This is a genomic window from Deinococcus metalli (assembly GCF_014201805.1).
In the GTDB taxonomy this organism is placed as follows: domain Bacteria; phylum Deinococcota; class Deinococci; order Deinococcales; family Deinococcaceae; genus Deinococcus; species Deinococcus metalli.
Window position 1 is genome coordinate 114,471 of sequence record NZ_JACHFK010000002.1, and the last position, 55,821, is coordinate 170,291.

Annotated in this window: 53 protein-coding genes (2 of these 53 running past the window's edge); 26 read left to right on the forward strand and 27 right to left on the reverse strand. The window is 70.5% G+C overall.

What is annotated here, in order from left to right; all coding sequences use genetic code 11:
• The 5 genes from HNQ07_RS05675 to HNQ07_RS05695 all read left to right on the forward strand — a co-directional run.
• Positions 1-483, forward strand: partial view of a LacI family DNA-binding transcriptional regulator gene (locus tag HNQ07_RS05675; protein WP_184109970.1) — the 3' portion only. It extends 525 nt beyond the left edge of the window; only the last 483 of its 1,008 coding nucleotides appear in the window; its start codon lies beyond the left edge, outside the window; it ends in the stop codon at positions 481-483.
• A gap of 18 nt (positions 484-501) precedes the next feature.
• A complete protein-coding gene (locus HNQ07_RS05680) occupies positions 502-1,434 on the forward strand; it encodes a carbohydrate ABC transporter permease (protein ID WP_184109971.1) in 933 nt (310 codons plus the stop codon).
• Between the two features lie 57 nt (positions 1,435-1,491).
• Positions 1,492-2,400 (forward strand): carbohydrate ABC transporter permease, encoded by a 909-nt coding sequence (locus HNQ07_RS05685; protein WP_184109972.1) that lies wholly within the window; start codon positions 1,492-1,494, stop codon positions 2,398-2,400.
• Positions 2,401-2,561: 161 nt separating this feature from the next.
• Positions 2,562-3,881 carry an ABC transporter substrate-binding protein gene (locus HNQ07_RS05690; RefSeq protein ID WP_184109973.1) on the forward strand — a complete coding sequence of 440 codons (1,320 nt, stop codon included), beginning with the start codon at positions 2,562-2,564 and terminating at the stop codon, positions 3,879-3,881.
• An 83-nt stretch (positions 3,882-3,964) separates the two neighbouring features.
• The gene (locus tag HNQ07_RS05695; RefSeq protein ID WP_184109974.1) at positions 3,965-5,317 is read left to right on the forward strand and encodes an alpha-glucosidase/alpha-galactosidase; all 1,353 of its coding nucleotides are present in this window, start codon (positions 3,965-3,967) and stop codon (positions 5,315-5,317) included.
• A gap of 179 nt (positions 5,318-5,496) precedes the next feature.
• On the opposite strand, the gene HNQ07_RS05700 is transcribed toward HNQ07_RS05695, so the two are convergent.
• Positions 5,497-5,667: a hypothetical protein gene (locus HNQ07_RS05700; RefSeq protein WP_184109975.1), complete on the reverse strand. Its 171-nt coding sequence runs from the start codon at positions 5,665-5,667 to the stop codon at positions 5,497-5,499.
• A 341-nt stretch (positions 5,668-6,008) separates the two neighbouring features.
• On the opposite strand from HNQ07_RS05700, the gene HNQ07_RS05705 reads away from it, so the two are divergent.
• Positions 6,009-7,547, forward strand: coding sequence for a gamma-glutamyltransferase family protein (locus HNQ07_RS05705; protein ID WP_184110227.1), 1,539 nt, complete (start codon positions 6,009-6,011; stop codon positions 7,545-7,547).
• A 161-nt stretch (positions 7,548-7,708) separates the two neighbouring features.
• Here the strand turns inward: HNQ07_RS05705 and HNQ07_RS05710 are convergent, their stop codons facing one another.
• The 9 genes from HNQ07_RS05710 to HNQ07_RS05750 form a co-directional block, all read right to left on the reverse strand.
• A complete protein-coding gene (locus tag HNQ07_RS05710; RefSeq protein WP_512745596.1) occupies positions 7,709-8,512 on the reverse strand; it encodes an urease accessory protein UreD in 804 nt (267 codons plus the stop codon).
• Complete coding sequence (ureG, locus tag HNQ07_RS05715; RefSeq protein WP_184109976.1) at positions 8,509-9,177, reverse strand: urease accessory protein UreG; 669 nt, start codon at positions 9,175-9,177, stop codon at positions 8,509-8,511. The genes HNQ07_RS05710 and ureG overlap by 4 nt, the downstream gene beginning before the upstream one ends.
• An 80-nt stretch (positions 9,178-9,257) precedes the next feature.
• Positions 9,258-9,902, reverse strand: coding sequence for an urease accessory protein UreF (locus HNQ07_RS05720; RefSeq protein WP_184109977.1), 645 nt, complete (start codon positions 9,900-9,902; stop codon positions 9,258-9,260).
• Positions 9,899-10,360, reverse strand: coding sequence for an urease accessory protein UreE (locus HNQ07_RS05725; RefSeq protein WP_184109978.1), 462 nt, complete (start codon positions 10,358-10,360; stop codon positions 9,899-9,901). Before HNQ07_RS05725 ends, HNQ07_RS05720 begins: the two co-directional genes overlap by 4 nt.
• The gene (hypB, locus tag HNQ07_RS05730; RefSeq protein WP_184109979.1) at positions 10,357-11,019 is read right to left on the reverse strand and encodes a hydrogenase nickel incorporation protein HypB; all 663 of its coding nucleotides are present in this window, start codon (positions 11,017-11,019) and stop codon (positions 10,357-10,359) included. The genes HNQ07_RS05725 and hypB overlap by 4 nt, the downstream gene beginning before the upstream one ends.
• Positions 11,016-11,378 (reverse strand): hydrogenase maturation nickel metallochaperone HypA/HybF, encoded by a 363-nt coding sequence (locus HNQ07_RS05735; protein ID WP_184109980.1) that lies wholly within the window; start codon positions 11,376-11,378, stop codon positions 11,016-11,018. Before HNQ07_RS05735 ends, hypB begins: the two co-directional genes overlap by 4 nt.
• 30 nt (positions 11,379-11,408) lie before the next feature.
• Positions 11,409-11,972 (reverse strand): HupE/UreJ family protein, encoded by a 564-nt coding sequence (locus HNQ07_RS05740; protein WP_184109981.1) that lies wholly within the window; start codon positions 11,970-11,972, stop codon positions 11,409-11,411.
• Positions 11,973-11,985: 13 nt separating this feature from the next.
• Entirely contained in the window at positions 11,986-13,707 is a 1,722-nt protein-coding gene (gene ureC, locus HNQ07_RS05745) for an urease subunit alpha (RefSeq protein WP_184109982.1), read from the reverse strand.
• A complete protein-coding gene (locus HNQ07_RS05750; RefSeq protein WP_184109983.1) occupies positions 13,704-14,390 on the reverse strand; it encodes an urease subunit beta in 687 nt (228 codons plus the stop codon). The genes ureC and HNQ07_RS05750 overlap by 4 nt, the downstream gene beginning before the upstream one ends.
• Positions 14,391-14,551: 161 nt before the next feature.
• Between HNQ07_RS05750 and HNQ07_RS05755 the strand changes: the two genes are divergently transcribed.
• The 9 genes from HNQ07_RS05755 to HNQ07_RS05795 all read left to right on the forward strand — a co-directional run bounded on the left by HNQ07_RS05755 (position 14,552) and on the right by HNQ07_RS05795 (position 23,176).
• Entirely contained in the window at positions 14,552-15,259 is a 708-nt protein-coding gene (locus HNQ07_RS05755) for a PPC domain-containing protein (RefSeq protein WP_184109984.1), read from the forward strand.
• Between the two features lie 388 nt (positions 15,260-15,647).
• Positions 15,648-16,832, forward strand: coding sequence for an urea ABC transporter substrate-binding protein (gene urtA / locus HNQ07_RS05760; RefSeq protein ID WP_184109985.1), 1,185 nt, complete (start codon positions 15,648-15,650; stop codon positions 16,830-16,832).
• A 96-nt stretch (positions 16,833-16,928) separates the two neighbouring features.
• A complete protein-coding gene (gene urtB, locus HNQ07_RS05765) occupies positions 16,929-17,819 on the forward strand; it encodes an urea ABC transporter permease subunit UrtB (protein ID WP_184109986.1) in 891 nt (296 codons plus the stop codon).
• Complete coding sequence (gene urtC, locus HNQ07_RS05770; protein WP_184109987.1) at positions 17,816-18,931, forward strand: urea ABC transporter permease subunit UrtC; 1,116 nt, start codon at positions 17,816-17,818, stop codon at positions 18,929-18,931. Before urtB ends, urtC begins: the two co-directional genes overlap by 4 nt.
• On the forward strand, positions 18,921-19,685 hold the full coding sequence (gene urtD, locus HNQ07_RS05775) for an urea ABC transporter ATP-binding protein UrtD (RefSeq protein ID WP_184109988.1): 765 nt from the start codon (positions 18,921-18,923) through the stop codon (positions 19,683-19,685). The genes urtC and urtD overlap by 11 nt, the downstream gene beginning before the upstream one ends.
• Positions 19,686-19,788: 103 nt before the next feature.
• Positions 19,789-20,493 (forward strand): urea ABC transporter ATP-binding subunit UrtE, encoded by a 705-nt coding sequence (gene urtE / locus HNQ07_RS05780; RefSeq protein WP_184109989.1) that lies wholly within the window; start codon positions 19,789-19,791, stop codon positions 20,491-20,493.
• A gap of 16 nt (positions 20,494-20,509) precedes the next feature.
• Positions 20,510-21,517, forward strand: a complete 1,008-nt coding sequence (locus HNQ07_RS05785; protein WP_184109990.1) for an ABC transporter substrate-binding protein — start codon at positions 20,510-20,512, stop codon at positions 21,515-21,517.
• Positions 21,514-22,341 carry an ABC transporter ATP-binding protein gene (locus HNQ07_RS05790; protein ID WP_229831856.1) on the forward strand — a complete coding sequence of 276 codons (828 nt, stop codon included), beginning with the start codon at positions 21,514-21,516 and terminating at the stop codon, positions 22,339-22,341. Before HNQ07_RS05785 ends, HNQ07_RS05790 begins: the two co-directional genes overlap by 4 nt.
• A 10-nt stretch (positions 22,342-22,351) precedes the next feature.
• Positions 22,352-23,176, forward strand: a complete 825-nt coding sequence (locus tag HNQ07_RS05795) for an ABC transporter permease (protein ID WP_184109991.1) — start codon at positions 22,352-22,354, stop codon at positions 23,174-23,176.
• Positions 23,177-23,186: 10 nt separating this feature from the next.
• Here HNQ07_RS05795 and HNQ07_RS05800 read toward each other — a convergent pair whose 3' ends face one another.
• The 6 genes from HNQ07_RS05800 to HNQ07_RS05825 all read right to left on the reverse strand — a co-directional run bounded on the left by HNQ07_RS05800 (position 23,187) and on the right by HNQ07_RS05825 (position 29,755).
• Positions 23,187-23,678, reverse strand: a complete 492-nt coding sequence (locus HNQ07_RS05800; RefSeq protein WP_184109992.1) for a dihydrofolate reductase — start codon at positions 23,676-23,678, stop codon at positions 23,187-23,189.
• On the reverse strand, positions 23,675-24,469 hold the full coding sequence (locus HNQ07_RS05805; RefSeq protein WP_184109993.1) for a thymidylate synthase: 795 nt from the start codon (positions 24,467-24,469) through the stop codon (positions 23,675-23,677). The genes HNQ07_RS05800 and HNQ07_RS05805 overlap by 4 nt, the downstream gene beginning before the upstream one ends.
• A 113-nt stretch (positions 24,470-24,582) precedes the next feature.
• Positions 24,583-26,634 carry a beta-galactosidase gene (locus HNQ07_RS05810; RefSeq protein ID WP_184109994.1) on the reverse strand — a complete coding sequence of 684 codons (2,052 nt, stop codon included), beginning with the start codon at positions 26,632-26,634 and terminating at the stop codon, positions 24,583-24,585.
• Positions 26,634-27,494 carry a carbohydrate ABC transporter permease gene (locus HNQ07_RS05815; protein WP_229831855.1) on the reverse strand — a complete coding sequence of 287 codons (861 nt, stop codon included), beginning with the start codon at positions 27,492-27,494 and terminating at the stop codon, positions 26,634-26,636. Before HNQ07_RS05815 ends, HNQ07_RS05810 begins: the two co-directional genes overlap by 1 nt.
• Positions 27,491-28,393 (reverse strand): carbohydrate ABC transporter permease, encoded by a 903-nt coding sequence (locus tag HNQ07_RS05820; protein ID WP_184109995.1) that lies wholly within the window; start codon positions 28,391-28,393, stop codon positions 27,491-27,493. Before HNQ07_RS05820 ends, HNQ07_RS05815 begins: the two co-directional genes overlap by 4 nt.
• 72 nt (positions 28,394-28,465) lie before the next feature.
• On the reverse strand, positions 28,466-29,755 hold the full coding sequence (locus HNQ07_RS05825) for an ABC transporter substrate-binding protein (protein ID WP_184109996.1): 1,290 nt from the start codon (positions 29,753-29,755) through the stop codon (positions 28,466-28,468).
• A gap of 26 nt (positions 29,756-29,781) precedes the next feature.
• On the opposite strand from HNQ07_RS05825, the gene HNQ07_RS05830 reads away from it, so the two are divergent.
• A complete protein-coding gene (locus HNQ07_RS05830; protein WP_268245895.1) occupies positions 29,782-30,978 on the forward strand; it encodes a LacI family DNA-binding transcriptional regulator in 1,197 nt (398 codons plus the stop codon).
• Positions 30,979-30,988: 10 nt separating this feature from the next.
• Here HNQ07_RS05830 and HNQ07_RS05835 read toward each other — a convergent pair whose 3' ends face one another.
• Positions 30,989-32,140 carry a hypothetical protein gene (locus HNQ07_RS05835; RefSeq protein ID WP_184109998.1) on the reverse strand — a complete coding sequence of 384 codons (1,152 nt, stop codon included), beginning with the start codon at positions 32,138-32,140 and terminating at the stop codon, positions 30,989-30,991.
• Positions 32,141-32,317: 177 nt separating this feature from the next.
• Here HNQ07_RS05835 and HNQ07_RS05840 point away from each other — a divergent pair, with 177 nt between their 5' ends.
• The gene (locus HNQ07_RS05840; protein ID WP_184109999.1) at positions 32,318-33,409 is read left to right on the forward strand and encodes a Kelch repeat-containing protein; all 1,092 of its coding nucleotides are present in this window, start codon (positions 32,318-32,320) and stop codon (positions 33,407-33,409) included.
• Between the two features lie 218 nt (positions 33,410-33,627).
• On the opposite strand, the gene HNQ07_RS05845 is transcribed toward HNQ07_RS05840, so the two are convergent.
• Positions 33,628-34,752 (reverse strand): PQQ-dependent sugar dehydrogenase, encoded by a 1,125-nt coding sequence (locus HNQ07_RS05845; protein ID WP_229831854.1) that lies wholly within the window; start codon positions 34,750-34,752, stop codon positions 33,628-33,630.
• Between the two features lie 140 nt (positions 34,753-34,892).
• Positions 34,893-35,156 carry a hypothetical protein gene (locus HNQ07_RS05850; RefSeq protein WP_184110000.1) on the reverse strand — a complete coding sequence of 88 codons (264 nt, stop codon included), beginning with the start codon at positions 35,154-35,156 and terminating at the stop codon, positions 34,893-34,895.
• A gap of 182 nt (positions 35,157-35,338) precedes the next feature.
• Between HNQ07_RS05850 and HNQ07_RS05855 the strand changes: the two genes are divergently transcribed.
• Positions 35,339-38,533, forward strand: coding sequence for an alpha-mannosidase (locus HNQ07_RS05855; protein WP_184110001.1), 3,195 nt, complete (start codon positions 35,339-35,341; stop codon positions 38,531-38,533).
• Between the two features lie 36 nt (positions 38,534-38,569).
• On the opposite strand, the gene HNQ07_RS05860 is transcribed toward HNQ07_RS05855, so the two are convergent.
• From HNQ07_RS05860 to HNQ07_RS05870, 3 genes are all read right to left on the reverse strand, one after another.
• Positions 38,570-39,304 carry a hypothetical protein gene (locus HNQ07_RS05860; RefSeq protein ID WP_184110002.1) on the reverse strand — a complete coding sequence of 245 codons (735 nt, stop codon included), beginning with the start codon at positions 39,302-39,304 and terminating at the stop codon, positions 38,570-38,572.
• Positions 39,305-39,390: 86 nt separating this feature from the next.
• On the reverse strand, positions 39,391-40,818 hold the full coding sequence (locus tag HNQ07_RS05865) for an arabinose isomerase (RefSeq protein ID WP_184110003.1): 1,428 nt from the start codon (positions 40,816-40,818) through the stop codon (positions 39,391-39,393).
• 60 nt (positions 40,819-40,878) lie between these two features.
• Positions 40,879-41,445, reverse strand: coding sequence for a TetR/AcrR family transcriptional regulator (locus HNQ07_RS05870; protein WP_184110004.1), 567 nt, complete (start codon positions 41,443-41,445; stop codon positions 40,879-40,881).
• 126 nt (positions 41,446-41,571) lie between these two features.
• On the opposite strand from HNQ07_RS05870, the gene HNQ07_RS05875 reads away from it, so the two are divergent.
• Positions 41,572-42,468, forward strand: coding sequence for an SDR family oxidoreductase (locus HNQ07_RS05875; RefSeq protein ID WP_184110005.1), 897 nt, complete (start codon positions 41,572-41,574; stop codon positions 42,466-42,468).
• Positions 42,469-42,601: 133 nt separating this feature from the next.
• Here the strand turns inward: HNQ07_RS05875 and rhaS are convergent, their stop codons facing one another.
• The 5 genes from rhaS to HNQ07_RS05900 form a co-directional block, all read right to left on the reverse strand.
• On the reverse strand, positions 42,602-43,603 hold the full coding sequence (gene rhaS, locus HNQ07_RS05880) for a rhamnose ABC transporter substrate-binding protein (RefSeq protein WP_184110006.1): 1,002 nt from the start codon (positions 43,601-43,603) through the stop codon (positions 42,602-42,604).
• A 73-nt stretch (positions 43,604-43,676) separates the two neighbouring features.
• Complete coding sequence (locus tag HNQ07_RS05885; RefSeq protein WP_184110007.1) at positions 43,677-44,666, reverse strand: ABC transporter permease; 990 nt, start codon at positions 44,664-44,666, stop codon at positions 43,677-43,679.
• Positions 44,663-45,700, reverse strand: coding sequence for an ABC transporter permease (locus HNQ07_RS05890; RefSeq protein WP_184110008.1), 1,038 nt, complete (start codon positions 45,698-45,700; stop codon positions 44,663-44,665). The genes HNQ07_RS05885 and HNQ07_RS05890 overlap by 4 nt, the downstream gene beginning before the upstream one ends.
• Positions 45,700-47,280 (reverse strand): sugar ABC transporter ATP-binding protein, encoded by a 1,581-nt coding sequence (locus tag HNQ07_RS05895; RefSeq protein WP_184110009.1) that lies wholly within the window; start codon positions 47,278-47,280, stop codon positions 45,700-45,702. The genes HNQ07_RS05890 and HNQ07_RS05895 overlap by 1 nt, the downstream gene beginning before the upstream one ends.
• A gap of 46 nt (positions 47,281-47,326) precedes the next feature.
• Positions 47,327-47,656: an L-rhamnose mutarotase gene (locus HNQ07_RS05900; RefSeq protein ID WP_184110010.1), complete on the reverse strand. Its 330-nt coding sequence runs from the start codon at positions 47,654-47,656 to the stop codon at positions 47,327-47,329.
• A 138-nt stretch (positions 47,657-47,794) separates the two neighbouring features.
• Between HNQ07_RS05900 and HNQ07_RS05905 the strand changes: the two genes are divergently transcribed.
• The 7 genes in view from HNQ07_RS05905 to HNQ07_RS05935 are tightly spaced (at most 32 nt apart) and all read left to right on the forward strand, a layout consistent with a single transcriptional unit that may run on beyond the window.
• Positions 47,795-48,571 carry a DeoR/GlpR family DNA-binding transcription regulator gene (locus HNQ07_RS05905; protein ID WP_184110011.1) on the forward strand — a complete coding sequence of 259 codons (777 nt, stop codon included), beginning with the start codon at positions 47,795-47,797 and terminating at the stop codon, positions 48,569-48,571.
• A gap of 10 nt (positions 48,572-48,581) precedes the next feature.
• Positions 48,582-49,796, forward strand: coding sequence for an L-rhamnose isomerase (gene rhaI / locus HNQ07_RS05910; RefSeq protein ID WP_184110012.1), 1,215 nt, complete (start codon positions 48,582-48,584; stop codon positions 49,794-49,796).
• 32 nt (positions 49,797-49,828) lie between these two features.
• Positions 49,829-51,913: a bifunctional aldolase/short-chain dehydrogenase gene (locus tag HNQ07_RS05915; protein WP_184110013.1), complete on the forward strand. Its 2,085-nt coding sequence runs from the start codon at positions 49,829-49,831 to the stop codon at positions 51,911-51,913.
• Positions 51,903-53,354 carry a rhamnulokinase gene (locus tag HNQ07_RS05920; protein WP_184110014.1) on the forward strand — a complete coding sequence of 484 codons (1,452 nt, stop codon included), beginning with the start codon at positions 51,903-51,905 and terminating at the stop codon, positions 53,352-53,354. The genes HNQ07_RS05915 and HNQ07_RS05920 overlap by 11 nt, the downstream gene beginning before the upstream one ends.
• Positions 53,351-54,094: a (Fe-S)-binding protein gene (locus HNQ07_RS05925; protein ID WP_184110015.1), complete on the forward strand. Its 744-nt coding sequence runs from the start codon at positions 53,351-53,353 to the stop codon at positions 54,092-54,094. Before HNQ07_RS05920 ends, HNQ07_RS05925 begins: the two co-directional genes overlap by 4 nt.
• Positions 54,085-55,530 (forward strand): lactate utilization protein B, encoded by a 1,446-nt coding sequence (locus HNQ07_RS05930; protein ID WP_184110016.1) that lies wholly within the window; start codon positions 54,085-54,087, stop codon positions 55,528-55,530. The genes HNQ07_RS05925 and HNQ07_RS05930 overlap by 10 nt, the downstream gene beginning before the upstream one ends.
• Positions 55,527-55,821: the beginning of a LutC/YkgG family protein gene (locus HNQ07_RS05935; protein WP_184110017.1), read on the forward strand. The gene runs 344 nt beyond the window's last position; the window shows 295 of its 639 coding nt (coding positions 1-295); the start codon lies at positions 55,527-55,529; its stop codon lies beyond the right edge, outside the window. The genes HNQ07_RS05930 and HNQ07_RS05935 overlap by 4 nt, the downstream gene beginning before the upstream one ends.

Genomic DNA, 55,821 nt, shown 5'->3' on the forward strand with positions numbered 1-55,821 from the left:
CGCCTCGTCGATCACCATGTCCAGCAGGGCCGGCGGCGGCTGGCGCTGATCCTGCCGCCAGACGACCAGGGCAGCACATCCGTCGGCCGCCGTGAGGGCTTCGAGCAGGCCTGTGCCCGGGCCAGCGTGCACGGCCGGTCGGTGTACGGCGACTGGTCGTACGAATCCGGCTACGCCGCCATGCAGGCCCTGTGGGCCGACAGTGACCGGCCTGACGCGGTCCTCGGCGGCAACGACCGCATGGGCACCGGCGCGCTGCGGGCAGCCCACGACCTCGGGATCAGCGTGCCGAATGACGTCAGCGTCAGCGGCTTCGACGACTTCGAGTTCGCCCAGTTCACCACCCCAAGCCTCACCACCGTTCACATTCCCCACGGCGACATGGCCCGCCATGCCGTCCGCAGCCTGATCCAGCTCTTGGAAGGCGAACCGACCCAGTCCCGCGTGTTTCCGCTGTCTCTCGTCGTGCGCGAATCGGCCTGAAGGCCAGGAGGTACCGCTATGACCGTTCAGTCCGACGCCATCCCCGCTCCAGCCGTCACGGCCGGCCAGCGAAACACCCGGCGGGGCAGCCAGGAAGCCATGATCGGCTACCTGTTTATTCTCCCCGCCATCATCGGCTTCGTCCTGTTCTACCTGTACCCCGCCATCCGCGGCTTCACCATCAGCTTCACGGACTGGAACCTCCTGAGCGCTCCCAAGAACGTCGGCCTGGACAACTACGCCACCGCCATCCACGATCCCAAGTTCTGGTCCGCCCTCGCCATCACCGTCAAGTACGTGCTGTGGAACATCCCGCTCCAGACCATCCTGGCGATCCTGCTGGCCGTCGCCATGGACCGGCTGGTCAAGAGCATGTTCATCAAGGGCCTGCTGATCGTGCCGTACCTGCTCTCCAGCGTCCTGGTCGCCCTGATCTTCCTGTGGCTGCTCGACCCTCTGCTCGGCATCGTGAACATCTGGCTGTCGCATACCCCGATCGGCAAGCAGGCGTTCTTCGCCTCGGAGACCCAGGCCATTCCCACCATCGCCATGGTGAACATCTGGAAGTACACCGGCTTCAACGCCCTGCTGTTCTACGCCGGCCTGCAGTCCATCCCGCGCACCGTGTACGAGGCGGCCGCCATCGACGGCGCGCAGGAATGGTCCACCTTCTGGAAGATCACTATGCCGCTGCTGCGTCCCGTCACCGTGTTCGTGCTGGTCACGTCGGTCATCGGCTCGTTCCAGATCTTCGACACCATCGCCGTCGCCACCCAGGGCGGTCCGGCGGACGCCACCAAGGTGCTGGTGTTCTACATCTACCAGAACGCGTTTTCCTTCTTCAAGATGGGCTACGCCACCGCCATGAGCATGCTGCTGTTCGCCCTGCTGGTCGTCTTCACCCTGGTGCAGATGCGCCTCCTGCGGGCCAACGAATCGGACCTCGACTGACCCCACCGTGCCGAGCCGGCCATTTCGACGCAGAGACATCAGGACCCAGGAGCTGACATGACGACTGCCGCCCCAGCTGACCGCCCCAAAAAGCCCATTTCGATCGGCCGCATCATCGCCTGGATCCTGCTCGCATTGATGGTCGTGATCTCCGTGTTCCCGGTTTTGATCGTTCTAAAAACGGCACTGACCAGCAACAAGGACATCTTCACGGAATCCGCCCGCCTGTGGCCCACCCGCCCCACGCTGATCAACTTCGAGCGCGTCCTCGGCCTGGTCTCTCCGGAAGTCGCGCAGGCCGCCGGCGGCTCCGGCAGCACCATCAGCTTCGCCTCAGCCACCTGGAACTCCGTCGTCTTCACCGTGCTGATCGTCGTCGGCCAGACCTTCTTCTGCGCCATGGCCGCGTACTCGTTCGCCCGCCTGAAGTTCCCCGGCCGTGACTTCATCTTCACGCTGTTCCTGATCGCGCTGATGATCCCCGGCATCGTGCTGTTCATCCCCAACTTCATCACCATCAAGAACCTCGGGTGGCTCAACACCATGCAGGGCATGGTCGCGCCCTTCATCCTGATGTCCCCGTTCGGCGTGTTTTTCCTGCGGCAGTTCTTCCTGTCGCTGCCCCGTGAAACCGAGGAAGCCGCGCTGATCGACGGCGCCAACCCCTTCACGATCTTCTTCCGGATCACGCTGCCCATGGCGCAGGGCCCGCTCGTCACGCTGGCCATCCTGACCACCATCGGCATGTGGAACGAGTTCTTCTGGCCCTTCCTGATCGCCAAGGACGATCACCTCTTCACGCTGCCGGTGGCCCTCCAGACCTTCCGCACCCAGACGCCGCAGGGCTCGCCGGACTGGTCCGGACTGATGGCCGGCACCTTCATCGCCACCGTGCCCGTGTTCATCCTGCTGATCGCGCTGGGCCGCCGGGTCGTGGAATCGCTCGCCTTCAGCGGCTCGAAGTAACGCCCCGCGTCCCCGGCACCGTCCGCTGCACGTCCCCTCGCCACTCCACAGCCCGCCGCCTCACCAAGGACATCCATGACCGACGCGATTCCCCCACCTGTTCCCCTGCGTCCCGCCCACCGTCCACCGGCCCTCCGTCCCCACTCACCCAGGAGTCACCCATGAAGAAGATCGCCACCCTGACCGCTGCCCTGACCGTTCTCGCCGGCCCCATCGCCAGCGCCGCGCAGGCCGCCACCACGCTGCAATACTGGCTGTGGGACAGCAACCAGCAACCCGCGTACCAGTCCTGCGCCACCGCCTTTACCAAGGCCAACCCCGACATCACCATCAAGATCACCCAGAAGGGCTGGAACGACTACTGGACGGGCATCACCACCGGCTTCGTGTCCGGCACCGCGCCCGACGTGTTCACCGACCACCTGGCGTACTTCCCCCAGTTTGCCGCGAACAACCAGCTCGTCGATCTCGCGCCCCTGATCGCCAAGGACAAGGTCGCCACCAACATCTACTACCCGGGCCTGAAGGACCTGTGGGGCCGTGACGGCAAGCAGTACGGCCTTCCCAAGGACTGGGACACCGTCGGCATCTTCTACAACAAGGACCTGCTCGCCAAGGCCGGCCTGAAGGAAAGCGACCTGGCCAATCTGACCTGGAACTCCAAAGACGGCGGAACCTTCCAGAGCACGATTGCCAAGCTGACCAAGGACAAGAGCGGTAACAACGGCCTGTCGGCCAAGTTCGACAAGAAGAACGTGGCCCAGTACGGCTATGAAACCGGCTTCGGCGCGGGCTTCAACGGCCAGACCGAGTGGGCCTTCCTGGCGGCGACCACCGGCTGGAAGTACAACGACGGCCTCTACGCCACGAAGTACTACTACAACGACAAGCGGTTCACGGACACCATTCAGTGGCTCGCGGACCTGAACCTCAAGCACGGCCTGATCCCCAGCTTCCAGGAGGTGCAGAGCGGCTCGGACTCGCTGTTCCGCGCGGGCAAGGTCGCCATGGTCACCAACGGCTCGTGGATGATCGGCGACTACACCGGCAAGCTGCCCTTCAAGGTCGGCGTGGCCCCGCTGCCCAAGGGCCCCAACGGCAAGCGCATGAGCATGTTCAACGGTCTGGCCGACTCGATCTGGGTGGGCAGCAAGAACCAGGACGCCGCGTGGCAATGGGTGAAGTTCCTGGCCAGCCCCACCTGCCAGAACATCGTCGGCAACACCGGCGTGGTCTTCCCGGCCATTCCCGCCGCCGCCGCCGCGTCGCAGGCGAAGTCCAAGTCCAGGGGCGTGGACGTCGCGCCGTTCATCAACCAGGCCAAGCTGCCCGGCGGCACGTTCTACTTCCCGATCACGGACCACATCTCCGAAGTCAACGACATCATGTCGAGCGCCATGCAGCAGGTGTACCTCGGCAAGGCCACGGCCGCCGCCGCCCTGCCCGCGGCCAACGACAAGGTCAACGCGCTGTTCAAGTAAGGTCCGGACAGAGGGGCAGCGTCACGGCTGCCCCTTTGACCATTCACGCGGTAGAACGTTCTAAAATCGTCGCAGGAGACCCCATGACTGCACCCAAAATTGCCATGATCGGCGCCGGCAGCACCGTGTTCGCCAAGAACCTGCTCGGCGACATCCTCAGCTTCCCCGAACTCGGCGGCGCAGACATCCGCCTGTTCGACATCAACCAGGAGCGCCTGGACGTCACCGAGCAGGTCGCGCACCGCGTCGCGACGGCCGTGGGCGCGCGCCCCACGGTGAGCGCCACCACCAGCCGTGAGCAGGCCCTGGACGGCGCGGACTTCGTGATCAACATGATCCAGGTCGGCGGCTACCAGCCCGCCACGGTCACGGACTTCGAGGTGCCCAAGCAGTACGGCCTGCGCCAGACCATCGCCGACACCCTGGGCATCGGCGGGATCATGCGCGCGCTGCGCACCGTGCCCGTGCTGGCGGACATGAGCCGCGACATGGAGCGGCTGTGCCCGGACGCGCTGCACATGAACTACGTCAATCCCATGGCCATGAACGTGTGGGGCCTGGCACGCCTGTCGCCCCGCATCAAGACCGTGGGCCTGTGCCACAGCGTGCAGCACACCGCCGAGGAGCTCGCCAAGGACCTGGGCATCCCGGTCGAGGAGATTGACTACCTGTGCGCGGGCATCAACCACATGGCCTTCTACCTCAAGTTCGAGCACCAGGGCCAGAGCCTGTACCCGCGCCTGATGGAACTCGCCGAGTCCGGCAAGGTGCCCGAGTGGAACCGCGTGCGCTACGAGATGCTGCGCCGCCTGGGGTACTTCGTCACCGAGAGCAGCGAGCACTTCTCAGAGTACGTGCCGTACTTCATCAAGCGCGGCCGTGACGACCTGATCGAGAAGTTCAACGTGCCGCTCGACGAGTACCCGCGCCGCTGCGTGTCGCAGATCGGCGGCTGGGAAGACCTGCGCGTCAAGCTCCAGAACCCCAACGAGCCGCTGGAGGTCAAGCGGTCCGTCGAGTACGGCTCGCTGATCATCCACTCAATGGTGACTGGCCAGCCGCGCGTGGTGTACGGCAACGTGATGAACAGCCCCGTGCAGCACGACGGTACGGCCGGTCACGGCAAGCTGATCAGCAACCTGCCCGACGAGTGCTCCGTCGAGGTGCCCTGCCTGGTCGACAGGCAGGGCATCCAGCCCACCCGTATCGGCCGCATTCCCCCGCAGCTCGCCGGCCTGATGCAGACGAACGTCAACGTGCAGGCCCTGACCGTCGAGGCCCTGGTCACGGGCAACCGCGAGCACATCTACCACGCAGCGATGCTCGACCCGCACACCAGCGCCGAACTGGACCTCGACCAGATCTGGGCGCTCACCACCGACCTGCTCGCCCAGCACGGCGACTTCATTCCGCAGGAACTCCAGGCCGCCGACTGAATCCGGCACCGCCGGGCGCCCTCCGGCTCCGCGCGTCCGTGGCAGCGGACCCGGGGCCGGAGGGCGGTTCCACTCAGGAGCACTCCCCAGTACCGGGTAAAGCACGCAACAACGCACCGGGCGTGGTCAGGCCAGTGAAGCCAGGACACGCCCGGTGCGGCTTGCGGTGGTGGGGATCTTCAGGCGGTGCCGGCCGGACGGGGCAGGGTGCGGGCCGCCATGTCCTGCAGGTAGCGCTCGGGCGTGGGATCGTCCCACTCGGTTTCCAGCCCCGTGCGGTGGCGGATGGGCACGATCAGCAGCACGACGGTGGCGACCAGCACGAGCAGGATGGCAAACAGCAGGATCATGGGGGGACTCCTCGGGCGGGAACGGCAGGATATCGGCGGAGACAGCGTTGGATCCCGACAGCAGGTTGTGTGACTGACTCATGAATAGCACGGCCGGATGAGAGCCGTCTATAGGCTGCTTCAAGCAACAGGTAACACACGGACGCGGTCATCTAGGGGATTGTGGGTCGGGCAGCGTGGCCGCTCAGGCCCGCCCGCCGACCCGGAGCCCTTTACACCGCCGCAGCCAGTGCCTACACTCCGCGTCACTGACGTGATCCGGCCGGCGCCGGTCGGCACGCCCGGAGGTGTCCTTGACCGCTCACTCCCTTTCCAGGCAGCCCGTCCTCTCCCGCCGCGGCATGGTGGCCACCAGCCAGCCGCTGGCCGCGCAGGCCGGGCTGTCGATCCTGCAGGCGGGCGGGAACGCCGTGGACGCCGCGATCGCCACCGCCGCCGCCCTGACGGTGGTGGAACCGACCAGCAACGGCATCGGCTCGGACCTGTTCGCGCTGGTGTGGCACGGCGGCGAGCTGCACGGCCTGAACGCGTCCGGCCGCGCTCCGGCGCGGCTGACACTGGACGCGCTGCCCGGCGGCACGCTGCCCACGCACGGGTGGCTGCCTGTCACGGTGCCCGGCACGGTGCGCGGCTGGGCCGACCTGCACACGCGGTTCGGCCGGCTGGCCTTCGCGGAGGTGCTGACCCCGGCCATCTCCTACGCGCGGTCCGGGTATCCCCTGTCGCCGGTGCTGGCCGCGAACTGGCAGCGCGGCATCCAGCTGCACCGCACGCGCACTGGCCCGGAGTTCGGACCGTGGCTGGAGACGTTCGCGCCGGACGGCTTCATGGCCCAGGTCGGCGAGCTGTGGGCCTCGGAGGCGCACGCGCGCACGCTGGAGGAGATCGCCGCGACGGGCGGCGAGAGCGTCTACAGCGGCCGGCTGGCCGAGCGGATCGACGCCTTTGCCCGCGACACCGGCGGCCTGCTGACGGGCGAGGACCTCAGCGCGCACCGCTCCGAGTGGGTCACGCCGATCCAGACCGCCTACCGGGGCCATCTGGTCCACGAGATCCCGCCGAACGGGCAGGGCCTCGCGGCGCTGATCGCGCTGGGCCTGCTCGACGGCCTGGACCTCCCGGACCACCGGGACGACCCGCGCGGCCTGCACATGCAGATCGAGGCGACCAAACTGGCCTTCGCAGACGCGCTGCGCCACGTGGCCGACCCCCAGCACGTGGACGTGCCGGTGGATGCCCTGCTGGACCGCTCGTACCTCGCGTCCCGCCGCGCCCTGATCGGCGAACACGCCCTGGACCCGGCGCCGGGTGACCCGAACGCCCACGGCACCGTGTACCTCGCGGCGGCTGACGGAGAGGGCGGCCTGGTCAGCCTGATCCAGAGCAACTACATGGGCTTCGGCAGCGGCGTGGTGGTGCCCGGCACCGGGATCGCGCTGCACAACCGGGGGCACAACTTCAGCGTGGAGCCCGGGCACCCCAATGTGCTGGCGCCGGGCAAACGGCCGTACCACACCATCATTCCCGGCTTCATGACGCGGGACGACGGCACGCCGCTGGGACCGTTCGGGGTGATGGGCGGCTTCATGCAGCCGCAGGGCCACGTGCAGGTCGTGCTGAACACCGTCCGGTACGGCATGAATCCCCAGCAGGCGCTCGACGCGCCGCGCTGGCAGTGGCTCCAGGGCCGGGTGGTCGAGGTGGAACACGAACTCGGCGGCGCAGTTTCCCGGGCGCTCCAGGCGCGTGGGCACGACATCCGGGTACAGCTCAACCCCAATGCCTTCGGACGCGGACAGATCATCTGGCGCGATCCCAGGACCGGCGTGCTGACCGGAGGCAGCGAGTCCCGCGCGGACGGCCAGGTGGCCGCGTACTGAGCCACGGTGCGAGAGGCGCAGATTCAGCACCCAGCGAGGTGATCTCATGTCAGGCCAACGGCAGATGCTGCCGAACGGGCTTCTGTGCCGAGGCGATGGGGAGCAAGGTCCAGCCGCTCCTCCCCGCAGCCCGACTGGTGGACCCTCGACGCCTGCGCCCGTCAGCGGCGGACGTGCAGGGGGTCCGCGCCCCACAGCTGCCGCCGCAGCGACTCGCGCGCCGCGAGCACGGCCCGGTCGAGGTCCGGGCCGCGCGCCGCAGCGGCCCGAAGCCACGCCGCGCCCCCCGCCGTGCGGCCGGTGGCCAGGCGCCCCGGCACGGCGGGAAACGCCGCCGGCTCCCCTGCCCCGACAAAGACGCCGGCCGCGTGGTAGTCGAGGTCGCCCCACACGCCCGGCGCGCGGGTGTGTGCGCCCGGCACGACGCGCTGCCGGTCGAGGTACACCCGCCGCCCCGCCACGTCCACCTGAACGCGGCTGTCGTAGGACGCGAAGGCCAGACGCTCGCCCGCGTGCACCCGGCCGGTCGCCAGCGTCTCGGTCAGCGCGAACTCCGCGCCCTGCTCCAGGTCGGCGTGCAGGGTCTGCGCGAAGGCGCTGCCGGCGTACGGAATGGTGCGTTCCGGGTGGTACTCCAGCCGCCCGCTCGCCGAGACCTCGAAGCGGACGTCCTGCGTGGCCGCCCGACCGTCCGGCGAGGGCTGCACGCGCGTGGCCGACTGGGTGACCACCAGCACCCGCGCGCCGCCCTCCACGGTCACGCGGATCTCGCTGTGGTCGCCGCCCAGCACGCCGCCGGTGGGGTTCACGATGAACACCATCAGCGTGCCGCAGGGCAGCGTGAACGGCCGGACCACCATCAGCGGGGCCTTCTGGATGTCGCGCAGCAGCACGGTGCGTCCAGCCCGCTCCCCGAAGTGCAGGTGCAGGACGCCGGTGCGTGTGCGCGCCAGGAGGGTGTTCAGACCGTCTCCGGGTGCAGGCCGACACGGGGCGGGGGCACGTCCCGGAACAGCAGGTCGTGTTCGATCCACGCGATCACGTCCGCCAAGCCGGCGCCGCTCTTGAGGTTCGTGAACACGTAGGGCCGCACCTCGCTGCCCGCCGTGCGCCCGGCCCGCGCGTCGGCGTCCATGATGCGCAGGTCCGCGCCCACCAGCGGGGCGAGGTCCGTCTTGTTGATCACCAGCAGGTCCGACGCGCGGACGCCGGGACCGCCCTTGCGCGGCACCTTCTCGCCGCCGGAGACGTCCAGCACGAACATCCACGCGTCCACCAGTTCCGGCGAGAACGAGGACGCCAGGTTGTCGCCGCCCGACTCGATGAACAGCAGCTCCAGGCCCGGGTACTCGGCCGTGAGCGCCTCGGCCGCCTCCTGGTTCAGGGAGCTGTCCTCGCGGATCGCGGTGTGGGGGCAGCCGCCCGTCTGCACGCCCCGGATGCGCCCTTCGGGCAGGGCGGCCGCCTGCGTCAGGATGCGCTGGTCCTCGAAGGTGTAGATGTCGTTCGTGATGACCGCCAGCTCGTAGCGGTCACGCAGCGCCCGGCACAGCGCCTCGAGCAGCGCCGTCTTGCCGCTGCCGACGGGACCGCCGACGCCGATGCGGACGGGGGTGGAGGACTGGGTCATGGGGTCTCCTTGAGGGTCGGAGGGCTCTGAGCGGTGACGCGGGGGCCGGTTGAGCGTCGGCCCTCGTCCCGATCACCGCGTCACGTCTGGAACAGCCGCGCGTCCAGCATGGGCTGCTCGCTCGCGGCGAGGTCGAGGAGGGGGGTGAAGGTGGCCAGATCGTCCGGCGTGGCGTGCAGGGCTGCGTGGATGCACGCCCGCGCGGCGTCCTCGCACGCGGCGGCGCAGCCCTGCGCGTCCAGGCCGCCCACGCGCATCAGGCGGGTGGCGGAGGTCGCGCGGCCCAGCAGCCACCCGCTCACGAAGGCCGTGACGGTCTCGGCACGCGGCACGTCCAGCGCGGCGGCGAGCGCGCCGAAGGTGGTCGCGTGGTGCCGCGTGACGGGCACCGCGGCGACCACCTCGGGCCACAGGTGCGCGGCGGCCCGGCGCAGGTTGGCGCCCACCCGCACGCTCGCCCCGCGCGGCCCCGGCACGAGTTTGAGGTCGTCGAGCAGCGCGTCGAGGTCGGCCAGGGCCGCGGCGTCGGCGCGCCACGCCAGGGCGCAGGCGGGAACGTCCTGGGCGCCCCAGCCGTGCGTGAGCTGCCCGGCCAGAAATGCCCTCAGGTCGGCGGGCGACCGCACCGCGCCGTGCGCCGTGAGGGTCTCCAGGCCGTCGCTGAAGGCGTACGCGCCCGTCGGGAACGCCGAGTCCGACAGCTGGAGCAGCCGCAGGAGGTTCACTGGGCATGCTCCCACGCCGGGCGGCCGTGAAAGGGCCTTTGCTCCCGCGCATACGGCACGCCCAGCCGGGTCAGCAGCAGCTCCATCGGCGCGTCCCACAGGACCAGGAACACGCCGGGGTCGTCCGCAGCAATGATGTCGCGGTGCAGGTTCCCGACCGCGTGCGCCACGGCGGCCGCTTCCGGCATCGAGCGCGGACGGATCACCGCGACGTCCTCCGGCACGGCGCCCACCACGTAGGTCACGCCGTCCCGCACCTCCAGCCGCGTGCCCGGTGTGAGCACCGTGCCGGTCGGGAGGGCCAGCCGCAGCTCCGCGCCGTCCGGGGCGCGCACGCGGCGGCGCACCCGGCGGCGGTCCACGGCCGTCATCGGCACGACCACCACCTCGCCCTCGGGCGCGGCCGGAACGGTCGGCGTGTCCAGCAGCGGCCGCCGCAGACCGCTCAGCTTCGTCAAGGCGCGTCGCCCCGCACGAAGGCGTACCACGCGTCCAGGCCGGTCCCGGCGCGGCTGCTCAGTTCGATGACCGGCACGCCGGGCCGCGCGCGTTCGATGTTCTCGCGGCACAGGTCGCGGTCGAAGCCCACCGCGTCCGCGAGGTCCATCTTCGTGATCACCACGACGTCCGCCGTGTTGAACATCGTCGGGTACTTCAGCGGCTTGTCCTCGCCCTCGGTGGTGCTGATCAGCACGGCGCGCGCCGCCTCGCCCAGGTCGTAGGAACTGGGGCACACCAGGTTGCCCACGTTCTCCAGAAACAGCACGTCCAGGGCGTCCAGGTCGAAGCGCGGCAGCACGGCCTGCACCATGCCCGCGTCCAGGTGACAGATGGTGCCGGTGACGATCTGCTCGGCCGGCGCGCCACACTGCCGCAGGCGCGCCGCGTCGTTCTCGGTGGCGAGGTCCCCCACCGCCACACCCATCGAGACCTGCCCGGCGAGCCCTTGCAGCGTGCGTTCCAGCAGCGCCGTCTTGCCCGCGCCGGGGCTGCTCGCAAGGTTGATGGCGCGCACGCCCGCCGCCTGGAACGAGCGCCGGTTCTCGGCGGCGGTGTGGTCGTTGGCCTTCAGGATGTTCTGCCGCACCGTCACGATGCGCGGGGTCGTGGTCGTCATGGGTCCTCCCGATTGGGTTCGAGCAGTTCGATCTCGTCCAGTTCCAGTTCGTCGCCCTGGAGGAGCGTCGGCGTGGGCGCGCCGCAGTGGGGGCAGCGCAGGCCACGCGTCACGTCCAGCGTGACCGGCCCGTGGTTGGGGCACTCGCCCACGCCCGGCACCAGGATGACACTCAGGTGGGCTCCGTCCAGCGGCGTGCCCTGCGCGCAGGCAGGAAACGCGGCCAGCAGCGCCTCCGGCACCACGCTCGACCACGCCCCCACCCGCACCGTCAGTGCCCTGGCCCGCGCCACGCCATGCTCGGCCAGCACCTCCGAGGCCACGTCGATCAGCGATAAGGCGATGGACGCCTCATGCATCGGCGCGGGGCACCGTGACGGGCGTCGTGATCATGACCCCAGCAGCAGGCGACCGCCCACCACGGCGAGGCCCAGCCCGATCCAGCGCAGCGCCGGCGCACCGACCCGCGGGCCCATGCGGCCGATCCCGAAGCCGGCGGCGTGCAGGGCCGCCGTGCTGAGCGTGAAGCCCGCGAAGAACTCTGCGGCGCTGAGACCGGCAGGCAATTCGGTGCCGTGGGCGTGGCCGTGGACGGCGCCCAGCATGCCCACAAGCACGCCCAGGAGGGCCAGCGGCAGGCGCACCGCGAACGCAAGGAGCAGCCCCAACAGCACGACGCTCAGGGCGATGCCCTGTTCCGCGAAGGGCAGGGCCGCGCCGCCGACGCCGGCCAGCGCGCCCAGCAGCATCGCCCCGACGAACGCGGCGGGCAGCCACAGGCCGCGGCGCCCCAGCGGAGCGGCCAGCACACCCACGGCGACCATCGCCAGCAGGTGGTCGGGGCCGGTCAGAGGGTGGGCCAGGCCGGCAAGCCAGCCGGAGGCGTGCGCGCCGCTGTGGGCCGACGCGGTCGAGACGAGCAGCAGGGCGGTCAGGGCGTGGGATCTGCGCATGGTGCCTCCAGGGTCAGAACAGGAAGTAGCGCTGCGCGAGCGGCAACTCGTCCAGCGGCTCGCAGGTGACGACCTCGCCGTTCACGCGCACCTCGTAGGTCTCGGGGTTCACGTGGATGTCGGGCGTCTCGGCGTTCAGGAGCATGTCCTTCTTGCCGATGTCGCGGGTGTGTGCCACGGCGCTGTAGCGGCGGCCGAGTTCGGGAAGGTTCCCCTCGTCCACGCTGACCTGCGACACGAAATGCACGCACGTCGCGTCCGGGCCGCCGCCGTGCGCGGCGAACATCGGGCGCGGGTACACGGGTTGCGGGGTGGGGATACTGGCGTTCGCGTCGCCCATCTGCGCGGCCACCACGAACCCGCCCTTGATGACCAGCGCGGTCTTCGCGCCGAAGAAGGCCGGTTTCCACAGCACGAGGTCCGCGAGTTTGCCGACCTCGACGCTGCCGACCTCGTGCGCGATGCCGTGGGCGATGGCGGGGTTGATGGTGTACTTGGCGACGTAGCGCCGCGCCCGCAGGTTGTCGGCCCGGGTGTCGGTGCCCAGACCGGGAATCTCCAGCGGGCCGCGCTGGAGTTTCATCTTGTGCGCGGCCTGCCACGTGCGGGTGATCACCTCGCCCACCCGGCCCATCGCCTGCGAGTCGCTGCTCATCATGGAGAACACGCCCAGGTCGTGCAGGACGTCCTCGGCGGCGATGGTCTCGGGGCGGATGCGGCTCTCGGCGAACGACACGTCCTCGGGAATGCGCGGCGACAGGTGGTGACAGACCATCAGCATGTCCAGATGCTCGTGGATGGTGTTCACCGTGAACGGCATGGTCGGATTGGTGGAGCTGGGCAGCACGTTCGGCAGGCCGGCGACCTTGATGATGTCCGGCGCGTGGCCGCCGCCGGCGCCCTCGGTATGGAAGGTATGGATGGTGCGGCCCGCGAAGGCGCGGATCGAGTCCTCGACGAAGCCGGACTCGTTCAGGGTGTCGGTGTGGATGGCGACCTGGATGTCGAAGTCGTCCGCCACGCTCAGGGCGGCGTGGATGGCGGCGGGCGTGGTGCCCCAGTCCTCGTGGAGTTTCAGGCCCAGCGCCCCGGCGCGGATCTGCTCGGCCAGCGGCGGCTGGGTGCTGGCGTTGCCCTTGCCGAGCAGCCCGAAGTTCAGCGGCAACCCGGCGAGGGATTCGAGCATCCGGTGAATGTGCCACTCGCCGGGCGTGCAGGTGGTGGCGCTGGTGCCCGCGGTGGGGCCGGTGCCGCCGCCGATCATGGTGGTCACGCCGGATTCCAGCGCCGTCCAGCACTGCTGCGGCGCGATGAAGTGGATGTGCGTGTCCACACCGCCGGCGGTCAGGATGTGCCCCTCGCCCGCCACGATCTCGGTGCTCGCGCCGATGGTCAGGCCCGGACTCACGCCGCCTTGCGTGCCGGGGTTGCCCGCCTTCCCAATGGCCGAGATGCGGCCGTCCTTGACCCCCACGTCGGCCTTCACCACGCCCCAGTGGTCGAGGATCAGGGCGTTCGTGATGACCAGGTCCGGCACGTCGGCGTCCCCGCGCACGGCGGTGCTGCTCTGGCCCAGGCCGTCGCGGATCACCTTGCCGCCGCCGAATTTCACCTCCTCGCCGTAGGTGGTGTAGTCCTGCTCCACCTCGATCAGCAGGTTCGTGTCGCCCAGGCGCACGCGGTCGCCCACCGTCGGGCCGTACAGGTCGGCGTACTGGCGGCGGCTGACCTTCACTCTGCCCCCCCGTAGCCCTGGGTCCGGGCACGCTGGAGCGCCACGTCGCGCATGCCGGTGCCGTCGAGTTCGCCGCTCACCAGGGCGTTCATGCCGTAGACCTCGCGCGTGCCGCCCAGGGGCACGAGTTCGACGTCACGTTCCTCGCCGGGCTCGAAGCGCACGGCGGTGCCGGCGGGGATGTTCAGGCGCTGGCCGTACGCGGCGGCGCGGTCGAAGTGCAGGCCGCGGTTGACCTCGAAGAAGTGGAAGTGGCTGCCGACCTGGATGGGCCGGTCCGCGCGGTTGGCCACCGTGACGGCGGTCACGGGCCGCCCGGCGTTCAATTCGATGTCACCGTCCTCCAGCACGTACTCGCCGGGCACCACGCGGCTGCTCCCCCCGCGGATGGGGTCGTGGATGGTCACGAGTTTGGTGCCGTCGGGGAAGGTGCCCTCGACCTGGATGTCGTGGATGAGTTCCGGCACGCCGTCCATCACGTCCTCGGCACCCAGGATGGTCGCGCCCCAGCCCATCAGGTCTTCCACGCGGCGGCCCTCGCGGATGCCCTCCAGCACGGCGGCGGTGATCAGCGCGACGGCTTCGGGGTGGTTGAGCTTCAGGCCGCGCGCGCGCCGGTCGCGGGCGAGGGTGGCGGCGGCGTGGATCAGGAGTTTGTCGCGTTCGCGTTCGGTGAGCTGCACGTGGGCCTCCTGGGGAGCGTTCGGGACTGCGGAAACGGAGTGGTCGCGGACTCAGGTCCCACCATGTCAAACCGTGAGGCGCGCGTAAGCGGGCGGGTCATACCTTTGATGGTGCGAGCACGCCGGGCCACCTGTGGCCGCGCGCGTATCCGGGAGGCCGTATGCAGCAGTGGTGGCGTCACATCCTTATTCTCTTCGTGCTGGCGGGACAGTGGGCGGCGGCCGTCAGCGCGCAGGTGCCGAAAACCGTGGCGGCGGGACAGGCGTTCACGGTGCGGGTCGACGGCCTGCCCGGCAACGCCCAGGACTGGGTCACGGTGGTGCCGGCGGGCAGCTCCGATTCCGGATGGGGCGAGTACTACTACTCGGGCGGCAAGCGCAGCGCCGACTTCACGTTCCGCGGACTGGCGGCCGGCGCGTACGAACTGCGGGTGTACTTCGACTATCCGGCGGGCGGCATGACCGTGCGCTCGCGCTTTCCGTTCCGCGTGGGCGCGGCCGCTGCCTCCCGGCCTGCTCCAGCGGCGGCCGCTCCTGCACGCCCGGCCGCCGGAACGCGCGGGCCTGCGCGGCTGCAGGCGGGCAAGTACACGTGCAGCATGTTCACGGGCTCCGGCCTCATGATCCTGGGCGACCTGGCCATCACGGCGGACGGCCGCTACCAGGGCGTCCAGCTGGACGGCGGCGGCGAGCGCGGCAAGTACACCTACGACCCGGCGTCGCGCGTGATCCTGTTCAGCGGCCCGCTGGGGGGCAGTTTTGGAAAGATCCTGTACACCATGTACAAGACGGACACCCGGGGCGAGAACTTCATCGAGATCGGCTTCATGACCCAGTACACGCACACCATGTCCTGCTCGATCGACTGACGACCGGGCGGAGCGGCCGGCGCCCGGCTCGCCGCACACCGACAGCGTCACCTCCCAGACGCGGCCACACCCGGCCGCGTCCGTCAGCATGTCGGGCCTGAACGCGGGTGGCCCCTGTGGGGTGGGCGGTGAGCGGGCATGGCCGGGTGGCCTCCTGGGGGACGGGTGGACGGCGGGCGAGACGGATCGTCAGTCCGCAGCGTATCGGCTGCGCTGTCCACTGGTATCCGTTTTTCTAAACAACTTGCAAAGGATTTCACGCTGGCCTGCCTATGCTGCGCTCATCCGTGCTGGATGTTCGAGAAATTTTGAACACTTTGCACGGAGAGCGTACACTTCACCCCAGAGCAGCGCCGGTGCGTGCCCCACGCGCCCAAAGGAGACCCGCATGAGCAAGCTCCGTTCCGTCTGCACCACCGTCCTGAGCGTCACACTGGTGGCCACGAGCACGGCCAGCGCGCAGAGCACCGTCAAGGTCGGCGTGCTCCACTCCCTGACCGGCACCATGGCCATCTCGGAAATCACGGTGGCCAACGCCGCGCAGCTCGCCATCGACGAGATCAATGCCAAGGGCGGCGTGATGGGCAAGAAGATCGAGGTCGTCAAGGAAGACGGCGCCTCGGACTGGCCCACCTTCGCCACCAAGGCCGAGAAGCTGCTCACGCAGGACAAGGTCGCCACCGTCTTCGGCGGGTGGACCAGCGCCAGCCGCAAGTCCATGCTGCCGGTGTTCGAGAAGAACGGCGGCCTGCTGTTCTACCCAGTGCAGTTCGAGGGCAACGAGTGCAGCCCGAACATCATCTACACCGGCGCGCAGCCCAACCAGCAGGCGCTGCCCGCGCTGGAGTGGGCGCTCGGCAAGGGCTACAAGAAGATCTTCCTGCTGGGCAGTGACTACGTGTACCCGCGCACCGCCAACCTGATCCTGAAAAAGCACATCACCGACATGAAGGCCACGCTGTCCGGCGAGGAATACGTCGCGCTGGGCGGCACCGAGTTCTCCAGCGTGATCAACAAGATCAAGGCCGCCAAGCCCGACGTGATCATCAACACGCTCAACGGCGACTCCAACGTGTCGTTCTTCAAGCAGTACCAGGCCGCCGGCTACAGCGCCAAGACGCTGCCGGTGATCTCGTTCTCGATCGCGGAGCAGGAAGCGCAGGCCATCGGCACGCAGCTCCTCGACGGGCAGTACGCCACCTGGAACTACTTCCAGAGCCTGCCGAACGCCGCGAACAAGAAGTTCGTCGCCGCGTACCAGGCCAAGTACGGCAAGAACGCCGCCATCACCGACCCCATGGCGCACGCCTACATGGACGTGTACCTGTGGAAGGCCGCCGTGGAGAAGGCGAAGTCCTTCGATCCGATGGCCGTGCGCAAGGCCATCGTGGGCGTCAGCATGGACAGCCCGCTGGGCAAGATCACGGTGGACGCCAACGGCAGCCTGACCCAGGCCGTGTACACCGGCGTGTCTGGCGCGGGCGGCCAGTTCAAGGTCGTTGCGCAGAGCAAGGGCGTGGTGGCGCCGCAGCCGTACGACAAGCTCGCGTTCCCCGGCAAGACCTGCCCGTAAACGCCATGACCTGTGGGCGATGAGCTGTGGGCTGTGTGCCTGGGATGTTCCCAGAGCCCACGGCTCAGAGCTCAAAGCCATTCGAGGAGGGATGCGATGGACCTCACGTTTCTATCCGGTCAGCTGTTCACGGGCCTGTCGGTCGCGTCGATCCTGCTGCTCGCCGCCCTGGGCCTGGCGCTGAGCTTCGGGCTGATGCGCGTGATCAACATGGCGCACGGCGAGTTCCTGATGGCCGGCGGCTACCTGACGTACCTGGCGGCGCAGTGGGCCGGGCCGAACTTCCTGTGGCTCGCGTTTCCGCTGGCGTTCGTGGGCGCGGGCCTGCTGGGCGCGGTCATGGAATTCACGGTGATCCGCCGCCTGTACGGCCGCCCGCTGGACACTCTGCTGGCGACCTTCGGGATCAGCCTGATCCTTCAGCAGGCGGCCCGGCAGCTGTTCGGGAGCACCGGCGTGCCCGTCACGGCCCCGGCGTGGCTCTCGGGCGCGCTGAACGTGGGGGACGTGACCCTGCCGTACGTGCGCCTGTTCGTGATCGCGCTCGCGCTGATCGTGCTGGGCGCGATGTGGTGGCTGCTGAACCGCAGCCGGTTTGGCATGCACGTGCGCGCCGTGAACCAGAACCGCGAGATGGCCGCCGCGCTGGGCGTGAACACCCGCGCGCTCGACCTGCTGGTGTTCGCGCTGGGCGCGGGCATCGCGGGCGTGGCCGGGGTGGGCCTGGCGCTGATCGCGCCGGTGAATCCCACGGTGGGCGCGGCGTACATCGTGAACGCCTTCCTGGTCGTGGTGGTGGGCGGCGTGGGCAGCGTGCTGGGCGGCGCGGTGGCCGCCGTGCTGCTGGGCTTCATCACCGCCCTCGCCGAGGGCCTGACCAGCGTGAGCCTCGCTCAGGCCATCTTGCTGGTGGTCGTCGTGGCGTTCTTGCAGTGGAAACCGCGCGGTCTGTTCCCGACACAGTCGCGGGCCCTGGAGGACGCATGACCCCCGGCGTGCAGAGCGGCCCAGTGCCGGGTGCTGGCCGCGCGCGGGTGCCGGCCGTGGTGCTCGCCACCGGCGCCGTGCTGGTGGCGCTGGCGTTCGCGCCGCTGTACCTGGGCGCGTACCCGCTGGCGCTGCTGGGGCGCGTGCTGGCGCTGTCCATCGCGGCCATCGGCGTGAGCGTCGTGTGGGGCCGCACCGGCATCCTGAGCCTGGGGCAGGGCCTGTTCTTCGGGCTGGGCGGCTACGCGCTGGCGATGCACCTGAAGCTCACGGCCACCCCGAAGGGCGAGCTGCCGGATTTCATGGTGTACAACGGTGTGGAAAAGCTGCCGTGGTTCTGGGCGCCGTTCGCCAGCGCGCCCTTCGCGCTCGCGATGGTGCTGGTGCTGCCGGCGGCGGCGGCCGGGCTGGTCGCGTGGCTGATGTTTCGCCGCCGGATCACCGGCGTGTACGTGAGCATCATCACCCAGGCGCTGCTGCTGGCGTTCGTGACGTGGCTCAACGGCTCGCAGGGACTGACCTCCGGCACGAACGGCATCACGGACTACCAGCGTTTCCTGGGCATCGACCTGCGCGGCCCGAACGTGGCGCACGGCCTGTACTGGCTCACGCTGCTGGTCGTGGCCGCCGCGCTGGGCGGCACGGCGTGGCTGCTGCGTACGCCCTTCGGGCAGGTGCTGACGGCCATCCGCGACAACGAGAACCGCACGCGCTTCCTGGGCTTCAACCCGGCGGCGTTCAAGATCGCGGCGTTCATGCTGGGCGGCCTGCTGGCGGGCGTGTCCGGCGCGCTGTACACGGTGCACCTGGGCACCATCTCACCGGCGATGATCGGCGTGGCCTTCAGCATCGAACTGGTGGTGTGGGTGGCGCTGGGCGGCCGGGCCAGCCTGGTCGGCGCGGCGGGCGGCCTGGTGCTGGGCCAGCTTGCCAAGGACCGCATCTCCAGCGCCGCGCCGGACGCGTGGCTGTACGTCATGGGCGCGCTGTTCGTGCTGGTGGTGCTGGTGATGCCGCAGGGTGTGGCCGGAGTGATCGCGCGCCGCCGGGCGCCCGCGCCGTCCGTCCCGGCCTCCAGTCCCGTGACCCGTGAGGTGAGCGATGCCGTCTGAGCCGACTGCCGAGACCCTGCTGGACGTGCGCGACATCACCGTGTCCTTCGACGGCTTCAAGGCCATCACCAACCTCAGTCTGCAGGTGCCGCGCGGCAGCCTGCGCGTGCTGATCGGCCCCAACGGCGCGGGCAAGAGCACGCTGCTCGACACCATCATCGGCAAGGTCCGCCCTGAGCGAGGTGAGGTCCGCTTCGGCGGGCAGGTCATCTCGCGGCTGCCGGAGCACCGTATCGCGGGCCTGGGCATCTGCCGCAAGTTCCAGGCGCCGGGCGTGCTGGAGGGCCTGACCGTGCGCGAGAACCTGCTGCTGACGGCCAGACGGAACAAGGGCGTGCTGGGCATCCTGAAGGCCCCCAGCGCCGCCGAGCACGCCCGCGCCGACGAACTGCTGCGCCTGACCGGCCTGACTGCCCGCGCCGACATCCCGGCCGGGTCGCTCGCGCACGGGGAAAAGCAGTGGCTGGAGATCGGCATGGTGGTCGCCGCCGATCCCGAACTGCTGCTGCTGGACGAACCCACCGCCGGCATGACCGCGCAGGAGACCGCACAGACCGCCGCGCTGATCCACACCCTCGCCGGCCGGCACACCGTGCTGGTGATCGACCACGACATGCACTTCGTGGAACTGCTCAAGGCGCCGATCACGGTGCTGCACCAGGGCCAGGTCTTCCGCGAGGGCAATCTGGAAACCCTGCGCGCCGACCCGGAGGTCATGGAGATCTACCTGGGCCGTCCGAAGGAGGCGGTGTGAGGGGCGCGGTGTTGAGGTTTGGGCGACGGAATCTGAGCCAGACACAGCATCTCCCGCTTCTCACCGCTCGAAGCTCTGCACCCAGCGCTCGTCCGGAGTCCCCATGCTGAAACTGGAGAATGTCACCGCCGCGTACGGGCAGAGCCCGGTGCTGTTCGGCATCGACCTGGAGGTGCGCGACGCCGAGGCGGTCACGCTGATCGGGCGCAACGGGGTGGGCAAGACCACGCTGCTGCGCGCCATCACCGGCCTGCACCCGCTGACCGGCGGGGCCGTGCGGCTGAACGGCGCCCAGGTCGAGCGCGAGGCGGCCTTCACGCGCGCGCGCCAGGGCCTGGCGTACGTGCCGCAGGGCCGCGGCCTGTTCGGTCACCTGACGGTCGAGGAGAACCTGCGGATGGGCTTGCCCGCCCTGTCGGGCCGCGCCGCCGCCACGCGGGCGGTGCCGGACCTCGTGTACGACCTCTTCCCTATCTGCCGCGACATGGGCAGCCGCAAGGCCGGGAACCTGTCCGGCGGGCAGCAGCAGCAGGTCGCCATCGGCCGGGCTCTGGTCACGCAGCCGCGCTACCTGCTGCTGGATGAACCCACCGAGGGCATCCAGCCCAGCATCGTGCAGGAGATCGAGGCGGCCCTGACGCGCATCCGCACGGAACTGCGCGTGGCAGTGCTGCTGGTCGAGCAGTACTTGGACTTCGCGTGGTCGTTCGCCGACCGCTACTACGTCATGCAGAAGGGCCGCGTCGTCGAGACCGGCCAGACCGCCGACACCCCCACCCACGCCGTCCAGCGCTACCTGGGCGTGTGACCCCACGAGGCCACCCATGACCGTCAAGACCCTGAGCGCCACCCTCGCCCTGACCCTCTGCTCCCTCGCCGCCGCGCAGGGCACCCCCGTGCGCTTCACGCTCGACTGGGCCTTCGAGGGGCCCGGCTCGCCGTACCTGCTCGCGCTCGACCGGGGGTACTTCGCCAAGCAGGGCCTGAACGTGAGTATCGACCGCGGCTTCGGCTCCGGGGACGCGGTGACGAAGATTGCCAGCGGCACCTACGACATGGGCTTCGGCGACATCAACGCCATGATGGAGTTCAACGCCCGCAACCCCGCGCAGAAGCTGGTGGCGGTGTATATGGTGTACAACGCGCCGCCCCACTCGATCCTGGTCCTGAAGAGCAGCGGCATCAAGACGCCCAAGGACCTGGAGGGCAAGACGCTGGCCGCGCCGGTCGGGGACGCGTCGCGCCGGCTGTTCCCGGCCTTCGCGGAGGCCAACGGCATCGACGCCAGCAAGGTGAAGTGGGTCAGCGTGGACGGCGGCCTGCGCGAGCCGATGCTGGCACGCAAACAGGCCGACGGCATCGCCGGGTTCACGTTCACGTCCCTGCTGAGCCTGGGACAGCTGGGCGTGAAGCCCGAGGACGTGACGGTGTTCCCGTACGCGCAGAGCATCAGCGGCCTGTACGGCAACGCGATCCTGGTGCGCGCCGACTGGGCGAAGAAGAACCCGGAGGTGGTCCGGGGCATGCTGCTCGCCATCAACCAGGGCCTCAAGGACGCGATCAAGGACCCGGCGGCGGCCATCGCGTCGCTCCAGAAGAAGAACGCGCTCATCAACCCCGCGCTGGAGACCGAGCGGCTGAAGATGGCCCTGAGCGGCAGCGTGCTCACCAAGGACACGCGGGCGCTGGGCCTGGGGCTGGTGCGCCCGGACCGCCTGAAGTCGAGCATCACGGTGGTGCAGACGGCCTTCGACCTGCCCAGGATCCTCACGCCCACGAACGTCTTCGACACGTCGTACCTGCCCCCGGCGGCGGAACGGAAGGTGAAGTGACGGCGGCCGAGCCGCTGGCCATCGACCTGCGCGGCGTGGCCATGCGCTACGGCGGTTCCGGCGGCACGCTGGCCGCGCGGGACGTGACCCTGAGCGTGCGCCGGGGCGAGTTCGTGGCGATCGTGGGGCCGTCCGGCTGTGGCAAGAGCACGCTGCTGCGGCTGGTGGCGGGCCTGATGCCGCCGGCGGCCGGCACGGCGCTGATCTCCGGCGCGGCCCCGAGGGCGACCGGAAACACCGGCATCGCGTTCCAGAATCCCAGCCTGCTGCTGTGGCGCACGGTCCTCCAGAACGTGCTGCTGCCGCTGGAGGTCTCGCCGCAGCACAAGGCCGCGTACCGCCGCGACCCCGCGCCCTTTGTGGCCCGCGCTAAGCGGCTGCTGGCCGCGGTGGGCCTGGGAGACTTTCTGGACAAGCACCCGTGGGAGCTGTCGGGCGGCATGCAGCAGCGCGTGAACCTGGTGCGCTCGCTGATCCACGCGCCCGCGTTCCTGCTGCTGGACGAACCCTTCAGCGCGCTGGACGCCTTCACGCGCGAGGAGCTGTGGCTGGCCCTCCAGGCGCTGTGGATGGGCGCGCGGCCCACCGTGATCCTGGTGACGCACGACCTGCGCGAGGCGACCCTGCTGGCCGACACGGTGTACGTGATGAGCCCGCGCCCCGGCACCTTCACCGCGCAGCACGACGTGACCTTTGCCCGGCCGCGCACGCTGGAGGACACCTTCACGCCCGCGTTCATCGACGTGGTGCATGAACTCCGCGCGAAGGTCGGCGGCCTGCGCTCGCCCATCCGCGCGGAGGAACTCATGGAGGCCGTGTCATGAGGGAGCGGTCATGAGCTTAGAGACCGGAACGCCCGGCGTGGCTCCGGTGCCCCTGGCCGCATCTGGGGCCGTGCTCGGACGGCTGCGCCCGCTGGTGCCGCCCACCGTGGCGATCCTGGCGTTCTTCGCGGTGTGGGAACTGGCGTGCCGGCTGCTGAAGATTCCGCCCTTCATCCTGCCCACCCCCAGCGCGTCCGTCGCGGCGGTCGTGCAGTTCGCGCCGGCCGTGGCCGGGCACGCCGTACAGACCCTGGTGACCACCCTGATCGGCTTCGCGCTGAGCGTGGTGCTGGGGGTCGCGCTGGGCGCGCTGGTGGGCCTGAACCGCACCGCGTACCAGGCGCTGTATCCGCTGCTGATCGGCTTCAACGCCGTGCCGAAGGCGGCGCTGGTGCCGGTGCTGGTCATCTGGTTCGGGGTGGGCGCGCTGCCTGCCGTGCTCACCGCCTTCCTGATCTCGTTTTTCCCGGTGGTCGTGAACGTCGCCACGGGCCTGGCGACCGTGGAACCCGAGCCGCGCGAGCTGCTGCGGGCGCTGGGCGCCACGCCGTGGGAGGTCTTCTCGAAGGTGAGCCTGCCGCGCGCCCTGCCGTACTTCTTCGCGTCGCTGAAGGTCGCGGTCACGCTGGCCTTCGTGGGCAGCATCATCAGCGAGCTGGCCGCCAGCAACAAGGGCATCGGCGTGATGATGAACCAGGCCGCCAGTTCCTTCCAGGTGCCGCTGGTGTTCGGCGGCGTGCTGCTGGTGAGCGCCATGGGCGTGCTGCTGTACGCCGTGTTCGCGCTGGTCGAGGCGCGGCTGACCGGCTGGGCGTACCGGGGCACCCCGGGCTGAGCGCGCTGCCCTAGACCCGTTCCAGTCGGAGGAAGGAGAGGTCGTACGGATTGCGGTCGTCGGCCGGACGCTCGCGCCGCGCGGCCTCGTGCCACGCCCCGGGCAGCTCGGGGAAAGAGGTGTCGCCCGGGATGTCCGCGTGCACCAGCGTCAACTCGACCACAGACACGTCGGGCAGGTACACGCGGTAGATCTCCTCTCCGCCGATTACCATGACCTCCGGCACATCACCGGCCGCGTCTAGCGCCGCCCGCGGGTCGTGGACGACCTCGCAGCCGGGAGCGCTGAACGCCGGATTTCTCGTCAGGACGATGTTCGTGCGCTCCGGCAGCGGCCGGCCGATGGAGTCGTACACCTTGCGGCCCATGATCACGGGTTTCCCCAGCGTGAGCCGCTTGAAGTGCGCCAGATCGGCCGGAAGGCGCCACGGCAGACCGCCGTCCCGGCCGATCACGCGCCCTGGATGCGTCATGGCGACGACGAAAATAACGCGTGGGCTCACACCGCGACCGGCGCGCGGATGGCCGGGTGCGGGTGGTAGCCCTCCAGGTTGAAGTCACCGTAGCGGAACGCGAACAGGTCCGTGACCTCGGGATTCAGGTGCAGACGCGGGAGCGCTCTGGGCTCGCGCGACAGCTGCTCGCGCGCCTGCTCGAGGTGGTTCTCGTACAGGTGGACGTCCCCGCCGGTCCAGATGAACTCACCGGGTTCCAGGCCCACCACCTGCGCGATCATCATGGTCAACAGGGCGTAGGACGCGATGTTGAAGGGCACGCCCAGGAACAGGTCTGCGGAGCGCTGGTACAGCTGGCACGACAGCCGGCCGTCCGCCACGTAGAACTGGAAGAGGGCGTGGCACGCGGGCAACGCCATCTGATCCAGCTCGCCCACGTTCCACGCCGACACGATCATGCGCCGCGAGTCCGGCGTGGTCCTGAGCTGCTGGAGCACCTGCGCGATCTGGTCGATGTGCCGGCCGTCAGCGGTCGGCCATGAGCGCCACTGCACGCCGTACACCGGCCCGAGGTCCCCCCGCTCGTCGGCCCACTCGTCCCAGATGGTCACGCCGTTCTCGCGCAGGTAGCCGACGTTACCGCTGCCCTGCAAGAACCACAGCAGCTCATGGATCACGCTTTTGAGGTGCACCTTCTTGGTGGTCACGAGCGGGAAGCCGGCCCGGAGGTCGAAGCGCAACTGCGCGCCGAACACCGAGCGGGTGCCGGTGCCGGTGCGGTCGGTCTTGACAGCGCCGTTGTCCAGCACGTGGCGCATCAGGTCGAGGTAGGCCTGCATATGTGCCCAGTGTAGGCGAGGTCACCCGGCCAACCGGCCTGCGGGTTCCGCTGACCGGGAAAAACGCGGTGGCCGCGAGGCAACACCACCTCGCGGCCACCGGCAGACCGTGGTCAGGTGCCGTCAGGCGTCCGAATGTCCAGATCAGCCACCGTGAAGCCGGCCGGCACCCGCACCAGCCGCACGCCGTACGGTTCCAGCACGACCGGAGTCCCCACGGGCGAGCCGTCCAGCATGACCGTCGCGCCGGGCACCGTCACGTGCAGCGACTGTGTAGGATCGGCGTTCAGCAGGTGCAGGACCGCGCCGTCCGGCGTCTCGGACAGCGTCACGTCCAAGAAAGCGGGCAGCGTGGCGTGCGGAATCCCGGCGTCCGTCAGTGTGCCGCGCAGCACGTGCAGGAGAGCGTCCTCGGGCAGGTGCGTGGCGACGTAGGTGGTCTGCCCGGACCCGGCGGCGTGGCGGGTGATGGCCGGGCCACCCCCGTAGTAGCCGTCCTCGAAGGTGGCGAGCACCTCCGCGCCGTCGAGGTGAACGACCTCGGCCCACGTGGTCGCCGGCACGGGCGCGTCCTGCCCGGCGAAGCGCACGGGCGTGGTCTCGGCGGGCCGCAGGGGGACCCATTCCTCGACCCACACGCCCAGCACGTCGCGCAGCGCCGCGGGATACCCGCCCAGCCCGACGTGCTCGTGCTCGTCCACGATCCCGCTGAAGAAGCCGGTCACCACATGCCCGCCGCCCTGGACGTACGACCGGACGTTCGCGGCGGCGGCCCCGGACAGCAGGTACGAGTTCGGCATGACGAGCAGGTCGTAGCCGCTCAGGTCTGACGCCGGGTGCACGAAGTCCACGGTCTGCCCGAGCCGGCGCAGCGCGGCGTACCACGCCTGCACCAGCGGCATCAGGGGCAGGCGGGCGGGCTTGCTGTCCAGCTCCAGCGCCCACCAGCTGTTCCAGTCGAACACGAGGCCCACACGGGTCGGCACGCTGGCCTGGAGCAGCGGCGTCAGCGTGCGGAGTTCCTCACCGAAGGCCACGACCTCGCGCCACACCCGCGACCGCTGCGGGCCGGGGTGCTGCACCAGGGCGCTGTGGTACTTCTCGGCCCCGGCGCGCGACGCCCGCCACTGGAAGTACATGATCCCGTTAGCCCCGTGCGCCAGGGCCTGGTGGTTGAGCAGCCGCGCCAGTCCCGGCGGCTTGGGGCCGTTCACGGCGCGCCAGTTCACGGCGCTGGTCGCCTCCTCCATCAGGATCCAGCGCTGACCACGCCGCAGCGAGCGGGTGAGGTCGAACTGCATGCCGGCTTCCAGGTGCGGGAACGCGCCGTGCGGATCGGGGTACGCGTCGAGCGACGCGACGTCCTCGTGCTTGGCCCACGTGAAATAGTCCAGGCCCGGCAGGAAGCCGAGGAAGTTGGTGGTGACGGGAATGTCCGGCGTGAGGTCGCGCAGGATGCCGGTTTCCAGGGCATACAGCTCCAGGATGTTGTCGCTGGAGAAGCGCCGCCAGTCGAGCTGCTGGGTGGGGTTGGCGTAGGTGGGGGCGCGGCGCGGCGGCTGGATCTGCGTCCACTCGCCGTAGTGCTGGCTCCAGAACGCCGTGCCCCACGCGGCGTTCAGGGCGTCCAGCGTGCTGTACTTCGCGCGCAGCCACTCGCGGAACTTGCCAGCGCACAGTTCGCAGTAACACTGATCGACGTGGCAGCCGTACTCGTTGTTCACGTGCCACAGCTGCACGGCCGGGTGGGTGCCGTAGCGCTGCGCCACCGCGCGCACCAGCGCGGCCACGTGATCACGGAAGCCCTGGTGGCTGGGGCAGTAGGCCTGACGCCCGCCGATCTCCAGGCGCACGCCGTCCACCGTGACGGGGCGCGAGTCCGGATACCGGGTGGCCAGCCACGGCGGGGGCGACGCGGTCGCGGTGGCCAGGTTCACGCCGATGCCGCCCGCGTGCAGCAGGTCCATCACCTCGTCGAGCCATGCGAAGTCGAACTCGCCGGGCGCGCACTCCAGCAGCGCCCACGAGAAGATCCCCAGCGACACGAGGTTCACGCCGGCTTCCTGCATCAGCGCGACGTCCTCGCGCCACACCTCGGGCGGCCACTGCTCGGGGTTGTAGTCCGCACCGTAGATCACGTGCGGCACGTTCGGAACCGGCGCCATCAGTCCTTCACCGCCCCGCCGGCGATCCCGGCCACGAAGTGGCGTTGCAGCGCCAGGAACAGCGCCAGGAACGGCACGGTGGCGATCGCGGTACCGACCATGATGCCGCCCCACGACACGCGCGTCAGGCCCACCAGCGTGCCCAGCGCGACCGGCATGGTGTAGGAGTCCTTCTGCGTCAGGACGATCAGCGGCCACAGGTAGTCGTTCCACGACGCCAGGAACAGCAGGATCGCCAGCGCCGCCAGGGCCGGGCGCACGACCGGCAGCGCGACCTGCCAGAAGATGCGGAACTCGCCCGCGCCGTCGATGCGCGCCGCGTGCAGCAGGTCGGTCGGCACGGTCAGGAAGGCCTGACGCATGTAGAAGATGCCGATGGTGTTCGCCAGCGAGGGCAGAATCACCGCCTGGATGGTGTTGCTCATCTTCAGGTCACGGGCGACCAGGATGAACTGCGGGATGATCGTCACGAAGGCCGGAATGGTCAGCGTGGCGACGATGATGCCGAACAGCACGTTCTTGCCCCGGAAATCGTACTTGGCGAACGCGAAGCCGCCCATGCTGGTCAGCAGCATGCTCAGCACGGTGTACACGCTGGCGATCACGACCGAGTTCAGCAGCGCGCGCAGGAAGTTCGTGTCGGCCTGCAGGCCCCGGAAGTTCTCGCCGAAGCTGCCGCCGAACCACAGCGGCGGCGCCGGGCTGAAGATCGCGGTCTCCGGGTGGGTGCTGAACACCAGCATCATCCACAGCGGGGCCAGAAACACCAGCGCCAGCGGAATCAGGATGACGTGCAGCAGGGCGGTGTTGCGGCGGTCACGCGCCGACTGCCCGCGCGGATCACGCGGCAGGGCGGTCACTGTTCCCGCCCGAACAGGCGCAGCTGCACCGCGCTGAAGATCGCCGCCAGGGCTGCCACGGTGTAGGCGATCGCGCTGGCATAGCCGAAGTTGAACGACCGGAAGCCCTGCTGGTACAGGTACGTGCCGAGCGTCATGGTGGCGTTGCCGGGGCCGCTGTTGGTGATCAGGGCGGGCTCGGTGAACAGTTGCAGCGTGCCGATCACGCTCAGCACCAGGCAGAACAGCAGGCTGGGGCGCAGCAGCGGCAGCGTGATCCGCCAGAACTGCTGCCACGGCGTCGCGCCGTCGAGCGAGGCGGCCTCGTACACGTCCTCGGGAATGCCCTGCAACCCCGCGAGCAGGATGATGGCGTTGTAGCCGGTCCAGCGCCACGTCATGGCCAGGATCAGCACCGTCATGGCGGGGCCAGCCTGGTTCAGCCAGTCCACGCCCGGCAGGCCGACGCCGTGCAGGGCGCGGTTCACCATGCCGTAGTCGGTGTTGAACAGCAGCCGGAACACCGCCGAGTACGCCACGGTGCCCACCACCAGCGGCGCGAAGAACGCGAAGCGGAACAGGCCCGCCGCGCGCAGCAGGCGGCTGTTCAGGGCCACGGCCAGCGCGGTCGCCAGCGACAGCATGACCGGCACCTGGATCACCAGGATCAGCAGCGTGTTCTTCAGGGCGGTGCCGAAGAAATCGTCACTGACCAGACGCGACCAGTTGCTCAGGCCGTAGGGGGCCACGGCGCCCAGGCGCGAGTCCTTGAAGGACATCAGGAAGGAACTCACGATCGGCCACGCCCAGAAGCTCAGGAAGATCAGCAGGTACGGCAGCAGAAACAGGTACGGCGCGAGCGGCGAGCGGGGCCGGGAGCGGGCGCGCGCCGCTCGCTGCGGGGACACGGTGGTGGTCATCGGTGGCAACTCCTGTGGCAAAAACGGCAAGGGGACGCGGCCGTACAGCTCGCCGCGCCCCCGCCTTGGTGCTTACTTCGCGACGGGCAGGCCGGTGGCGCTGCTGATCTTCTTCGCGGCGTCGTTCAGCGCGTCCTGCGCGGTCTTGTACTTGCCCTTGATGTAGTCCGCCTGCACCACGATCATCACCTGGCGAGCGTCCTGGAAGTACTGGGTGCCGCGCGCCTGGGGCACGTCACCGAGGGTGTCCAGGATGGTCTGCCAGACCTTCTGGTTGCCCCAGTACGCCTGCGGCTGGGCCACGTACGGGTCCTTGGCAGCCGACAGCAGGCTGGGCACCAGGCCCTCGCCCTTGAGCATGGCCACCTGACCGCCCGTGGTCGCCAGGGCGTTCTGGATGAAGGCGTAGGCGGCCTCCTTGTTCTTGCTGCTGGCGGGCAGGGCCAGGGCGCTGCCGCCCAGGTTCGCGGCGCGCACGCCGCCGGCCTTGCTGGCGGGCATGGGGTACACGCCCCACTTGCCCTTCTGGTCCGGGGCGTTGGTGCGGATGGTGCCCTCGTACCACGCGCCGAACATGGCGCTGGCGAGCTTGTTCGCCTTGAAGGCCGTGATCTGGCCGCCCCAGTCGGAGGTCATCACGACGTTATTGGCGTACAGCTTCTTGACGGTGTCCAGCGCCTGCACGCAGCCGCTCTTGGCGACCGTGACCTGGGTGGCGCTGTTGTCGAAGTAGAAGCAGCCGTTCTGGTTGGCGAGCATGCGGAACCACTCGTCGTCCTGGCCGTTGCCGACCGCGCCCATCTTGACGCTGCCGCCGAACTTCGCGTTGACCTTCTTGCCGGCCGCGATGAAGTCGTCCCAGGTCTTGATGGCGGTGGGGTTCACGCCGGCCTGCTGGTACAGGTCGCGGCGGTAGAAGATCACGACGGGGCCGGAGTCCCACGGCATCGCGTAGCGTTTCCCGCCGGCCATCAGTTCCGTCCACTTGAAGGCCGGGAACTGCGCGGCGATCTTGTCGGCGCCCAGGGTGTTCAGGTCGGTGAAGCAGTCGGGGAAGCGCGCCCAGAAGACCTCGGCCTCGTTGTTCTCGATGGAGTACACGTCGGGCAGGTCGGCGCCGCCGGCGGCGCAGCCGGCCAGGCCGCGGTCGTAGGTGTTCTGGTTGCCCAGGTCGACCACGTTCACCTTCACGTTCGGGTACTTGGCGTTGAAGCTGGGGATGGTGGACTGCAGGGCCTTGGCGGCGACGTCCCACGACCACACGGTCACGGTGCCCGACAGGGCGCTGCCCTGGGCGGACGCGCCGGAGATGGCGGTCAGGCTGGCGAGGGTGAGGGCGGTCAGCAACGCGGTCTTCTTCATGGAGTCTCCTTGCAGCGTGCAGATGGGTGTCCGACAGTCAGCAACCGGTTTCTTGGACGGCGCCCCGGGTCCGGCGAGCGGGTCCGTGCGGAACGCTTCCACGTGGCCGGCGGAGTCTGCAGGCGGACTCCAGCGCAGTTGATTCTCGAACGTTCGGAGCATACATTCTGAGCAACCGGTTTCGCAAGGGGGAGAACATCCGCAAGAAGGCCCCGACCATCTACGACATCGCCGCGCGCGCCCAGGTGTCCGTCTCGACCGCCTCGCGCGTCCTCAACGGCCACGCCACCGTCAACGCCGAACTGCGCGCCCGCGTCGAGCAGGCCATGCAGGACCTGCGCTTTCGCCCCAACCGCATTGCCCAGACGCTGTACCACCACCGCTCTCACACCATCGGCTGCATCCTGCCGGACATCGGCAATCCCTTCTTCTCTCAGCTGTTCCTGCAACTCGAGATCGGGGCGTTCGAACGCGGCTACACCATGATCCTGGGCAACACCGTCAGCACCCGCGACCTGGAACGCACGTACCTGCGCACCCTGGCCGAGCGGCAGGTGGACGGCCTGCTGTTCCTGGGCGGCCTCGCCAACGACGCCGCGCCGGACCCGGCCGACCTGCACCTCGTACAGGACGTGGCCGAACACCTGCCGGTGGTCGTGGTGAACGGCGACCTGCCGGGCGTGCCGCTGGCCGCCCGCGTCCGCTCGGACGAGGCGGGTGGCATGCGCGATCTGCTCTCACTGCTGCGAACCTCCGGGCACCGCGACGTGGCCTTCCTGGGCGGCCGGGCCGACGTCACGACCACCCTGGAGAAGCTGCGTGAATTCGACGCTGTCCACCCCGCGGCTCCGCCCCACTGGCGGCAGGTGACGGGCCTGACCATCGACGCCGGGCGCGAGGCGATGACCGCGCTGCTGGACGGCGGCGGCCCGCGGCCCACGGCAGCGGTGTGCATCAACGACCTCGTGGCGGCCGGGGCGCTCGCCGTGGCGCGCGACCGGGGCGTGGACGTGCCGGGCACGCTCTCGCTGGCCGGCTTCGACGACGTCTTCGTGGCGCAGGTGGTGTCGCCGCCGCTGACCAGCGTGAACCACAACTACGGCCTGCTGGCCCGCACCGCGCTGGACGCGCTGCTGGACAGCATCGACGGCAGCGCCGAGGTCCGCGACGTGGCCGTGCCGACCGTGATCGCCGAGCGCGCCTCCATCCGCCGCCTGCCCTGACGGACGTGTTCTACAGCGGCGCCGCGCGGCCGATGCGGTATTCGGCCTGCGCGTCGCGGCGCACCACGGTCCCGCACGCGGCGCGGTCCGCCGGCTCGGCCGCCGCACACATGCTCAGCGCGCCCGGCAGGTCGCGGTTCAGGTACAGGTAGTAGCGGGCGGCGTCGGTGTAACACGTCTGCCGCAGCGCCGGATCGGCCGCCTGGGGGCACAGCCGCTTCACGTACGGCCGGTCGAGATCCAGCGAGCCGGTCACGCGGTCGCGCGAGATGCTGGACGCGCACGCCTGCGCCGCCTCGCCCCCGGCCACCGCGCAGGTCGCGAAGGCCGCCGCCACCGTCGGGGACTTCAGGGCGATCAGGGTGCCCTGGTAGCTGTAGCACGCCACGCGGCTCACGCCCTGGACGTGGGTGCACGGCCACGCCGGGTCGTCCGCCGCGTACGTGGGCGGCGTGGGGTAGTGAAAGGCCTTCATGGTGGCCGCCACGCGGTACTCCATGAACACCCCGCCCGTGCAGAAGAACTGCTCGGTCTCCCCCGCTCCCGTCATGCGGCCGCATCCGGCGAGGGCCTGCTCGATCTCCGGCCACCCGCCGGCCCCGGCCTTGCCCATCAGGGCGCGCATCATCAGGCCGTGCCCGATGCCGTGCACGCAGTCGGTGTACATCGCGGGGGCACCTTTGCCCTTGTACGGCGCGCACACGGCGGCCAGGTCCGCGCGGGCGTTCTCCGGCTTGCCGATGTAGAGCATCAGCACGCCGTGGTAGCACCCGCTGCCGAGCGTGTCCCCGCAGGCCTGGAGCTGCTCGCCCAGCGTGGGGTACTTCTCGGCGGTCGCGTACCCGATCTCATGCGCGAAGGGATGGCCCTCGGAGGCGAAGGCGGGGTGCGCCGTCAGCGCCGTGGCGACCTGCAGGGCCGTGCGCGGGTCGGTGCGGGCCACGATCCGGCGCAGGGCGTGGCCCGCGCAGGTCGCGTCCTCACCGCACGCCGTCACCACGCCGTCTGCGGTCAGGGGCACCGGCGCCGGACGCGGCGCGGCCAGCAACACGCCTAGCATCACAGCCACGGCGCCCAGCGGCCACAGCAGCCACCGTGGGGGCCGCGGCCAGGCCCGCCCACCCTGCTCCCGCGTCCGCGCCACCAGCATCTGCCGCCTCATCGCCCCAACTGTAGCGGAGACGTGTGAGGGCTGTCCCGGCCGGCCTGGCCTTCACGAAGGCGGGCTGGCCCGGCGGTCAGGCGGCGGTCAGAGCGCGTTCCCTACGCTCGGTCCAGCCGGTTCCGGTCGTGGAAACCGTGGCCTCCCGCTCCTGCCCTGTGCCTGAGGTTCGCCCGCATGTCGACCCCCCGCTCCGCCCCCGCCGTGGCCCGTGTCCGGGCCGTCCTGCTGAGTGCCCTGCTGATGTCGTGCGCGGCCCCGCCGGCCAGCACGCCCACGACCCCCGCCACGCCCGACAGCCCGGTTCCCCCGCCGGTGGTCTCTCCGGCACAGACCTCGCCGCTGGCGTGGTCGGCGCTGGCGCCGAGCCCCACCACGCTGTACGAGGGCCAGGGCACGGCAGCGGAGGGCCGCCTGTACGTGATCGGCGGCTTCGACCACAACGACGGCCAGGACCCCATCGCCACGGCCGCCGTGCATGTCTACGACCCGGCCACCGACACCTGGACCACCCGGCACGACGCCCCGGAAGCGATCACGCACGCGGGCGTGGCCGCAGACGGCCAGGACCTGTACGTGGCGGGCGGCTTCATCGGAGATCATCCGGGTCCGGACACGGACCACGTCTGGCGGTACGACACCCGGGCGGATACGTGGACGGCCATGCCGCCACTGCCCAGTCCGCGCGGCGCCGGCGCCCTGGTCCGGGTGGGGCGGACCCTGCACTACGTCGGCGGCACGGAGCGCGACGCCTCGGGCACCGATGTCCGCGACGACGCGGACCACTTCGTGCTGTCCCTGGACGCACCGACCATGTGGCACACGGCGGCGCCGCTGCCCCGGGCCCGCAACCACCTGGGCGCGGCGGTGCTGGACGGCGTGATCTACGTCGTCGGCGGACAGCACCTGGGCGACGAAGCGTACGGCGACGTGACGGAAGTAGAGCGCTACGATTCCGCGACGGACACGTGGACAGCGGTCGCGCCGCTGCCGGTCCCGCTCGGGCACGTCTCGGCGTCCACGGTGGTGTGGAACTCGAAGGTGCTGGCCATCGGCGGCGTGACCACCGCCACGCACGCCGGCGCCATCGAGGGCGAGGAGGTCGGCAGCGTGTTCGCCTACGACCCGGCCACCAACACGTGGTCGGCCCTGACGTCCCTGCCCGGACCGCGGCAGTCGCCGGTGGCGGACGTGATCGGCGGCGCGCTGATCGTCACGACCGGCTCCACCGCCCAGGGACCCGTTGCCGACACCTGGCAGGGCCGCTGACCGCAGTGGGGGTCCCCCGCCGTCTCAACGTGGCGTTGAGCACCGATCAGGGCGCCGTCAGGCGGGTCCCGCCACACTGGTCAGTATGATCTGGCCCTCCTTCTCCTCGGCCCGCCGGTGGTGGCCCACGCTCCGGCGTCGCTCCCGTCCCTCTCCCCGGACACGCGGGGTCCGCACCCTGGTGGACGCCGAAAACATCGACGACTAGGCCCTGGCGCTCACGGCGCGTGGTACGAGATCCGGTACACCACTCCGTTGCCGTCGTCGGTGAGGAGCAGCGCGCCGTCCGGCATGACCTGCAGGTCCACCGGCCGGGCGGTGGTGGTCAGACCCTGCTGGAAGCCGCTCAGGAAGTCGGCGGTGGCGCCGGTGACCGGATCGACCGTGACCACGCGGTAGCCCGACTTCGGCTCCCGGTTCCACGAGCCGTGCAGCGCGACGAACATCTGTCCGCGGTACGGCTCCGGGAAGGCCGCAGCGGTGTAGAAGGCCAGCCCCAGGGGGGCGGCATGCGAAGTGGTCGTCGCGAAGGCCGGGTGCGCGGCGTCGCAGTATGCCTGATCCTTCTTCCCGAAGGTCTTGTCCCACACCTGGGGCGTGCCGGCGCTGAGCGGATAGCAGTACGGCCAGCCGTAATTCCGGCCATCCTCCAGGATGTAGAAGGCCTCGGGCGGCACGTCGTTGCCCGCCAGGTCGCGGCCGTTCGCCGTAGCGTAGAGGGTGCTGCCGTACCACTCCAGGCCCACGGCGTTGCGCAGCCCGGTCGCGTAGGGGCGGCCGCCGTGGCCGTCGGCGTCGTAGACCCACACGGCCGCGCGTTTGGGGTCGCTCTCCTCGCAGACGTTGCAGGTGCTGCCCACCGCCACGTACATGCGGTCGTCCGGACCGAACACCACCGTGCGGGTGGAGTGCTGGCCGCCCGGGGGCAGATCGACGAGGTTCTCCGGCGCGGCGCGGGCGGTCACGTCGCCCGGCTGGTAGGGGTACCGCCGCACCGCGTCCGTGGTCGCCACGTACAGGAAGCTGCCGTGGAAGGCCAGCCCGTGGGGGATGTTCAGGCCCTCGGCATAGACCTGCGCGGAGTCCAGCACGCCATTGCCGTCGCGGTCGAGCAGCGCCCACACGCGCCCGGCCTGCTCGTCGCTCACGAACACGTCGCCGTTCGGGGCAAGTGCCATCAGGCGGGGTTTCTCGAACCCCGACGCGTAGACGGAGACCTGGAAGCCGGCAGGGACGGTCAGGCCCAGGTTCGGCGCGGCGGTGTCCGGGCCGCGCACGACGGCGCACGCGGTGACGGTCAGGGCACACACCATGCCGAGGCGGAGCGGTCGGGAACGGGTCATGTCCCAGCAGACCGCCGCGACATGAAGCGGCGCGGCGACTCTCTAGAAGGCCCGATCACGTGACCTTGGGCCACCGTTCACGCCGCCGGGGCGCTGGCCTGACCGGTCCTTCCGGTGGGATCAGCGCCGGCTGGAATCGGTCAAGCGCCGGTCAGCGATTCGGCTGCGGGGGCCGGGTCGCGCCTGGGGACGACGCCCACGGTCCAGCCGGCCGTCAGCACGATCATCCACGCGGCGACGACGCCGCTCAGCGCCGCACCGAGCAGCACGCCGGGCAGCGCCACGTGCAGGGTGAAGAGTCCAGCTCCCACCACGACCACCAGCGCGATCAGCAGGGGCAGTGCCCGCATCAACCTGACCGCCATCCGCCAGCGCCGTTCGAACTCGGGAAGGTGAACGTCCATACGCTACGGTATCGGCCCGACGGCGGCGGTACAAGCCCGGAAGCTGACCTGCCCTTTGGAATCGGGGGGAACGCACGCCCCCGGCGTCGCCCGGTGGGGGCACACAGGTACGTACCACGCGTGCTGCCCGGGTGCGCCACGCGCCGGCGCACTCTGCTATCACGGGGCCAAAGGAGTCCACCATGACCACCCCGGACCGCACGCCCACCACCTGGCACCTCACTCCCGAGCAGCGCCGCATCGTCCTGGGGCGGCAGCTGGCCGAACTGCGCGCGTGGGCCGACCGCGCCCACGTCGAGCTGACCGGGTGGCACTTCACCTTTCCCGGCGACGCGCCCGTGCCCCTGCGCGTGGGCCAGCCGTGGCCGCGCGTGGACGGCGCGGTCGAGGGCGGCCCCGTCGTCTTCGAGACATCGTTCGTGGTGCCGGCGGGCTACGAGCGCCCGGAGCTGGACCTGGACGTGGGCGGGGAGGGGCTGGTGCGGCTCTCGACCGGCGACGCGGGCGGGCTGAACCCGCACCACCGGCGCTTCCCGGTCGCGGCGCGGCCCGGCGAGACCGTGACCGTGCGGATCGAGGCGGTGCCCAAGGGCCTGTTCGGCGCCCACAACCCCGAGCCGCGGCTGCGCGTGGCGCGGCTGGCGCAGCCGGAACCGGACGTGGCGGCCCTGGCGATGGACCTGGGCGTGCTGCTGGACGTCGTGCAGGGCCTGGAGGGACAGGTGGTCGCCGCGCACCTGCTCACGGCCGCCGAGGACGCCCTGGCGGGGCTGACGTGGCCGTCAGACGCGGCGGCGTACGCGGGCCGGCCGGGCGCCGGCGTCGGGGCGGACATGGGCTCGCTGTGGTCGACGCCCCAGCCGGGCGAGGCGCTGCCGCTCTCGCGGGACGTCCTCCAGGGCGTGAAGCAGGCACGCGAGAAACTGACGGCCCGCCTGAAGCAGCTCCTGGCCGCCTTCCCGCCGCAGGGGGCGCTCGCGCTGAGCGGACACGCGCACCTCGACCTCGCGTGGCTGTGGCCCTTCGCGGAGACCCGCCGCAAGGGCGCGCGCACCTTCGAGACGGTGCTGAACCTGATGGACCGTTACCCGGACATGACCTTCAACCAGTCGTCCGCGCAGCTGTACGCGTGGATCGAGCAGGATCATCCGGAGCTGTTTGCCCGCATCGCCGAGCGGGTGCGCGAGGGCCGCTGGGAACCGGTGGGTGGCATGTGGGTCGAGCCGGACGCCGCCATGACCGGCGGGGAGTCCATGAGCCGCCAGCTGCTGTACGGGCAGCGCTACTTCCAGGAGAAGTTCGGGCGGCGCAGCACAGTCGCGTGGCTGCCGGACACCTTCGGCTTCACGGGCCAGCTCCCGCAGCTGCTGCGGCAGGGCGGGATCACGGGCTTTTTCACCACCAAGCTGTCGTGGAACGAGACGACCGCGTTTCCGCACGACGTGTGGTGGTGGGAGGGCATCGACGGCTCACGCGTGCTGGGGCACATGTTCAAGAACGACATCTATGGGGCAGAGGCACTGGGCTCGTACAACGGCGACATCAGCGCCGAGCACCTGCTGCGCGTGACGGGCCACGACCGTGCCGCCGCCGCCCCTGGCTGGCGGGGCCGCGCACCCGAGACGCTGTTTACCTACGGCCTGGGCGACGGCGCGGGCGGTCCCAGCGCGCCCATGCTCGAGCGCTACGAGCGGCTGCGCGAGTACCCCGGCATGCCGCGGCTGCGCCACGCGCGGGTGGACGGGTTCTACGACGCGCTGCCGACCACTGGCCTGCCGGTGTGGGTGGGGGAACTGTACTTCCAGCTGCACCGCGGCACCCTCAGCTCGCAGGGGCGCACCAAACGGCTGCACCGGCAGCTCGAAGCCCGGCTGGTCGAGGCGGACGTGGCCCTCGCGCTGGCCCGCTGGGCCGGGCAGGACGACTCGGCGGCCCGGGCCGAACTGGAGACCCACTGGAAGACGCACCTGCTCCACGAATTCCATGACGTGCTGCCCGGCAGCTCCATCCGCGAGGTGTACGCCGAGGCGGAACCGACCCTGCGCGCGGCCCTGGACGGCGCAACCGCGATCCGCGACGCCGCGCTGGGGGGCAGCGGGGACGCCGTCACGGTCGTCAACCCCTCGCTGTTCCCTCGTCCGCTGACCGCCGTGCTGCCGGGCACGGGAACGTGGCGCGCCGGAAACACGCCCCTGCCCGCGCAGGCCGTCGAGGGCGGCACGCTGGTCGTCGCGCCCGGGATCACGGTGCCGCCGCTCGGGCACGTCGTGCTGACGGCGGGGACCGCCGGGTCGCCCGAACCCACCGAGACCGCCACGCTGGACGAGACCCCCGAGGGCCTCTGGCTGGGCAACGCCTCGCTGCGGGTGCTGATCACGCCCGACGGGCAACTGGCCCGGCTGGTCACCGCCGCCGGCCGGGACGCGCTCGGCCCGCAGGGGCACCGGCTGGTGGCCTTCCGCGACCTGCCGCGCGCGTGGGAGGCGTGGGACATCAACCCCGACACCCAGGACGCCGCGCTGGGCGAGGACCTCCCCGGCGGCACGGTCACGGTGCTGGAACGGGGACCGCTGCGCGTGGCGGTGCAGGTCATCCGGTCGTGGCGCTCCTCGACCGTGACGCAGACGATCCGCGTGACCGCCGGGAGCCCCCGCGTGGACATCCACACGCACGCCGAGTGGCACGAGCGCCGGACACTGATCAAGGCCTTCGTGGACGTGAACGCCCGCAGCGACTTCGCCACCGTGGAGACCGCCTACGGGGCCGTGCGGCGCCCCACGCACCGCAACCAGGCCAGCGACGCCGCGACCTTCGAGGGCAGCGCCCACCGCTTCGCGGACCTCAGCGAACCCGGCTTCGGCCTCGCGCTGCTGAACGACGGCCGCTACGGCCACGCCGCGTACGGCAGCGAGCTGTCCGTGACGCTGCTGCGCGGCCCCATCTACCCCGATGCCCACGCGGACCTGGGCGAACACGAATTCACGTATGCCCTGCTGCCGCACGCGGGCGAGTGGACGCGGGACGTGGTGCGCGAGGCGACGGATCTGAACAGCCCGCTGGTCGTGGCCGGAAGTGCCGCCCCCACGCCCCCGGTCCGGCTGGAGGGCCTGCCGGTCGCGCTGGGCACCCTGAAAGCTGCCGAGGACGGGAGCGGCGTGATCCTGCGTGTCTACGAACCGCACGGCGCCCGCGGCGAGGTGACGCTGTACGCCCCGGCCGGCGTGACGGTCACGCGCGTGACCCTCATCGAGGACGACCTGCCGGAGGCGATTCCCTCCACGCCAGCCGGCGGCGACACGCACTGGACGCTCACGGTGCGGCCCTTCGAGGTGATCAGCGTGCGGCTGAGCGGGCTGGAAGTGGGCAGACCACGCTAGCGGGGCCGGGCCTGGACGACCGCCCGGCCCGCGCCCTCAGCGGTCTTCCTCGAACCACGCGGTGGCGAAGCCGGGCGGCCGCACCCGCGTGAAGCGGTCCCAATGCGGCGCCCACGTGGCGGCGTCGGTGCGGGGCAGGCCAGCGGACAGCAGGCGGTACAGCGCGTAGCCGAGCAGCTCGAAGGACCGGGCGAGTTCGGCGTGGATGCCCGCGTGCAGTCGCCAGTGGTCGCCGGGCGAGACCAGCCGGAACGCCCGCCGCGGGCTGGCCGGGGCGGTGGTGGCGGCCACCTTGAGTTCCAGCGCGGCCCAGCGTTCCTCGGGGCTGCCCACACCGGCCACAGCGGCCCACGGCCACGCCTGCACGGCGCCGAGGCCGCTGAGGTCGTCGAGGATATCGAGGGCCTCGCGGTACCAGCGGCCACTGCGCAGGTAGTCCTGGCCCCAGCGGCCGTCCTCGGTCCGCAGGAAGCGCGAGGGGTACAGGTCGGCCACGGCGTCCGACAGGCGCCGCAGCTGGCCGGTCATGCCGCCGACCTCGCGGATGGACGGCAGCGCGCCGCGCGCCTGCAGGGTGCCGAGCGCCCACGCGAGCTTGAGCATGCGCTCCGTGCCGCCGGCGAGGTCGGTCATGAACAGGAAGCGGTCGGTGCTGCCGCTGTACGTTTCCTGCGCGAGCGCGCTGACGCCGCGTTGCAGCAGCGCGGCGCCGCGTTCCATCTCGTCACGGACGCTGGAGGCCCGGCGCTCCTGCGCCGTGTGGGGAAGCATGGCTCAGGGTAGCGCAGCACGGGCGCGTCTGGCCGGGCACTTTGCGGCGCTGCCCCCGGTCGGGTGCGCAGGAAACGGGCGCTCCGTCAGCAGACCTGCACGACCTCCAGGCCCTTGAGGGCGCCCAGCTTGCGCAGGCGGTCGGCCACGTGGCCCACGCCGATGGCGCAGTGGTGCGCCGGTCCCTGCGCGTTCCACGCCTCCACGAAGGCGCGCGCGCCGATGGAAAAGCGGTAGCGGCTGTTCGTGTTGCCGATCTCCAGGATCGGGCCGGGCACCGATTCGCCCTGCGCGACCAGGAGTTTCAGGCCGCGGCCCTCCTCCACCACCGACAGCAGCGTGACGGGACCGTGCTGGACGCTCATCTCGACGCTCAGGCCGCGGCCGACCTTGCCGTGGTAGACCTCCAGCGGCCGGACCTTCGTGCGGCCCTGGGCGATGCGCGTGTGGCCGGGACCGTCGTGACCCATCAGCACCACGTCGTCGTCGAAATCCAGCGCGTAGTACTCCGTGAACGACCCGCCGGCGCCCAGCACGTCCATGATCTTCATTGCCTGCGCGTTCTTGACCTCGTACTCGCCCGCCACCGGAATGCCGCGCGCGGTGAGCAGCGAGCAGCCCAGAATGACGGAGGTCAGCACGTCCTCGTTCTCGCTGCCGGGCGAGCCCTCGGCGTAGTACGCGAGCGAGGTCAGGTCATGACGGGCCACGAAGCGGTCGAGGGCCACGCTGGTGCGCGCGGCGCGCAGCAGCTCGGCCGGATCGCAGTCGGGCTGCACGTCGAACTCGCGCCCGAAGTCCTCTACCCGCGCCCGCGCGTCCTCGTCCGTGACGTCCCGGCGGATCGCCGCGAGTTCGTCGGGCTCGACCACCTCGATGTGCGTGCCGAAGGTGATCGCCTGCAGGGTCAGGTCGGAGTAGATGTCCAGCATGCCGTTGTAGTAGCGGCCCATCACGCCCAGGCGGCCGTGCGCCATCACGTGCGCCACACGCGCCGCGTCGATCCAGCCGTCCACCTCCTGCCACACGTGCGGATCGCCCTCCAGCACGCCGGTCACCTGGTGGAAGGCGATGCCGGCGCGTTTCATCACGTTGGCGATTTCCGGCACCGGGCACGCCGCGCAGTACGCGAGCCAGTCGCCTGTCATCGACGTGCGGTTTCCCAGCGCGTTGAAGCGGGCGTAGTCGATGGCCGCCGCGGGTTGCAGGTTCAGGATCACCACCGGCACGCCGGCGCGCTGCACCACCGGCAGCACCGTGCTCGACAGCGCGTAGGTGGTCACGTACAGGAAGACGAGATCCACGTCGGCACGGCGCAGGGCGTGCCCGGCCTCGCGCGCCTTCGGGGGCGTGTCGATCAGGCCGAGGTTCACGACCTCCACGCCGGGCCGTTCCAGACGCGCGGCCACCTGCGCCACGTAGCCCTTCAGGCGTTCCTCCAGGCCCTCGAACTGTGGCCAGTACGTGTCCAGGCCGATCCCGAACAGGCCGACTTTCAGGGGGTATTCACTCATGCGGCTCCTTGAACTGTGCTTCAGCCGTGGCGCGGGGCCACTCTGTGATGAAGAGGTGATTCAGCGGCCGGTCATCACGGCGTGCAGGCCGTCCAGCGCTTCGTGCAGATGGTCCGACCACGGGCGCTCGGCGGGATCGCTGATCCAGTGACCGAAGGCCGTGCGGAACGCCACGATGCCCACTTCGGCGGTGAGGGTCGCGGCCGGATCGGGCACGCCGCGCTGCCGCAGGGCGTCCGCGGTGGCCCCCGCGACCGTGGAGAGTTTGCTCAGTTCGCGTGCCTGGAGTTCGGGCGTCGCGTCGATGATCCGCTGGCGCTGCCGCGAGCGGGTCGGCGTCTCCCCGAACAGCCGGCCGGCGTGATTCAGAGCGGCCATGACCGCCTGGAGGGGCGTGGCAGATGCGGACGCGTCCAGCACTCCGGTCACGACGCGTTCCTGAAGGATGCCCGCGCCGCCGAACAGCACCTCGCGCTTGTCGGTGAAGTGGCGAAAGAACGTGCGTTCGGTGAGGCCGGCCCGCGCGGCGATCTCGGCCACGGTGGTCTGCTCGTAGCCGCGCTCCTCGTACAGCTCCATGGCCGCCCGTTCGAGACGGCCGCGCGCGTCTGGCCCCCAGCGACCCATGCCCCGAGTGTACCCGATGGCCGGCTCACTGATGACAGCCACTGTCATTGGAGGTATGCTCGTGATGTCAGCCCCTGACATCGGCACGTGTGTGCCGCACGACCCCACTTCCCAGGAGGAACCCCCATGCGCGTCTTCGTCACCGGAGCGTCCGGATTCATCGGCTCGGCCGTCGTCCCCGAACTCATCGCCACCGGGCACCACGTCACCGGCCTCGCCCGCTCGGACGCCGCCGCCGGGGCCATTGAACGGGCCGGCGGCACCGCCCTGCGCGGCGACCTGAACGACCTCGCCAGCCTGCGGGCCGGCGCGGAGGCCGCCGACGGCGTGATCCACCTCGCGTACAGCCACGACTTCTCGCAGATGGAGGCTGCTGCCAGGGGCGACCGCCAGGCCATCGAGAATTTCGGGGATGTGCTGGCGGGCACCGATCGCCCGCTGGTTATCGCGGGCGGCGTGCTCGGCCTCGGGACAGGCCGCTTCGTCACGGAGGACGACCGCCCGAGCCAGGCCCCCCACCCGCGCACCGCCAACGCCCAGGCGACCCTCGACCTCGCGGAGCGCGGCGTGCGCTCGGCTGTGGTGCGCCTTGCCCCGACGGTGCACGGTGATGGCGACCACGGCTTTATCGCCGCCCTGATCGGGATTGCCCGGCAGCGCGGCGTGTCCGGGTATATCGGAGACGGGCACAACCGCTGGCCCGCCGTGCACCGCCTGGACGCCGCGACCCTGTTCCGGCTGGCGCTGGAGCAGGCCCAGCCCGGCTCCGTGCTGCACGGCGTGGCCGAGGATGGTGTGCCGGTGCGCGGCGTGGCTGAGGTCGTCGGCCGGCACCTGAACCTCCCGGTCGTGTCGGTGCCCGCTGAGCAGGCTGCCGAGCATTTCGGGTGGCTGGGCATGTTCCTCGCGGCCGACGTCACGGCCAGCAACACCCTCACCCGCGAGCGCCTCGGCTGGACACCGACGCATCCCGGTCTGATCGAGGATCTGGAGCTGGGTCACTACTTCTCTCCGTCGTCGTGACGCTGGGCACGGGCGGTTCCTGGGAGCGGTGCAGGGGCCTCCACCGCTCCGCCCGACCACGAAAAGGCTGTGAGCCGCCCTGCTCGCCCACAGCCCAGAGCTCCAACGGGTCAGCACGCGCTGACCACCGCGCTCAGAAGTTGAACTTGTCGATGTTCGCCTTGTCGAAGGTGTAGGGCGGCCCGACGATGATCTCGCCGTTCTTGCCGATGGTGTACTCGCCGAGCTTCCCGGCCTTGAACTTCTCACCTTCCTTGCCGGTGATCTGGCCGCTGACCAGGGCCGCGGCGGCGTAGGTGGCGAGGTAGCCGACGTCCGAGGGGTTCCACAGCTGGAACGCGGTCACGGTGCCGTCCTTGACAAACGCCCGCATCTGGTTGGGCGTGCCCAGGCCCGTCAGCATGACCTTGCCCTTCTGCGGGCTGGTGGACAGGTAGCGCGCGCCGGCGCTGATGCCGACCGTGGTGGGCGAGATCACGCCCTTCAGGTTCGGGTACGCCTGGATCAGGCCCTGCATCTCGGTGAAGGACTTCTGGTCGTCGTCGTTGCCGTACGCGATCTTGACCAGCTTCATGTCCTTGTACTTGGGCAGCTTGAGTTCTTCCTGCATCCACTTGATCCAGGTGTTCTGGTTGGTGGCGTTGGGCGTGGCCGACAGCACGGCGATGTCGCCCTTGTAGTTGATCAGCTTGCCGAGGAGCTGCACCTGCGCGCGGCCGATTCCTTCGGAGTTCGCCTGGTTGATGAACAGCGTGCGGCCGGACACGGCGGTGTCGGAGTCCATGGTCACGATCTTCATGCCGCTCGCCTTGGCGCGGGCGAGATACGGCAGCAGGGCGTTGGCGTCGTTCGCGGCGAGCACCAGGGCGTCCTGCTTCTGGGCGATGGCGGTGTTGATGTAGCTGACCTGGCTGCTGGCACCGGCATCGGACGGGCCGACGATCTTGACGGCCGCGCCGATCTCCTTGCCGGCCTCAGTGCCGCCGCTGGTCTCGATGACGTTGTAGGGATTGTTGATGTTCTTGGGCAGCAGCGTGATCTTCAGGCCCTTCTTCAGGGCGGGCGTCTGGGCGGCGGCCAGGGTGGCGACGGAGCCGAGGGCCAGGGCGGACAGGAGCACGGAACGCTTCTTCATACGACCTCCAGGTCAGGGGGAAACGGGCGGGGAACACCGGGTGAGGGGAATGCAGAACCACGGAAACACAGTGTTATGGAGACACGGTGTTCCCCCGCAGGCGCCGGCGCTGCCGGGCCGCCTGGACGCGCGCGACGAGATTCGGGACGAGCACCGAACCGATCAGCAGCAGCCCCGTGACGATGGTGAGGATCTCGTTGGACACGTCCACGATGGTCAGCGCGCCGTTGATCAGGCCGATCAGGAACACCGCCAGCACCGCGCCGACCACGCTACCGCGCCCGCCGAAGATGCTGACGCCTCCGAGCAGCACGGCCGCGATCACGCCGAGTTCGAAGCCGGTGGCGTTGTCGCCGCGCGCGCTGGCGAAGCGGAAGGTGTACACGATGCCGGCCAGCGCGGACATCAGGCCCGACATCACGAACAGCAGCAGCTTGGTGCGCTCGACCCGCAGACCGGAGAACCGCGCGGCGACCTCGTTCGCCCCGATGGCGTACAGCGAGCGGCCAAACGGCGTGGCGTGCAGCACCACGGCGGTCACGACGGCCAGCACGGTGCCCAGCGCGATCGGAATGGGAATCAGGGTGCCGGGCACCGTGCCGAAGCCGAAGTTGGTGTACGCCTGCGGGAAGTCCGCGATGGCGCGGTCGCCCAGCAGCACGTAGGCCAGCCCGCGGTACAGCGCCAGCGTGCCGATGGTCACCGCCAGCGACGGCAGGCCCAGACGCGTGACCAGCAGGCCGTTGAGCAGCCCCGCCAGCCCGCCGACCACGAAGGCCGCGAGGATCGCCAGCGGCATGGGCACACCCGCCGCGAACAGCACGCCCAGCACGGCCGAGCACAGGCCCAGGATCGACGCGACCGACAGGTCGATCTCCGCGACGATCACCAGCAGCGTCATGGTCAGGGCCATCAGCAGGATCTCGCTGAAGTTGGCGGTCAGGAACGAGAGGTTCTGGCCGGTCAGGAAGTCCTTCGAGAGCACGCCGCCGCCGAGCAGCGCCACGACCACCAGGACGACGAGGGTGGTCTCCCAGCCGGGCAGGTTCCGCAGCGCTTTCATTTCGTCCTCCCGGGGTGATCGGGCGCGGCCTGCAGGTGCTTCGCGGTGCGCCGCGCGACCAGCATGTCCACGCTGATGGCGCCCAGCAGCAGCGCGCCCTGGATGGCCTGCTGGTAGAAGCCGGGCGCACGCAGGGTGACCAGCGCGCTGCCCATCACGCCCAGCAGCAGCGCGCCGATGCCCGCGCCGAACAGCGTGCCCACGCCGCCATTGATGCTGACGCCGCCCACGACCGCCGCCGCGATCACCTGAAGTTCCAGGCCGGTGCCGGCCGTGGCGTCCACGGTGCCGAAGCGCGCGAGGTACAGCACGCCCGCCAGCCCCGCGATCGCGCCGCTGAGCACGAAGCCGGTCATGGTGCGCCGCGTGACGCTGATCCCGGCCAGCACGGCCGCCTCGGCGTTCGAGCCCAGCGCGTAGTACTCGCGCCCGCCGCGCCACGAGCCCAGGTACGCGCCGAAGCCCAGCATGATCACCACGACCAGCAGCACGAGGTTCGGGATGCCCAGCACACTGCCGGTGCCGAAACCCAGGAACGCGGCGGGCAGGTTCGAGGCGTTGATCTGCCCGCCGTGCACCACCGCGTAGGTGACGCCCCGGAACACGTACAGCGTGCCCAGCGTGGCGACCAGCGCCGGCACCCGGCCGTATGCCACGAGCAGCCCGTTCACGGCGCCCAGCACGGTGCCCAGCGCGAGGCCGAACAGCAGGGCCAGCGGAATCGGCAGGTCCGGGTGCGTGGCGAACAGCGAGCCGGTCAGGAAGGCGCTCAGACCCACCACACTGCTGATGCTCAGGTCCACATGCTTCATCAGCAGGACGATGGTCTCGCCCACGACCAGCAGCGCGATGATCGCCACGTTCAGGAACAGGTCGCGCACGCTGCCCGCCCCCAGGAACAGCGGATTGATGGCCGCCGTGCCCAGCGTGACCAGCAGCAGCAGGCCGACCAGCCCGGCCTCGCGGGCGCGCAGCAGGCGGGTGAGCAGGCCGGGCGTGACCGGGGTGGCGGGCGCGGGATCGCTGCGGGTCATCACGCCGCACCGCCCAGGGGCCGCTGGCCGGTCGCGAGGTACATCACGGCCTCCTCGCTGCCCTGCGCGCGGCTGAGTTCGCCCACCAGCGCGCCCTCGCGCATCACCAGAATGCGGTCGGCCATGCCGAGCACCTCCGGCAGGTCGCTGGAGATCATCAGCACTGCGAGGCCCTGCGCGGCGAGTTCCGCGAGCGTGCGGTGCACCTCGGCCTTGGCGCCCACGTCGATGCCGCGCGTGGGCTCGTCCACGATCAGGACGCTGGGGTTCGTGGCCAGCCACTTGGCCAGCACGACCTTCTGCTGGTTGCCGCCCGACAGGCTGCTGGCCGGGTCGCTCAGGCGGTGCGCCTTGAGCCGCAGCTTCGACGTCCACTGCTGGGCGCTCTGCGCCTCCGCCGAGCGGTTCATCAGCAGGCCGCCGGTCAGGCGGCGCAGGATGGCGAGGTTCGCGTTGCGCTCGATGCTCATGTCCATCACCAGGCCCTGCGCGCGGCGGTCCTCCGGCACCAGGCCCAGACCGGCGTCCATCACGGCGCGCGGATTTCCGGCCGGCAGGGCGTGCCCACCGACCCGCACCTCGCCCTGCTGCCGGGGATCGACGCCGAAGATCGCCCGCGCGACCTCGCTGCGGCCCGCGCCGACCAGCCCGGCCAGCCCCACGATCTCGCCCCGGCGCACCTCGAAGGAGATGTCGCGGAACACGCCCGGCTGCGACAGGCCGCGCACGCTCAGGGCCACGTCGCCCACCTGAGCGTCGCCGCGCGGGTACAGCTCGCCCAGGTCACGGCCCACCATCTGCCGCACCACGGAGTCGGTGTCGTACCCCTCGACCGGGCCGCTGCTCACCCACGTGCCGTCGCGCATGACGGTCACGCGCTGGCACTCCGCGAAGACCTCCTCCAGTCGGTGCGTGATGAACAGCACCGCCGCGCCGCGCGCGCGCAGCGAGCGCACCACCCGGAACAGCCGCTCGGTCTCCTGGAGTGTCAGGGCAGCCGTCGGTTCGTCCATGATCAGCACGCGCGCGTCCAGCGACAGCGCCTTGGCGATCTCCACGAGCTGCTGGTCCGCGATGCTCAGGCCGCGCACCGGACGCGCCGGGTCGAGGGGTACACCCAGTTCGGAGAGCAGACCGGCCACGCGCGCCCGCATGGCCCGCACGTCGATCCGCCCCAGCGCCCCGCGCGGCTGACGGCCCATCAGGACGTTCTCCGCCACGCTCAGGTCGGGGAACAGGGTGGGTTCCTGATAGATGATCGCGATGCCCGCGTCGCGCGCGTCGGCCGGCGAGTGGAAGTGCTTGTCCTGGGGCTTGTCCTCGCCGGCCATCACCAGCGTGCCGCTGTCCGGGCGGTGCACACCCGCCAGGATCTTCACGAAGGTGCTCTTCCCCGCCCCGTTCTCGCCCAGCAGCGCGTGCGCCTCGCCGGGGTACAGCTCGATGCTCACGTCCCTCAGGGCCTGCACCGGCCCGAAGGCCTTGCTGGCGTTCGTGAGGGTCAGGAGGGGGGCGGTGTTCCGGTCGGCCTCCACTCCGGTTCCCACCGTTCCCAGGACAGCGCCGGGGACGGCTTCCATCTGCGCGGCAGCCTCCTCGCGGTGACTCGCTCCGCTCGCAGGGCCGTTAGTCAAGATGAAACACCTCCTCCAGCTGCACGAATCCCTGATCCGGTGTGCCCTCCAGTTCCACGAAGAACGGGGCCATCTCCGCCTGCCAGCGGGCGTTCACGTCCGTGCGGGCCATGCCTTCGCGAGCACTCTGGAGGCTGGGCGTCTCGAAATAGCCGATCAGCAGGCCGTCGGGGCGCAGGAACAGGGAGTAGTTGTGCCAGCCGGTGTCGCGCAGGGCCGCGAGCATGTCCGGCCACACGGCGCGGTGGCGTTCCCGGTACTCGTCCAGGCGGTCTGGGCGCACCTGAAGCTGAAAGCAGACTCGTTGAAGTGGAGCGGACATGATCCTCCGGGAAAAGCAGCCACCAGGGCTGATGGGTACGGGTTGTGGGTCAGGGAATGACTGGACGCATTGAACACCATCCCACAGAACATTGCAAGGCCTTGTCACTTTTTGTTCGAATCGTGTTAGGATTCGGGCATGTCCAACGAAGTCATGGGCCCGCTGCCCGGCCGGCAGCAGGACATCCTGCGGCGTGCGCTGACGCACAAGGTGGTGAGGATCAAGGATCTCGCCGCCGAACTCGGCGTGCACGAGATGACCGTGCGGCGCGACCTCGACGCCCTGTGCGAACAGGGCAGGCTCCAGCGCGTGCACGGCGGCGCGCAGCTGCTGGAACGCACCGCCGAGGAGCTGTCGCAGACGCTGCGGGCCGGGCAGAACGTCGAGGCCAAGGAGCGCATCGCCCGCGCGGCGCTGGGCCTGATCCAGGACGGCGACACGGTCGCGCTGGACGCCAGCACCACCAGCCTGGCGCTGGCCCGGCTGCTGCCCACCCGCAAGGTGCAGGCCATCGCGTGCAGCCTCGACGCCGCCAACGTCCTGGCGGCCGGGGGCGTGCCCTTCCTGATGGTCGGCGGGAACTTCCACGCGCCGGCGCGGTCGTTCGTGGGCGCGTTCTTCCTGGACACCCTGCAGCGCCTGCACCCGGATCTGGTGTTCTTTTCGGCCAAGGGCTACACGCCGGACGCCGGCTTCACCGACCCGCACCTGCCGGAGGTGGGCAGCAAGCAGGCGCTGATCCGCTCCGGCAGCAGCGTGGTCGCGCTGCTCGACCACAGCAAGGTCGGCCGCCGCGCCCTGGCGACCATCGCCACGCACGCCGACGTGAACACGCTGATCACCGACGCCGAGCCGGACGAGGCCATCCGCACGCGGCTCGACACCGACGACATCCAGCTCATCCTCGCCCCCTGACGGAGCCCCCATGACGCACCTGACCGACGACCTGAACGCCGCCCTCTGCGCACAACGCATCGAGACGCCCTCGTGGGGCTACGGCAACTCCGGCACACGCTTCAAGACCTTCGCCGCGCCCGGCGCCGCGCGGGACGTTTACGAGAAGCTCGACGACGCTGCCGAGGTGCACCGCCTGACCGGCATCGCCCCCAGCGTCGCGCTGCACATCCCGTGGGACGAGGTGGACGACTACGCCGCGCTGGGCCGGTACGCGCGGGAACGCGGCGTGGGCATCGGCGCGATCAACCCCAACGTCTTCCAGGACGACGTGTACAAGCTCGGCAGCGTGACCAGCCCGTTCGAGGACGTGCGCGAGCAGGCCGTCCAGCACCTGCTGGAGTGCGTGGAGGTCATGCGGCAGACCGGCAGCCGCGACCTGAGCCTGTGGTTCGCGGACGGCACCAACTACGCCGGGCAGGACGACCTGCGCCGCCGCAAGCACGCGATGCGCGCCGCCCTGAAACGTGTCCACGACGCCCTGCCCGAGGACGGCCGGATGCTGGTCGAGTACAAGCTGTTCGAGCCCGCCTTCTACTACACCGACCTCTTCGACTGGGGCGCGGCGTACGCGCACTGCGTCGCCATCGGGGACAGGGCGCAGGTGCTGGTCGATCTGGGGCACCACGCGCAGGGCGTGAACATCGAGGGCATCGTGGCCTTCCTGCTCGACGAGGGCCGGCTGGGCGGCTTCCACTTCAACGCGCGGCGCTACGCGGACGACGACCTGATCGTGGGCACGACCAACCCCCTGGAGCTGTTCAGCATCTACGCCGAACTCGTGGCGGCCGGGCACTCGGACGACGCCCTGACGCGCGCCACCGCGCAGAACGTGGCGTACATGATCGACCAGAGCCACAACATCGAGCCCAAGGTCGAGGCGATGCTCCAGTCGGTGCTGAACTGCCAGGAGGCCTACGCCAAGGCCCTGCTGATCGACCGCGGCGCGCTGAGTGCTGCCCAGCAGACCGGGGACGTGCTGGCCGCGCACCGCGCCCTGACCGACGCCTTCCGCACCGACGTGCGCCCGCTGCTGGCCGAGTGGCGGAGCGCCCACGGCCTGCCCACCGACCCCATCGCCGCGCACCGTGCCAGCGGCTACCAGCAGACAGTCGCCCGGGAGCGCGGCACCGCGCAGGGCGGCGGCGGCTACCCCGTCAAAGACAAAGTCACGGCCGCCCAGTAACGCCCCGAGCCCTCACCCAAGGAGCACCGTCCATGACCACCACGCACCCCACGACCGTCATCCCGAACCGCTGGAACGATGCCGAGGCCCCGCAGGGCGACGGCCTCGCGTCGCTGACCTACCGCTCGAACCTGCTGGGCGCCGACCGCACCCTCGTGAACATCTACGGCGGCAACACCAGCACCAAGAGCGTCGAGAAGGATCATCTGGGCCGCGACGTGACCGTGCTGTGGGTCAAGGGCTCGGGCAGCGACATCGCCAGCATCACTGACCGGGGCTTCGCCGGCCTGAAGCTGGACGAGGTGCTGCCGCTGTTCGAGCGGCCGGGCATGACCGACGAGGAGATGACCGCCTACCTGGAACGCACGGTGTTCGAGCCGGGCCGCCCGCGCCAGAGCATCGAGACGCTGCTGCACGCCTTCGTGCCGGCCAAGCACGTGGACCACACGCACCCGGACGCGATCATCGCCATTGCGTGCACGCCGGACGGGCAACGCGTCATGCGCGAGATCTACGGCGACCGGGCCGCGTGGGTGGACTACATCCGCCCCGGCTTCACGCTCTCGCAGCAGATCGGCGCGGCGGTGCGCGACAACCCCGGGCTGGAAGCGGTCGTGATGGGCAAGCACGGCCTGGTCACGTGGGGCGACACGTCGAAGGAGAGCTACGAGAAGACGCTGCGGATCATCGGGGAGGCGCAGGCGTACCTGGACGCGCACGCCGAGGCCCAGCCCTTCGGCGGCGCGGCCGTGCAGGACGTCCCGCAGGAGGACGCCGACGCCCTGCTGACCGAGGTGCTGCCGGTGCTGCGCGGCGCGATGAAGGGCGCGCGTCCCGTGATCCTGTCCGTGGACCGCAGCGCGGCCGTGATGGAGTTCGTGAACTCGCACGCCGCCGCCGGGCTGTCGCAGGTGGGCGCGGCGTGCCCGGACCACCTCGTGCACACCAAGCGGGTGCCGCTGTACCTCGACTGGACGCCGGAGCAGGGCCGTGACGCCCTGATCGCGGCGGCAAAAGACGGCGTCGAGCGCTTCAAGTCCGAGTACGCCGAGTATTTCAACGAGAACAGGACCGACGGCGACGTGATGTTCACGCCCAGTCCGCGCGTGGTCCTGATCCCGGGCCTGGGCATGGTCAACAGTGGCCCGGACGCGCAGGGAGCGGACGTGTCGCGCCAGCTCTACACGCGCGCCATTCAGGTCATGAAGTCCGCGAGCGCTCTGGGCGGCTTCGTGAGCCTCAGCGCGCCGGAGAGTTACGCCATCGAGTACTGGCCGCTGGAACTGTACAAGCTCGCGCAGAAGCCGGCCCCGAAGGTACTGGAAGGGCACGTGGCGCTGGTCACCGGCGCGGCGAGCGGCATCGGGCGGGCCATCGCGCAGCGCCTCGCGGCGGAGGGCGCCCACATCGTCATCGCAGACCTGAATGCCGATGGCGGGCAGACGGTCGCGGACGACCTCGTGAAGGCCAGGGGCTACCGCCGGGCCACCAGCACCGGCATGAACGTCACCGAGGAGGAGCAGGTGCAGGCCGCGTACCGGCACGCCGTCCTGACCTACGGCGGGGTGGACATCGCCGTGAACAACGCCGGCATCGCGTCCAGCGCGCCCATCGAGGACACCACGCTGGAGATGTGGAACCGGAACCAGAGCATCCTCTCGACCGGCTACTTCCTGGTGGCGCGCGAGGCCTTCCGGCTGATGAAGGCGCAGGGCACCGGCGGCAACCTGGTGTTCATCGGCTCCAAGAACTCCGTGGCAGCCGGCAAGAACGCCGCCGCGTACAGCGCCGCGAAGGCCGCCGAACTGCATCTGGCGCGCTGCCTCGCAGAGGAAGGCGGCGCGGCGGGCATCCGCGTGAACTCGGTGCTGCCCGACGGCATCCTGGCCGGGAGCAGCATCTGGGACGGCAAGTGGCGGGCCGAGCGCGCCGCGACCTACGGCATCGCGCCGGACAAGCTGGAGGAGTTCTACCGTGGCCGCACGACCCTGAAGGTGAACGTGCTGCCCGAGGACATCGCCGAGGCGACGGTGTGGCTGGCGTCGCCCGCCGCCGCGAAGACGACGGGCGGGGTGATCACTGTGGACGGCGGGGTGCCCACCGCGTATGTCCGCTGAGGTCACCCGGCACGTCGCCATCGATCTCGGCGCGTCCAGCGGCCGCGTGGCGCTGGGCACGGTCGGAGGCGGTCGCCTGACAGTCGAGGTGCTGCACCGCTTCCCGAATGGCGGCGTGCCGGTGAACGGCGGCCTCCAGTGGGACGTCCTGGGCCTGTGGCGCGAGGTGCTGCGCGGCCTGACGCTGGCCGCCGCGCATGGTGAGATCGCCAGCGTGGGCGTGAACTCCTGGGCGGTGGATTACGGCCTGCTGGACGCGCACGGCGAGCTGCTGGGCGGCGTGCACCACTACCGCAGCCCCCGGCTGGACGGCGTGATGGAGCGCATCCGGGCCGAGCTGGGCGAGGGCGCGATCTACGGCGCGACCGGCATCCAGTTCCTGCCGTTCAACACGCTGTACCAGCTCGCGGCCGAGCGGCCGGAGCGCGTCGCGGCGGCCGACACGCTGCTGCTGGTGCCGGACCTGCTGCACTTCTGGCTGTGCGGCGCTCGCGTGACCGAGCGCACGAACGCGAGCACCACGCAGCTCTACGACCCGCACAGCGGCGGGTGGGCATGGGAACTGGTGGACGCCGCCGGGATTCCCCGCGCGCTGCTGCCGCGCATCGTGGAGCCCGGGACCGACCTGGGCCCGCTGCGGCTCGAGGTGGCGGCCGAGACGGGCCTGGGCGCGGCGCGCGTGATCGCGCCCGCCACGCACGACACCGCGTCCGCCGTGGCCGCCGTGCCTGCCACGGGTGAGGGCGGCTGGGCGTACGTGTCCAGCGGCACGTGGAGCCTGGTGGGTGTGGAATCGCCGCGCCCGGTGCTGACGGACGCCGCCCGCGCCCTGAATCTCACGAACGAGGCCGGGATCGGCGGCACCACGCGGCTGCTCAAGAACGTCATGGGGCTGTGGATCGTGCAGGAGTGCCGCCGCGCGTGGAACGCGGACTTCGCGGAGCTGTACGCCGGGGCCGCCGCCCTGCCCGCCGGCGGCCCGGTGATCGACCCCGACGACGCGCGCTTCCTCGCGCCCGGCACGGACATGCCCGCGCGCGTGCAGGCCGCGTGCCGAGGGAGCGGCCAGCCGGTGCCCCGGACCCCACCGGAGATCGTCCGCTGCGTGCTGGACAGCCTCGCGCAGCGCATTGCCGAGGTGCTGGACGGACTGGAGGCCGTGACGGGCACGGCCATCCACACGCTGTACGTGGTCGGTGGCGGCTCGCAGGGCGACCTGCTGAACCAGCTCACCGCCGACGCCACGGGCCGCCCGGTGGTCGCCGGGCCGGTCGAGGCGACCCTGATGGGCAACCTGCTGGTGCAGGCGCGGGCCTGCGGCAGCGTGGCCGGTTACACCATCCGGGACGTGGTGCGTGCCAGCAGCGACCTCCAGACCTTCGTGCCGGGTGTGGCGCCCGCCCGCGCCACGCGGCACACTGGGGCCGAGGTGCCCCGGTGAAAATCGACCTGTTCATCACCTGCCTGAACGACGCCCTGTTCCCCCGGACCGGTCAGGCCACGGTGGCGCTGCTCGAACGCCTGGGCCACGAGGTGCGTTTCAACCCGGCGCAGACGTGCTGCGGGCAGATGCACCTGAACACCGGCTACCGCGCGGACGCCCTGAGCCTAGTGCGCAAGTTCGTGAACGACTTCCGGGACGCGGAGGTGATCGTGCTGCCCAGCGGCTCATGCGCCGCCATGCTGCGCGAACTCGCGCCGGACGCCGCGCACTGGGAGGGCGACGAGGCCCTGCGCGCCGAGGTCGAGGCGCTGTCGGGGCGCGTCTTCGAGCTCAGCGAGTTTCTGGTAAAGAAACTTGGCGTGGAGGACGTCGGGGCGGCGTACCCGCACCGCGTGACGTACCACCCCACGTGCCACGCGATGCGCTCGCTGCGGGTCGGGGACGCGCCGCTGCGGCTGCTGAGGAACGTGCGCGGCCTGACGCTGCTGGAGCTGCCGCACGCGGACGAGTGCTGCGGCTTCGGCGGCACCTTCAGCGTGAAGAACCCGGACGTGAGCACCGCCATGCTGGCCGACAAGGCCCGCCACATCCTGGAGACGGGCGCCGAGGCCTGCACCGCTGGGGACAACTCCTGCCTGATGCACATCGGGGGTGGCCTGCACCGCCTGCGGAGCGGTGCGCGCACCGTGCACCTCGCGGAGATCCTGGCGAGCACCGACGGGCAGGTATGGGCGTGAGCGGCCTGCACCCGCCCCGGCCCTTCCCGCAGGCCGCGCGCGACGCGGTGAACAGCCCGCAGCTGCGCGCCAACCTGCGCAAGGTCACGACCACCATCCGCGACAAGCGCCTGCGCGCGGTGGGCGAACTGCCCCACTGGGAGGAGCTGCGGCGGCTGGGCGCGGCGACCAAGGACGCCAGCCTGGCGAACCTGAGCGACCGCCTGCTGGAGCTGGAAGCGAGCGTGCGGGCGCGCGGCGGGCACGTGCACTGGGCGCGCGACGCCGCCGAGGCGCGCGAGCTGGTGGCGCAGATTGCCCACGCGCACGAGGTCACGGAACTCATCAAGGTCAAGAGCATCACGTCCGACGAGATCGAGCTGAACGCGGCGCTGGACGCGCACGGCATCCGCGCCATCGAGACGGACCTCGCGGAACTCATCGTGCAGCTGTCGAACGACACGCCCAGCCACATCCTGGTGCCGGCCATCCACCGCAACCGCGCCGAGATCCAGGCGCTGTTCAACGCGCAATTGGGCGAACCCGAGCCGCTGACGGACGAGCCGGCCGTGCTGGCTGCTGCGGCGCGGCGCTACCTGCGCCAGAAGTTCCTGACCACGAAGATGGCCGTGTCCGGCGCCAACTTCGCCGTCGCGGAGACGGGAACCGTGTGCGTGGTGGAGTCCGAGGGCAACGGGCGCATGTGCGTCACGCTGCCGGAGGTGCTGGTCAGCATCATGGGGATCGAGAAGGTGCTGGGAACGTGGGAGGACATCTCCGTGTTCATGGAGCTGCTGCCGCGCTCCAGCACCGCCGAGCGCATGAACCCGTACACGTCCTTCTGGAGCGGCGTGACGCCCGTCGACGGCCCGCAGGAGTTCCACCTGATCCTGCTCGACAACGGCCGCACCGACGTCCTGGCCGACGAGGTGGGTCGGCAGACGCTGCGCTGTATCCGCTGCTCGGCGTGCCTGAACGTGTGCCCGGTGTACGAGCGCGCGGGCGGGCACGCATACGGCAGCGTGTACCCCGGCCCCATCGGCGCGATCCTCACACCGCAGCTGCTGGACATGGCCGACAAGAACGCGAACACGCTGCCGGGCGCGTCGAGCCTGTGCGGCGCGTGCTACGACGCGTGCCCGGTACGGATCAACATCCCGCAGGTGCTGATCTACCTGCGCGGCGAGGCGAATGAGGACAAGGGCGTGACGCTGGAATCCCTCGCCATGCAGGGCATGCGCTACGCCATGAGCGAGGGCTGGCGCTTTGAGGGCGCGGTGAAACTCGCCCGGCTGGGACAGGGACCGCTGGTGCACGGCGGGCAGATCACGGCGTTGCCGGGCCTGCTGGGCGGCTGGACCCAGAGCCGCGACCTGAACGCCTTCCCGGCGCAGAGTTTCCGGGAGTGGTGGAGGAAACGGGACGCGAAGGGCGGACTGCCGGAGGACAGCGCGTGAGCGGCGCCGAGGCCCGGCTGGAGATCCTGACGCGCATCAACCGGGCCACGGCCGGAGCACAGGCGCCGGACGTTCCCGCGTACCCCCGGGCTGAAGCGCAGCCGCGTGAGGAGGTGCTGCATACCTTCCGGGACCGCATCGAGGATTACCGGGCCGGCTTCGTGCGGGTGGGGCCAGAGGGCGTGCAGGACGCGGTTCTGGCGGCCCTGGCTGGAGCGCGGCGGGTCGTCGTGCCGGGCGGACTGGACGCCACGTGGCTGCCGGACGGCCTGGATCCATTGCGGGACGAGC

Excerpts from the sequence above, each read along its gene's own strand:
- HNQ07_RS05680 (WP_184109971.1), top strand. The coding sequence starts at position 502 with ATGACCGTTCAGTCCGACGCCATCCCCGCTCCAGCCGTCACGGCCGGC.
- HNQ07_RS05685 (WP_184109972.1), top strand. The coding sequence starts at position 1,492 with ATGACGACTGCCGCCCCAGCTGACCGCCCCAAAAAGCCCATTTCGATC.
- HNQ07_RS05690 (WP_184109973.1), top strand. The coding sequence starts at position 2,562 with ATGAAGAAGATCGCCACCCTGACCGCTGCCCTGACCGTTCTCGCCGGC.
- HNQ07_RS05695 (WP_184109974.1), top strand. The coding sequence starts at position 3,965 with ATGACTGCACCCAAAATTGCCATGATCGGCGCCGGCAGCACCGTGTTC.
- HNQ07_RS05700 (WP_184109975.1), bottom strand. The coding sequence starts at position 5,667 with ATGATCCTGCTGTTTGCCATCCTGCTCGTGCTGGTCGCCACCGTCGTG.
- HNQ07_RS05705 (WP_184110227.1), top strand. The coding sequence starts at position 6,009 with ATGGTGGCCACCAGCCAGCCGCTGGCCGCGCAGGCCGGGCTGTCGATC.
- ureG (WP_184109976.1), bottom strand. The coding sequence starts at position 9,177 with ATGACCCAGTCCTCCACCCCCGTCCGCATCGGCGTCGGCGGTCCCGTC.
- hypB (WP_184109979.1), bottom strand. The coding sequence starts at position 11,019 with ATGACGACCACGACCCCGCGCATCGTGACGGTGCGGCAGAACATCCTG.
- HNQ07_RS05735 (WP_184109980.1), bottom strand. The coding sequence starts at position 11,378 with ATGCATGAGGCGTCCATCGCCTTATCGCTGATCGACGTGGCCTCGGAG.
- HNQ07_RS05740 (WP_184109981.1), bottom strand. The coding sequence starts at position 11,972 with ATGCGCAGATCCCACGCCCTGACCGCCCTGCTGCTCGTCTCGACCGCG.
- HNQ07_RS05755 (WP_184109984.1), top strand. The coding sequence starts at position 14,552 with ATGCAGCAGTGGTGGCGTCACATCCTTATTCTCTTCGTGCTGGCGGGA.
- urtA (WP_184109985.1), top strand. The coding sequence starts at position 15,648 with ATGAGCAAGCTCCGTTCCGTCTGCACCACCGTCCTGAGCGTCACACTG.
- urtB (WP_184109986.1), top strand. The coding sequence starts at position 16,929 with ATGGACCTCACGTTTCTATCCGGTCAGCTGTTCACGGGCCTGTCGGTC.
- urtC (WP_184109987.1), top strand. The coding sequence starts at position 17,816 with ATGACCCCCGGCGTGCAGAGCGGCCCAGTGCCGGGTGCTGGCCGCGCG.
- urtD (WP_184109988.1), top strand. The coding sequence starts at position 18,921 with ATGCCGTCTGAGCCGACTGCCGAGACCCTGCTGGACGTGCGCGACATC.
- urtE (WP_184109989.1), top strand. The coding sequence starts at position 19,789 with ATGCTGAAACTGGAGAATGTCACCGCCGCGTACGGGCAGAGCCCGGTG.
- HNQ07_RS05785 (WP_184109990.1), top strand. The coding sequence starts at position 20,510 with ATGACCGTCAAGACCCTGAGCGCCACCCTCGCCCTGACCCTCTGCTCC.
- HNQ07_RS05795 (WP_184109991.1), top strand. The coding sequence starts at position 22,352 with ATGAGCTTAGAGACCGGAACGCCCGGCGTGGCTCCGGTGCCCCTGGCC.
- HNQ07_RS05805 (WP_184109993.1), bottom strand. The coding sequence starts at position 24,469 with ATGCAGGCCTACCTCGACCTGATGCGCCACGTGCTGGACAACGGCGCT.
- HNQ07_RS05810 (WP_184109994.1), bottom strand. The coding sequence starts at position 26,634 with ATGGCGCCGGTTCCGAACGTGCCGCACGTGATCTACGGTGCGGACTAC.
- HNQ07_RS05820 (WP_184109995.1), bottom strand. The coding sequence starts at position 28,393 with ATGACCACCACCGTGTCCCCGCAGCGAGCGGCGCGCGCCCGCTCCCGG.
- HNQ07_RS05825 (WP_184109996.1), bottom strand. The coding sequence starts at position 29,755 with ATGAAGAAGACCGCGTTGCTGACCGCCCTCACCCTCGCCAGCCTGACC.
- HNQ07_RS05835 (WP_184109998.1), bottom strand. The coding sequence starts at position 32,140 with ATGAGGCGGCAGATGCTGGTGGCGCGGACGCGGGAGCAGGGTGGGCGG.
- HNQ07_RS05840 (WP_184109999.1), top strand. The coding sequence starts at position 32,318 with ATGTCGACCCCCCGCTCCGCCCCCGCCGTGGCCCGTGTCCGGGCCGTC.
- HNQ07_RS05845 (WP_229831854.1), bottom strand. The coding sequence starts at position 34,752 with ATGACCCGTTCCCGACCGCTCCGCCTCGGCATGGTGTGTGCCCTGACC.
- HNQ07_RS05850 (WP_184110000.1), bottom strand. The coding sequence starts at position 35,156 with ATGGACGTTCACCTTCCCGAGTTCGAACGGCGCTGGCGGATGGCGGTC.
- HNQ07_RS05855 (WP_184110001.1), top strand. The coding sequence starts at position 35,339 with ATGACCACCCCGGACCGCACGCCCACCACCTGGCACCTCACTCCCGAG.
- HNQ07_RS05860 (WP_184110002.1), bottom strand. The coding sequence starts at position 39,304 with ATGCTTCCCCACACGGCGCAGGAGCGCCGGGCCTCCAGCGTCCGTGAC.
- HNQ07_RS05865 (WP_184110003.1), bottom strand. The coding sequence starts at position 40,818 with ATGAGTGAATACCCCCTGAAAGTCGGCCTGTTCGGGATCGGCCTGGAC.
- HNQ07_RS05870 (WP_184110004.1), bottom strand. The coding sequence starts at position 41,445 with ATGGGTCGCTGGGGGCCAGACGCGCGCGGCCGTCTCGAACGGGCGGCC.
- HNQ07_RS05875 (WP_184110005.1), top strand. The coding sequence starts at position 41,572 with ATGCGCGTCTTCGTCACCGGAGCGTCCGGATTCATCGGCTCGGCCGTC.
- rhaS (WP_184110006.1), bottom strand. The coding sequence starts at position 43,603 with ATGAAGAAGCGTTCCGTGCTCCTGTCCGCCCTGGCCCTCGGCTCCGTC.
- HNQ07_RS05885 (WP_184110007.1), bottom strand. The coding sequence starts at position 44,666 with ATGAAAGCGCTGCGGAACCTGCCCGGCTGGGAGACCACCCTCGTCGTC.
- HNQ07_RS05890 (WP_184110008.1), bottom strand. The coding sequence starts at position 45,700 with ATGACCCGCAGCGATCCCGCGCCCGCCACCCCGGTCACGCCCGGCCTG.
- HNQ07_RS05895 (WP_184110009.1), bottom strand. The coding sequence starts at position 47,280 with ATGGAAGCCGTCCCCGGCGCTGTCCTGGGAACGGTGGGAACCGGAGTG.
- HNQ07_RS05900 (WP_184110010.1), bottom strand. The coding sequence starts at position 47,656 with ATGTCCGCTCCACTTCAACGAGTCTGCTTTCAGCTTCAGGTGCGCCCA.
- HNQ07_RS05905 (WP_184110011.1), top strand. The coding sequence starts at position 47,795 with ATGTCCAACGAAGTCATGGGCCCGCTGCCCGGCCGGCAGCAGGACATC.
- rhaI (WP_184110012.1), top strand. The coding sequence starts at position 48,582 with ATGACGCACCTGACCGACGACCTGAACGCCGCCCTCTGCGCACAACGC.
- HNQ07_RS05915 (WP_184110013.1), top strand. The coding sequence starts at position 49,829 with ATGACCACCACGCACCCCACGACCGTCATCCCGAACCGCTGGAACGAT.
- HNQ07_RS05920 (WP_184110014.1), top strand. The coding sequence starts at position 51,903 with ATGTCCGCTGAGGTCACCCGGCACGTCGCCATCGATCTCGGCGCGTCC.
- HNQ07_RS05930 (WP_184110016.1), top strand. The coding sequence starts at position 54,085 with ATGGGCGTGAGCGGCCTGCACCCGCCCCGGCCCTTCCCGCAGGCCGCG.